Source organism: Streptomyces sp. NPDC020379 (genome assembly GCF_044387105.1).
Lineage (GTDB): Bacteria > Actinomycetota > Actinomycetes > Streptomycetales > Streptomycetaceae > Streptomyces.
In genome coordinates this window covers 1-54,664 of the sequence record NZ_JBIRVR010000019.1, presented here as the reverse complement: position 1 = coordinate 54,664, position 54,664 = coordinate 1, and the positions used below count along the sequence as shown (strand labels likewise).

At 72.1% G+C, this 54,664-nt stretch carries 57 protein-coding genes (1 of these 57 cut by a window edge); 24 read left to right on the top strand and 33 right to left on the bottom strand.

Annotated elements, in window-relative coordinates:
- Positions 1–254 carry the 5' portion of a hypothetical protein gene (locus ACH427_RS23535; protein ID WP_398872157.1) on the bottom strand. 88 nt of this gene lie to the left of the window's left edge, so only the first 254 of its 342 coding nucleotides appear in the window; the start codon lies at positions 252–254; its stop codon lies beyond the left edge, outside the window.
- Between the two features lie 68 nt (positions 255–322).
- Entirely contained in the window at positions 323–565 is a 243-nt protein-coding gene (locus ACH427_RS23530; RefSeq protein WP_398872155.1) for a DUF6372 family protein, read from the bottom strand.
- Positions 566–733: 168 nt separating this feature from the next.
- Between ACH427_RS23530 and ACH427_RS23525 the strand changes: the two genes are divergently transcribed.
- Positions 734–946: a cold-shock protein gene (locus tag ACH427_RS23525; protein WP_398872153.1), complete on the top strand. Its 213-nt coding sequence runs from the start codon at positions 734–736 to the stop codon at positions 944–946.
- 82 nt (positions 947–1,028) lie between these two features.
- Here ACH427_RS23525 and ACH427_RS23520 read toward each other — a convergent pair whose 3' ends face one another.
- Genes ACH427_RS23520 through ACH427_RS23510 form a run of 3 tightly spaced genes read right to left on the bottom strand, consistent with a single transcriptional unit; the run spans position 1,029 to position 5,375 of the window.
- A complete protein-coding gene (locus ACH427_RS23520; protein ID WP_398872151.1) occupies positions 1,029–2,204 on the bottom strand; it encodes a MalY/PatB family protein in 1,176 nt (391 codons plus the stop codon).
- Positions 2,205–2,253: 49 nt separating this feature from the next.
- A complete protein-coding gene (locus tag ACH427_RS23515) occupies positions 2,254–4,635 on the bottom strand; it encodes a glycoside hydrolase family 65 protein (protein WP_398872149.1) in 2,382 nt (793 codons plus the stop codon).
- Entirely contained in the window at positions 4,632–5,375 is a 744-nt protein-coding gene (locus ACH427_RS23510) for an HAD family hydrolase (RefSeq protein WP_398872294.1), read from the bottom strand. The genes ACH427_RS23515 and ACH427_RS23510 overlap by 4 nt, the downstream gene beginning before the upstream one ends.
- 101 nt (positions 5,376–5,476) lie before the next feature.
- On the opposite strand from ACH427_RS23510, the gene ACH427_RS23505 reads away from it, so the two are divergent.
- Positions 5,477–5,986, top strand: a complete 510-nt coding sequence (locus ACH427_RS23505) for a hypothetical protein (protein ID WP_398872147.1) — start codon at positions 5,477–5,479, stop codon at positions 5,984–5,986.
- Between the two features lie 116 nt (positions 5,987–6,102).
- Positions 6,103–6,570 (top strand): hemerythrin domain-containing protein, encoded by a 468-nt coding sequence (locus ACH427_RS23500; RefSeq protein ID WP_398872145.1) that lies wholly within the window; start codon positions 6,103–6,105, stop codon positions 6,568–6,570.
- A gap of 15 nt (positions 6,571–6,585) precedes the next feature.
- Here the strand turns inward: ACH427_RS23500 and ACH427_RS23495 are convergent, their stop codons facing one another.
- Both ACH427_RS23495 and ACH427_RS23490 read right to left on the bottom strand, forming a co-directional pair.
- Positions 6,586–8,340 carry a glycosyl hydrolase family 18 protein gene (locus tag ACH427_RS23495; protein WP_398872143.1) on the bottom strand — a complete coding sequence of 585 codons (1,755 nt, stop codon included), beginning with the start codon at positions 8,338–8,340 and terminating at the stop codon, positions 6,586–6,588.
- Positions 8,341–8,474: 134 nt separating this feature from the next.
- Entirely contained in the window at positions 8,475–8,891 is a 417-nt protein-coding gene (locus ACH427_RS23490; protein ID WP_398872141.1) for a hypothetical protein, read from the bottom strand.
- Positions 8,892–9,188: 297 nt separating this feature from the next.
- Between ACH427_RS23490 and ACH427_RS23485 the strand changes: the two genes are divergently transcribed.
- The 4 genes from ACH427_RS23485 (at position 9,189) to ACH427_RS23470 (ending at position 12,808) form a co-directional block, all read left to right on the top strand.
- Positions 9,189–9,770 carry a TerD family protein gene (locus ACH427_RS23485; RefSeq protein WP_361527550.1) on the top strand — a complete coding sequence of 194 codons (582 nt, stop codon included), beginning with the start codon at positions 9,189–9,191 and terminating at the stop codon, positions 9,768–9,770.
- 199 nt (positions 9,771–9,969) lie between these two features.
- Positions 9,970–10,491 (top strand): DUF6542 domain-containing protein, encoded by a 522-nt coding sequence (locus tag ACH427_RS23480; protein WP_398872139.1) that lies wholly within the window; start codon positions 9,970–9,972, stop codon positions 10,489–10,491.
- Positions 10,484–12,043 carry an LCP family protein gene (locus ACH427_RS23475; RefSeq protein WP_398872137.1) on the top strand — a complete coding sequence of 520 codons (1,560 nt, stop codon included), beginning with the start codon at positions 10,484–10,486 and terminating at the stop codon, positions 12,041–12,043. The genes ACH427_RS23480 and ACH427_RS23475 overlap by 8 nt, the downstream gene beginning before the upstream one ends.
- Positions 12,044–12,151: 108 nt before the next feature.
- Positions 12,152–12,808, top strand: coding sequence for a transglycosylase SLT domain-containing protein (locus ACH427_RS23470; protein WP_398872135.1), 657 nt, complete (start codon positions 12,152–12,154; stop codon positions 12,806–12,808).
- Between the two features lie 60 nt (positions 12,809–12,868).
- On the opposite strand, the gene ACH427_RS23465 is transcribed toward ACH427_RS23470, so the two are convergent.
- Positions 12,869–14,506, bottom strand: coding sequence for a M4 family metallopeptidase (locus ACH427_RS23465; RefSeq protein ID WP_398872133.1), 1,638 nt, complete (start codon positions 14,504–14,506; stop codon positions 12,869–12,871).
- 444 nt (positions 14,507–14,950) lie between these two features.
- Here ACH427_RS23465 and ACH427_RS23460 point away from each other — a divergent pair, with 444 nt between their 5' ends.
- The 3 genes from ACH427_RS23460 (at position 14,951) to ACH427_RS23450 (ending at position 18,231) form a co-directional block, all read left to right on the top strand.
- The gene (locus tag ACH427_RS23460) at positions 14,951–15,352 is read left to right on the top strand and encodes a hypothetical protein (RefSeq protein WP_398872131.1); all 402 of its coding nucleotides are present in this window, start codon (positions 14,951–14,953) and stop codon (positions 15,350–15,352) included.
- A 130-nt stretch (positions 15,353–15,482) separates the two neighbouring features.
- Positions 15,483–17,099 carry a M48 family metalloprotease gene (locus ACH427_RS23455; RefSeq protein ID WP_398872129.1) on the top strand — a complete coding sequence of 539 codons (1,617 nt, stop codon included), beginning with the start codon at positions 15,483–15,485 and terminating at the stop codon, positions 17,097–17,099.
- A gap of 49 nt (positions 17,100–17,148) precedes the next feature.
- On the top strand, positions 17,149–18,231 hold the full coding sequence (locus ACH427_RS23450) for a hypothetical protein (RefSeq protein ID WP_398872127.1): 1,083 nt from the start codon (positions 17,149–17,151) through the stop codon (positions 18,229–18,231).
- 26 nt (positions 18,232–18,257) lie between these two features.
- Here the strand turns inward: ACH427_RS23450 and ACH427_RS23445 are convergent, their stop codons facing one another.
- The 8 genes from ACH427_RS23445 to ACH427_RS23410 form a co-directional block, all read right to left on the bottom strand.
- Entirely contained in the window at positions 18,258–19,388 is a 1,131-nt protein-coding gene (locus ACH427_RS23445) for a ferritin-like protein (protein ID WP_398872125.1), read from the bottom strand.
- Entirely contained in the window at positions 19,385–21,346 is a 1,962-nt protein-coding gene (locus ACH427_RS23440) for a GMC family oxidoreductase (protein ID WP_398872123.1), read from the bottom strand. The genes ACH427_RS23445 and ACH427_RS23440 overlap by 4 nt, the downstream gene beginning before the upstream one ends.
- Positions 21,343–21,810: a hypothetical protein gene (locus ACH427_RS23435; RefSeq protein WP_398872121.1), complete on the bottom strand. Its 468-nt coding sequence runs from the start codon at positions 21,808–21,810 to the stop codon at positions 21,343–21,345. The genes ACH427_RS23440 and ACH427_RS23435 overlap by 4 nt, the downstream gene beginning before the upstream one ends.
- A 138-nt stretch (positions 21,811–21,948) precedes the next feature.
- Entirely contained in the window at positions 21,949–22,656 is a 708-nt protein-coding gene (locus tag ACH427_RS23430) for a L,D-transpeptidase family protein (protein WP_398872119.1), read from the bottom strand.
- 116 nt (positions 22,657–22,772) lie between these two features.
- Entirely contained in the window at positions 22,773–23,276 is a 504-nt protein-coding gene (locus tag ACH427_RS23425) for a hypothetical protein (RefSeq protein ID WP_398872117.1), read from the bottom strand.
- Between the two features lie 312 nt (positions 23,277–23,588).
- Positions 23,589–24,176, bottom strand: a complete 588-nt coding sequence (locus tag ACH427_RS23420) for a sugar O-acetyltransferase (protein ID WP_398872115.1) — start codon at positions 24,174–24,176, stop codon at positions 23,589–23,591.
- 220 nt (positions 24,177–24,396) lie between these two features.
- The gene (locus ACH427_RS23415) at positions 24,397–24,726 is read right to left on the bottom strand and encodes a putative quinol monooxygenase (RefSeq protein WP_398872113.1); all 330 of its coding nucleotides are present in this window, start codon (positions 24,724–24,726) and stop codon (positions 24,397–24,399) included.
- A 168-nt stretch (positions 24,727–24,894) separates the two neighbouring features.
- A complete protein-coding gene (locus ACH427_RS23410; protein WP_398872112.1) occupies positions 24,895–25,713 on the bottom strand; it encodes an ATP nucleotide 3'-pyrophosphokinase in 819 nt (272 codons plus the stop codon).
- A 277-nt stretch (positions 25,714–25,990) separates the two neighbouring features.
- Between ACH427_RS23410 and ACH427_RS23405 the strand changes: the two genes are divergently transcribed.
- Entirely contained in the window at positions 25,991–27,778 is a 1,788-nt protein-coding gene (locus ACH427_RS23405; protein WP_398872292.1) for a glycosyltransferase family 2 protein, read from the top strand.
- Between the two features lie 32 nt (positions 27,779–27,810).
- Here ACH427_RS23405 and ACH427_RS23400 read toward each other — a convergent pair whose 3' ends face one another.
- Positions 27,811–28,548: an SDR family NAD(P)-dependent oxidoreductase gene (locus tag ACH427_RS23400; RefSeq protein ID WP_398872110.1), complete on the bottom strand. Its 738-nt coding sequence runs from the start codon at positions 28,546–28,548 to the stop codon at positions 27,811–27,813.
- Between the two features lie 198 nt (positions 28,549–28,746).
- On the opposite strand from ACH427_RS23400, the gene ACH427_RS23395 reads away from it, so the two are divergent.
- The gene (locus tag ACH427_RS23395) at positions 28,747–29,406 is read left to right on the top strand and encodes an NADPH-dependent FMN reductase (RefSeq protein WP_398872108.1); all 660 of its coding nucleotides are present in this window, start codon (positions 28,747–28,749) and stop codon (positions 29,404–29,406) included.
- A gap of 4 nt (positions 29,407–29,410) precedes the next feature.
- Here ACH427_RS23395 and ACH427_RS23390 read toward each other — a convergent pair whose 3' ends face one another.
- Positions 29,411–30,481 carry an ATP-dependent DNA ligase gene (locus ACH427_RS23390; RefSeq protein ID WP_398872106.1) on the bottom strand — a complete coding sequence of 357 codons (1,071 nt, stop codon included), beginning with the start codon at positions 30,479–30,481 and terminating at the stop codon, positions 29,411–29,413.
- A gap of 97 nt (positions 30,482–30,578) precedes the next feature.
- Between ACH427_RS23390 and ligD the strand changes: the two genes are divergently transcribed.
- From ligD to ACH427_RS23365, 5 genes are all read left to right on the top strand, one after another.
- Entirely contained in the window at positions 30,579–31,610 is a 1,032-nt protein-coding gene (ligD, locus tag ACH427_RS23385; protein ID WP_398872104.1) for a non-homologous end-joining DNA ligase, read from the top strand.
- Between the two features lie 154 nt (positions 31,611–31,764).
- Positions 31,765–32,160, top strand: coding sequence for an SH3 domain-containing protein (locus tag ACH427_RS23380; RefSeq protein WP_398872102.1), 396 nt, complete (start codon positions 31,765–31,767; stop codon positions 32,158–32,160).
- Between the two features lie 311 nt (positions 32,161–32,471).
- Positions 32,472–33,677, top strand: coding sequence for a hypothetical protein (locus ACH427_RS23375; RefSeq protein WP_398872100.1), 1,206 nt, complete (start codon positions 32,472–32,474; stop codon positions 33,675–33,677).
- A gap of 89 nt (positions 33,678–33,766) precedes the next feature.
- Positions 33,767–33,967: a Fe-S cluster assembly protein IscX gene (gene iscX / locus ACH427_RS23370; protein ID WP_361529405.1), complete on the top strand. Its 201-nt coding sequence runs from the start codon at positions 33,767–33,769 to the stop codon at positions 33,965–33,967.
- 70 nt (positions 33,968–34,037) lie between these two features.
- Positions 34,038–34,715: an AIM24 family protein gene (locus tag ACH427_RS23365; RefSeq protein ID WP_398872098.1), complete on the top strand. Its 678-nt coding sequence runs from the start codon at positions 34,038–34,040 to the stop codon at positions 34,713–34,715.
- A gap of 83 nt (positions 34,716–34,798) precedes the next feature.
- Here ACH427_RS23365 and ACH427_RS23360 read toward each other — a convergent pair whose 3' ends face one another.
- From ACH427_RS23360 to ACH427_RS23335, 6 genes are all read right to left on the bottom strand, one after another.
- A complete protein-coding gene (locus tag ACH427_RS23360; protein WP_398872096.1) occupies positions 34,799–35,422 on the bottom strand; it encodes a hypothetical protein in 624 nt (207 codons plus the stop codon).
- Between the two features lie 267 nt (positions 35,423–35,689).
- Positions 35,690–36,133, bottom strand: a complete 444-nt coding sequence (locus ACH427_RS23355; protein WP_398872094.1) for a CBS domain-containing protein — start codon at positions 36,131–36,133, stop codon at positions 35,690–35,692.
- A 147-nt stretch (positions 36,134–36,280) separates the two neighbouring features.
- Positions 36,281–36,586 carry an MTH1187 family thiamine-binding protein gene (locus tag ACH427_RS23350; RefSeq protein WP_398872092.1) on the bottom strand — a complete coding sequence of 102 codons (306 nt, stop codon included), beginning with the start codon at positions 36,584–36,586 and terminating at the stop codon, positions 36,281–36,283.
- A gap of 72 nt (positions 36,587–36,658) precedes the next feature.
- On the bottom strand, positions 36,659–37,816 hold the full coding sequence (locus ACH427_RS23345; protein WP_398872090.1) for an MAB_1171c family putative transporter: 1,158 nt from the start codon (positions 37,814–37,816) through the stop codon (positions 36,659–36,661).
- Complete coding sequence (locus ACH427_RS23340; protein ID WP_398872088.1) at positions 37,801–38,334, bottom strand: ParH-like protein; 534 nt, start codon at positions 38,332–38,334, stop codon at positions 37,801–37,803. The genes ACH427_RS23345 and ACH427_RS23340 overlap by 16 nt, the downstream gene beginning before the upstream one ends.
- A 309-nt stretch (positions 38,335–38,643) precedes the next feature.
- Entirely contained in the window at positions 38,644–39,870 is a 1,227-nt protein-coding gene (locus ACH427_RS23335) for an aromatic acid exporter family protein (RefSeq protein ID WP_398872086.1), read from the bottom strand.
- A 185-nt stretch (positions 39,871–40,055) separates the two neighbouring features.
- Between ACH427_RS23335 and ACH427_RS23330 the strand changes: the two genes are divergently transcribed.
- Together ACH427_RS23330 and ACH427_RS23325 are read left to right on the top strand one after the other, a co-directional pair.
- The gene (locus ACH427_RS23330; RefSeq protein ID WP_398872084.1) at positions 40,056–40,736 is read left to right on the top strand and encodes a ScbR family autoregulator-binding transcription factor; all 681 of its coding nucleotides are present in this window, start codon (positions 40,056–40,058) and stop codon (positions 40,734–40,736) included.
- A gap of 217 nt (positions 40,737–40,953) precedes the next feature.
- Positions 40,954–41,496, top strand: a complete 543-nt coding sequence (locus ACH427_RS23325; protein WP_398872082.1) for a hypothetical protein — start codon at positions 40,954–40,956, stop codon at positions 41,494–41,496.
- Positions 41,497–41,524: 28 nt separating this feature from the next.
- Here the strand turns inward: ACH427_RS23325 and ACH427_RS23320 are convergent, their stop codons facing one another.
- A complete protein-coding gene (locus ACH427_RS23320; RefSeq protein WP_398872080.1) occupies positions 41,525–42,046 on the bottom strand; it encodes a DM13 domain-containing protein in 522 nt (173 codons plus the stop codon).
- 85 nt (positions 42,047–42,131) lie between these two features.
- Positions 42,132–42,830, bottom strand: a complete 699-nt coding sequence (locus ACH427_RS23315; protein ID WP_398872078.1) for an AAA family ATPase — start codon at positions 42,828–42,830, stop codon at positions 42,132–42,134.
- A 236-nt stretch (positions 42,831–43,066) separates the two neighbouring features.
- Between ACH427_RS23315 and ACH427_RS23310 the strand changes: the two genes are divergently transcribed.
- The 3 genes from ACH427_RS23310 (at position 43,067) to ACH427_RS23300 (ending at position 47,059) form a co-directional block, all read left to right on the top strand.
- Entirely contained in the window at positions 43,067–43,768 is a 702-nt protein-coding gene (locus tag ACH427_RS23310; RefSeq protein WP_398872290.1) for an NADPH-dependent F420 reductase, read from the top strand.
- 241 nt (positions 43,769–44,009) lie between these two features.
- Positions 44,010–45,032 (top strand): alpha/beta hydrolase, encoded by a 1,023-nt coding sequence (locus tag ACH427_RS23305; RefSeq protein WP_398872288.1) that lies wholly within the window; start codon positions 44,010–44,012, stop codon positions 45,030–45,032.
- A 125-nt stretch (positions 45,033–45,157) separates the two neighbouring features.
- Positions 45,158–47,059 (top strand): BTAD domain-containing putative transcriptional regulator, encoded by a 1,902-nt coding sequence (locus tag ACH427_RS23300; RefSeq protein ID WP_398872076.1) that lies wholly within the window; start codon positions 45,158–45,160, stop codon positions 47,057–47,059.
- On the opposite strand, the gene ACH427_RS23295 is transcribed toward ACH427_RS23300, so the two are convergent.
- From ACH427_RS23295 to ACH427_RS23280, 4 genes are read right to left on the bottom strand one after another with little or no spacing between them, the layout of a single operon-like run.
- Positions 47,044–48,213 (bottom strand): hypothetical protein, encoded by a 1,170-nt coding sequence (locus tag ACH427_RS23295; protein ID WP_398872074.1) that lies wholly within the window; start codon positions 48,211–48,213, stop codon positions 47,044–47,046. The two genes, ACH427_RS23300 and ACH427_RS23295, sit on opposite strands and share 16 nt — an antisense overlap.
- 42 nt (positions 48,214–48,255) lie before the next feature.
- On the bottom strand, positions 48,256–48,933 hold the full coding sequence (locus ACH427_RS23290; RefSeq protein WP_398872072.1) for an alpha/beta fold hydrolase: 678 nt from the start codon (positions 48,931–48,933) through the stop codon (positions 48,256–48,258).
- A 12-nt stretch (positions 48,934–48,945) separates the two neighbouring features.
- Positions 48,946–50,130: a flavin-dependent oxidoreductase gene (locus ACH427_RS23285; protein WP_398872070.1), complete on the bottom strand. Its 1,185-nt coding sequence runs from the start codon at positions 50,128–50,130 to the stop codon at positions 48,946–48,948.
- Positions 50,127–50,504 carry a YybH family protein gene (locus ACH427_RS23280; protein WP_398872068.1) on the bottom strand — a complete coding sequence of 126 codons (378 nt, stop codon included), beginning with the start codon at positions 50,502–50,504 and terminating at the stop codon, positions 50,127–50,129. The genes ACH427_RS23285 and ACH427_RS23280 overlap by 4 nt, the downstream gene beginning before the upstream one ends.
- Before the next feature lie 88 nt (positions 50,505–50,592).
- Here ACH427_RS23280 and ACH427_RS23275 point away from each other — a divergent pair, with 88 nt between their 5' ends.
- The gene (locus tag ACH427_RS23275) at positions 50,593–51,474 is read left to right on the top strand and encodes a LysR family transcriptional regulator (protein WP_398872067.1); all 882 of its coding nucleotides are present in this window, start codon (positions 50,593–50,595) and stop codon (positions 51,472–51,474) included.
- Positions 51,475–51,493: 19 nt separating this feature from the next.
- Here ACH427_RS23275 and ACH427_RS23270 read toward each other — a convergent pair whose 3' ends face one another.
- The gene (locus ACH427_RS23270) at positions 51,494–52,465 is read right to left on the bottom strand and encodes an LLM class F420-dependent oxidoreductase (protein WP_398872065.1); all 972 of its coding nucleotides are present in this window, start codon (positions 52,463–52,465) and stop codon (positions 51,494–51,496) included.
- A gap of 96 nt (positions 52,466–52,561) precedes the next feature.
- Entirely contained in the window at positions 52,562–53,101 is a 540-nt protein-coding gene (locus ACH427_RS23265) for a DUF6328 family protein (RefSeq protein ID WP_398872063.1), read from the bottom strand.
- 179 nt (positions 53,102–53,280) lie between these two features.
- On the opposite strand from ACH427_RS23265, the gene ACH427_RS23260 reads away from it, so the two are divergent.
- On the top strand, positions 53,281–53,604 hold the full coding sequence (locus ACH427_RS23260; RefSeq protein WP_398872061.1) for a plasmid stabilization protein: 324 nt from the start codon (positions 53,281–53,283) through the stop codon (positions 53,602–53,604).
- 403 nt (positions 53,605–54,007) lie between these two features.
- Here the strand turns inward: ACH427_RS23260 and ACH427_RS23255 are convergent, their stop codons facing one another.
- Complete coding sequence (locus ACH427_RS23255) at positions 54,008–54,484, bottom strand: VOC family protein (RefSeq protein WP_398872059.1); 477 nt, start codon at positions 54,482–54,484, stop codon at positions 54,008–54,010.
- Positions 54,485–54,664: the final 180 nt, after the last annotated feature.

Here is a 54,664-nt window from a genome sequence, read left to right as displayed (position 1 = left end):
AGCACCGGCAGCGGCGCCGAGGTGACCGTGCCCCGCACCAGGCCCGACCACGCCGCCCAGCAGCAGCCACGGCAGCCGTGCGGCCTGCCGCCGAGCATCACGGCCGGCATCGCCGCGGTCAGGGCGATGTGCGCGGCCACCAGGACGCGGCGCCGCGCGGCGGTGGCGCGGAGCGGCCGCCCCGCCGGATGGTTCATGACGCGGACCACACGCCTGTCGTAGCGTGTGATCCGGTCGAGCCGTCGCGCCGTCATGACGTCCTCCCGTAGACCTCGTCGGTGAGCGGCCGGGTTCCAGGCGCGGGCAGGCGACGCGGGGCCCGTCAGGCCGCCGGGCGCTCGTGCCACCGCGCCGGCGCCGCGTCGGAACACGGGCCGCAGACCGGGAAGGAGACGTCGCCCACCGCCGGGAGGTGGAAGGTGAGCCGGAGGTCCGGATAGGCGTCCTCGGAGCAGACGCGCAGGCCGTGGTGGATGACCGGACACATGCAGTGGCAGGGCTCGATCTGCTCCGTCGAGGCGGTCCGCGGGGAACGCGTTCCCTTCAGGCTCCCAAGGATGCCCATGGGGCGATTGTAGGTCTGATGTCCCTTTTTGGCCGGTTCGGATTCCCTCCGCAGGGTGAACGCCGGGTGCCGTAGAGCAACTCTTGCCGGTCGGCAGGGGAAGGTTCCGGAGTTGGGACCCGGTACGTCGAAGTCGTGCCGGTGGCAAGCAGGTAAGGAAAGTGACCCATGGCAACAGGCGTCGTGAAGTGGTTCAACCCGGAGAAGGGCTTCGGCTTCATCCAGCAGGACGACGGGGGTGCGGACGTCTTCGTCCACTTCTCGGCCATCCAGCAGACCACTGGCTACAAGGAGCTCTTCGAGGGCGACGCGGTGGAGTACGACGTCGTCAAGGGGCCCAAGGGGCCTCAGGCGGAGAACGTCGTACGCCAGCAGCAATAGCGGCGCGTAGCGAAGACGTGCTTCTCCGGCGGCGCCGTGACGGTGCCGCCGGAGAACGGCGGAAGGGCCGGCCGGGCACGCGTCATCCCGGCAGAGTCGAATCCAGCGCCTTCCGCATCCTGCCGACCGCCTCCGTGAGCACCTCCGGCGGCGTCGCGAAGTTCAGCCGCACATGTCCCGCCCCGCCCGTGCCGAAGCCGGAGCCGGCGGTGAGCGCCACCCGGCCGTGTTCCAGGAACACCGAGGCGGCTCTGTCCCCGAGGCCCAGCGGCCGGCAGTCCAGCCACGCGAGGTACGTCGCCTCCGGCGGCGCGTACCCCACCTCCGGCAGCTGCCGGGCCAGCAGGTCGGCCAGCAGCCGCCGGTTCCCGTCCAGCCCCGCCAGCAGGGCGTCCAGCCAGTCGCCACCGTGCCGCAGGGCCGCCGTGTGCGCGATGACACCGAGGTGGCTCGGACCGTGGCTCACCTCACCGGGCAGCCGCGCGAGGTCGGCGGCCGCCCCCGGGCCCGCCACGGCCAGCGCCGCCTTGAGCCCGGCCAGATGCCACGCCTTGGAGGCCGACATCATGGAGAAGGCGCTCTCCGCGCCCGGCACCGACAGATACGGCACGAACCGCGTGCCGGCCAGCACGAGCGGCGCGTGGATCTCGTCGACGACGACCCGCACGCCGTGACCGGCCGTCAGCTCCGCCACCGCCGCGAGCTCCCGCGCGGTGTGCACCGTCCCGGTCGGGTTGTGCGGGCTGCACAGCAGATACGCGGCCCGCCGCCCGCCCCTCACGGCCTCCCGGCACGCCGGTTCCAGTGTCGCCGGGTCGATGCGGCCCGCCTCGTCCAGCGGCGCCTCCACGATCCGCCGGTCCAGGTGCTCCACGAAGGCGTAGAACGGCGGATAGACGGGGGAGTTGACCACGACGGCGTCCCCGGGCGAGGTGATCAGCTTGAGGATCTCCACGACGCCCAGCATCACATCCGGCATGATCGCCGTGCGCTCCGCCACCACGCCGTCCCAGCCCCAGCGCTCGCGGGCGAAGGCGTCCAGCGCCCGCGCGTACTCCGTACCGCCCGCGTAGCCCGTGTCGCCCCGCTCCATCGCCCGTGTCACGGCGCGCACCACCGGCTCGGCGACCGGGGTGTCCATCTCGGCGACCCACAAGGGCAGGACGTCCGGCGGATAGGCGGTCCACTTCGTGCTCGTGCGCAGCCGCAGCTCGGCCAGGGAGAGCCGGCGCAGCGGATTCGTCTCATCGGCAGCCATGGGAACCATTGTCCGTACGCGCGTCAACTGCCTCCCGGGAGCCGGACGGTCAGCCCATCCGGTCGCCCTCGACACGCGTCGCCGTCCAGCCGCGGTGCGACGGGCGCCGCCCGGCGGGCTGGCCGGGATCGGGCCTGTCGGGCGCCGCGGGCACCTTTCTGACCACCGGGTGCTCGCGCGTCACCGTCAGCCGCTCCGCGTAGTGGTCGATCTCCAGCTCGTCGCCCTCCGCCAGCGAGTAGGTGACGGTCTCGGCGGTGATCTCGACCCGCAGCCGGCAGCGCAGCACGTGCACCGAGAAGGCCAGCCGCCCCAGCTGTTCCGGCAGCTTCGGCGCGAAGGAGACCGTGTCGCCGCAGTGCCGCATCCCGCCGAACCCCGCGACCAACGCGATCCAGGTGCCCGCCAGCGACGCGATGTGCACCCCGTCCCGGGTGTTGCTCTCCAGGTCGGAGAGGTCCATCATCGCGGCCTCGCCGAGGTAGTCGTACGCCAGCCGCAGATGGCCCACCTCGGCGGCCATCACCGCCTGGATGCACGAGGACAGCGAGGAGTCGCGCACGGTCAGCGGGTCGTAGTACGCGAAGTTCCGTGCCTTCTGCTCGTCCGTGAAGGCGTCGCCGCGCAGATACATGGCCAGCACCAGGTCCGCCTGCTTGATCACCTGCTTGCGGTAGATGTCGAAGTACGGGAAGTGCAGCATCAGCGGATACTGGTCCGGCCGCGTCCCCGCGAAGTCCCACTGCTGGTGGAAGGTGAAATCGGCGGACTGCTCGTGGACGCCGAGCGCATCGTTGTACGGCAGCGTCATCCGCGCCGCGGCGTCCCGCCAGGCAGCCGTTTCCTCGTCGTCCACCCCCAGGGTCGCCGAGAGGTCCGGGTGCCGCTCCGCCGCGTCCGCCGCGGCCCGGAGGTTCTGCTGTGCCATCAGGTTGGTGTAGACGTTGTCGTCGGCGATCGCGCTGTACTCGTCCGGGCCCGTCACCCCGTCGATGTGGAACTGCCCCTGGTGGTCGTGGTGGCCCAGCGAGCGCCACAGCCGGGCCGTGTGCACCAGCAGCTCCAGCCCCACCTCCCGCTCGAAGGTCTCGTCGCCCGTCGCCGCCAGATAGCGCACCACCGCGTCCGCGATGTCCGCGTTCACATGGAACGCGGCCGTGCCCGCCGGCCAATACGCCGAGCACTCGTCGCCGTTGATGCTCCGCCACGGGAAGGCCGCCCCCTGAAGGCCCAGCAACCGCGCGCGGTTGAGCGCCGCCGGCAGGGTGGCGTGCCGCCATCGCAGCGGCTGCGCCGCCGCGTGCGGCACCGTGCCGGTCAGCACCGGCAGCACGAAGGTCTCGGTGTCCCAGAAGCTGTGCCCGTCGTACCCCGGCCCCGTCAGGCCCTTCGCCGCGATCGCCCGGCTCTCCGCCCGCGCCCCCGCCTGCAGGACGTGGAACAGCGCGAACCGCACCGCCTGCTGGATCTCCGCGTCGCCGTCCACCTCGACGTCGGCCCGGTCCCAGAAGTCGTCCAGATACGCCCGCTGATCGTCGCACAGCCCTTGCCAGCCCGTGCTGGTCGCACCCGCCAGCGCCGCCTCCACCTGGTCGTGCATCGCGGGCAGCGACCGCACGCCGGACCAGCCGTACGCCACCGTCTTCTCCAGCCGCAGCCGCTCGCCGGGCCGCAGCGTCGAGGCCACCGTGAACCGGGCCAGGTTCTCGCTGCTCTGCCCGGACGTCCGGGTGTCGTCCGGACCGTCCACCGCGTGGACCGCCGCGGTCGCCACCCGCAGCCCGCTGCGCACGGTCCGGTGCACCAGCTGCAGCGCGCCGCCGTCCGCGCCGTGGTCCTCGGGGACCAGCGGTGACTCCAGCACCGCCGCGACCCGGGGATCGCCGTCGGCCTCGGGCAGCTGTTCGTTGGCGACCAGCTCCGACTGGAGCACGATCCGCGTCTCCTCGTCGACCGCCTCGACCTCGTAGCAGACCGCCGCGACGGCCCGCTGGGTGAAGGAGACCAGCCGCGTCGAGCGCACCCGCACGGTCCGCCCGGAGGGGGACGTCCACTCGGCCGTACGGCGCAGGACGCCCGCGCGGAGGTCGAGCAGCCGCTCGTGGTGGACCAGCCGGCCATAGCGCAGGTCGAAGGGCTCGTCGTCGACGAGAAGGCGGATCACCTTGCCGTTGGTGACGTCGATGACGGTCTGGCCGGACTCCGGATAGCCGTAGCCCGCCTCGGCGTAGGGCAGCGGCCGCAGCTCGTACACGCCGTTGAGATAGGAGCCGGGCAGGCCGTGCGGCTCGCCCTCGTCCAGATTGCCGCGCCAGCCGATGTGCCCGTTGGCGAGCGCGAAGACCGATTCGCTCTGCGGCAGCACCTCCAGTTTGAGCTCGGTCTCCCGCAGGCACCAGGGTTCGACCAGATACGCCGGATGGGTGATCACGGGGAGCCTCCCAGCAGCCGGTCCAGATCCGGCACGACCACGTCCGCGCCGTGCTCGCGCAGCGCCTCGGCCTGGCCGACCCGGTCGACGCCGACGACGAAGCCGAAGTTCCCCGAACGCCCCGCGTCCATGCCGGCCAGGGCGTCCTCGAAGACCGCGCACTGCCCGGGCTCCATGCCCAGCTCGCGGCCCGCGGCGAGGAAGGTGTCCGGGTGGGGCTTGCCCGGCAGATGGCGCTCGGCGGCCACCAGGCCGTCGACGCGGACCTCGAAGAGGTCGTCGATGCCCGCGGCGATCAGCACGTCGTGGCAGTTGGCGCTGGAGGACACCACGGCGCGGCGCAGCCCGGCCGCGCGGACGGCGTGCACGTAGCGGACGGAGCCCTCGTACGCCTCGACGCCCAGCTCCTTGATCTTCTGGAGCACGAGCACGTTCTTGCGCGCCCCGAGGCCCTGCACGGTGTCCCGCTCCGGCGGGTCGTCCGGGCTGCCCTCCGGCAGCTCGATGCCCCGCGAGGCGAGGAAGGTCCGCACCCCGTCGGCCCGCGGCATCCCGTCCACGTATTTGTCGTAGTCCTCGACCGCGTCGAACGGCCGGAAGCCGGCCCCGTCGCGCGCCCGCAGGAACTCGTCGAAGGTCTCTTTCCAGGCGGCCGCGTGCACGGTCGCCGTGCGGGTGAGCACGCCGTCGAGATCGAACAGGCAGGCGCGGATACCGGAAGGAAGTCCGAGGGTCGTCACCCTGCTCATGATGCCCCGTCCTCGGCGCGTACGCAGGACCACCGCTGCACGACCGTGCAGGGCCGTACGGAGTACGCGGATCCGCACCGTAAAGTGATCAAATGACCCGAGCCGTTGATGCCGTCGAGGCCGCCGCGGTCGCCCTGGGCCAGGGCGACTGGAATCCGCTTGGTGAGGAACAGGCCATGGGTGGCATGTTCCTCACGCACCGTGACGCCTTGGAGCCGCGCCGGCTCGCGGGCATGCCCGCGAGCCGTGACCCGCAGGGGTGGGTGTCGCAGCACGTGCTGTGGCTGGAGGACGTCGCCGCGCTCGCCGCCGCCGTGCGCGACCAGTGGTACGCGCACCTGCCCACGAGCCATATGACCGCGCTGATCTCCGCCTACGCGGACCAGGCCGCCGTCGCGGTGCCGCTCGCGGACCGGCTGCGCGCCGCGTGGGACGCGGAGCGGCCGGACTCCCTCTCCCAGGAGCAGGTCACCTGGTGGGAGCAGTGGCACATCCCGGCGGCGGAGCGACAGCAGCTCGACGCGGTGACGCACCGTCTGATCGTCATCGGCTCGGTCGTGGTGGCGGCCGTCACCGGCGCGTGGAGCGCGGGCCGGTCCTGACGGCGGCGCCCACCCCTGGCGCTGGCGGGCGGTCAGCGATTTCGGGAATGCCGGGTGCATGAGAATATGGCGAAAACAGGCGTTTTGCGGCACGTGTGACGCGAAGGGACGGCCCGATGGCACGCACCGACATCCTCGCCGAGCTCGAGAGCGACCACCGGGTGATCGAGGCGCTGTTCCACTCGATCCACCGGACCCGCCTCGAGGACGTCCGCCGTGAGGACCTCCTGGAAGAGGTGGCCACCGCGCTCGCACAGCACTCGGCGGCCGAGGAGGAGTACCTCTATCCGGCGGTGCGCGCACAGCTCGCCGAGGGCGACACCTTCGTGGAGAAGGAGCACGGCGACCAGGAGCGCCTGACCGCCATGCTCCGGGGCCTGGAGTCCAGCACGGTCTACGAGCCGGGCTTCGACGCGCGGGTCCGCGCGCTGGAACGCGAGGTCGGCCAGCACGTCCGGCACGAGGAGCGCGACGTCTTCCCCATGCTGCGGCACGTCTGCCCCCTCGAACTGCTCCGCCGCCTCGGCGAGGAGGTCAGGGAGGGCAGACACCGCTCGTTGCACGGGCCGGGCGGCACGGGCTGAGGCGCGTCGCCGCCGTCAGGTGAGGGTGAAGTCGTCGGCGTGGACGGCGTCTTGGCCGTACCAACCGTGGACGTACACCGTCACCTTCCCCGACGCGTCGGTCGTGAACGGCACCGACAGCTTTGTCCACGACCCGGCCGAGGCCCACTGGCTCGCCGTGGCCCCGCCGCTGACGCCGATGTACGCGTACGGACCTTGCACCCAACCGGTCAGCGTGTGTGCCGTGTTGGGGGTGAGCGTCACCGTCTGCTCGCACTGGCCGGTGCGGTCCGCGGCCGGTGTCACCTGGAGGGCGTGCCCGCCCCCGTGGACCGGCGAGCCCACCACCGCGCTCCCCGCCTGGCACGACCACGGGCTCGCGGCGCCCGTCTCGAAGTCACCGTTGACCAGCGCGCCCGTGCTGCCGGAGCCGGTGACGGTCAGGGCGTAGGTGGCGGTGTGCGCGCCCGACGGCGCGGAGCCCCGGACGGTGATCGGGTAGGTGCCGGGCGCGGCCGCGGCGGTCGTGCTCACCGTCAACCGCGCGGAGCCGCCCGCCGTCACGGAGGAAGGGCTGAGCGCCACGCTCACCCCGGAGGGCGCGCCGTCGGCCGACAGGGCCACGGTCTGCGCGGAACCGGCGACCACGTGGGTGTTCACGGTCGCGCTCGCCGAGCCGCCCGGCGGGACGGCCGCGGAGCCCGGGGAGAGGGAGAGCGAGAAGTCGGGTGAGGTGGGGGAGCCGCCCCCGGTGAAGGGGGCGAAGGCGTGGCTGAAGTACCACGTGTCCTGCGCGATGCCGGAGCAGGAGTCGGAGCCCTTCGTCCCGGGGCAGCCGCCGTTGTCGCGCTGGAGCGCCCAGAAGGAAAGGGTGTTGACGCCCTGGGAGACGGCCCAGTCGTAGACCTTGCCGGCGTCCTGGGTGCCGAAGGTCTCCGCCGGACCGTAGTCGTCGATGCCCGGCATCTCGGTGATCCCGGTCATGGCCCAGAGCTCGGCGGAGGACTTCGCGGGATACAGCCCGCCGAGTTGCCCGTGCAGCCCCTCGGCGGCGCTCATGGTGTCCGCGGCCATGTCGTGGGTCGCGCCGTCGTAGTAGTCGAACGTCATGATGTTGACGACGTCGACACGGGCACCGTTGGCCACGGCGCTGCGCAGGACGGCGAGTCCGCTGTCGGCCAGGCCGTGGGTCGTCGTCGGCAGGGTGTAGGAGAACTGCACCGTGCGGCCGGTGCTCGCCGCCCAGTCCTGCACCAGCTTGATCGCCTGGTTGCGGCGGTCGATGCCCGCGGTGTTCGTCAGGGAGTTGTCCTCGATGTCGAGGTCCAGGCGGGAGACCCCGTAGGTGGTGATGACGTTCTCGTACGCGGCGGCGATCTTCGCCACGTCCGTGCAGCTGTCGGCTGTCTCGGTGCCCGTGTTGTCGGCGGCGTAGCCGCCGAAGGACGGTATGACGTCGCCGCCGTTGTTCCGGATGGTGGTGATGTCGGAGCCGAAGACCGACTGCGACACGGGCTTGCCGGTGTCGCCGTTCCAGTAGGGCGTGCAGGAGCCCTTCGCCTCGGTCTGGAGGAAGGCCATGGTCAGGTACTTCGCGCCCGACTGGGCCGACAGCGCCGCGGGGCTCTGTGAGCTGTAGGTCTCGAAGTAGGGCGCGAAGACACGGGCGGGAAGGGCCGCGGCCGGCGCCGCGGCGGCGTGTGCCGTGCCGCCGCTCAGCGCGAGGCCGGCGGCGGCGGTCACGGTGGCGAACGCGGTCAGAAGGGCGTGAAGAGGGCCGAGTCGTCTCAACTGATGCTCCCGGTGGGCCGGTCGTGCGTGACAGGTGGGGGACCGGTTGCGCGGTGAACATCGTTGGACTGGACCAGGGCTGCGTCAAGGGTTCGGACGGGAACCGCGTCGCCCGTAGGAGCGACGGCTGCCGGTCAGCGCACGGGCACGGAGGTGACGGGTGAGCTCCGCAGTTCCTCCGGGTGGGGGTCGTCCCGCTCGCTCAGGCCGTACAGCACGCCGCGCAGCTGGAGGACGCCGCCGTGCGCCGCCCGGACCTCCGCCTCCACCCTGGCCCCGGCGCCCGAGGTCATCACCCTGCCGCACTCCACGGTGTGCCAGGCGCCGTGGTCACCGCCGCGCTCCTGGACGCACGCACGCAGGAAGCGGGCCGCGTCGTCGTCCCCCTTCCCGCTGACGTGCACCGGCCGCCCGGCGTGTACGGGGTGTGTGGGTACGGTGATGTCCATGACGCCCTTGGCGAAGGCGGGGCCCGCGGTGAGAACGAGCACGGCGGCCCCGAGGAATCCGGCCGCGGCGGCACACGGAATGCGTTTCCTGTCGAGTGTCATGGCCCACCTCTCCGGGGAATTCGCTCTTCCACGCCGGTACCCGCTTTCCGGGCGCCGCCGTGAACTCGGCCGGTATGACGGCCCGTTGCGGTAAGGCGTTGTGGCTTTTCCGTCACCGTCGGGTAACGGCCGCGGGCCGGGCGTCATGCAGACGCTACGGGTCCCGAGGGGCCGCTGCCCGGAGCGGTGGCGTGTGGCAGACTACAGTTTCGTAGTTGCGCAATAAGTGAAATGACCGACCGCGCGGCCGCTCACGCCGTGCCGCCGGCGGAACGACCGTGTGTGTGGAGGTAATTCATGGGTGTGACCTTGGCCAAGGGTGGCAACGTCTCCTTGAGCAAGGAGGCCCCGGGGCTGACGGCCGTCGCGGTCGGCCTGGGCTGGCAGGCGCGCACCACCACCGGCGCCGACTACGACCTCGACGCCAGCGCGCTGTTGTGCGGCGAGTCCGGCAAGGTCATTTCCGACCGGCATTTCGTTTTCTTCAACAACCTCGCCAGCCCCGACGGTTCCGTCCAGCACACCGGTGACGAATTGACCGGCGGTACGGGCAGCAGCGACGACGAGACCATTCATGTGGACCTCTCGCGCGTCCCCGCCGAGGTCGTCAAAATCGTCTTCCCGGTCTCCATCTACGAGGCCGACGTCCGGGGGCAGGCATTCGGCCAGGTGCGGGGCGCCTATATCCGGGTGGTCAACCGCGCGGACGACCGCGAGCTGGCGCGTTACGACCTGACCGAGGACGCCTCGACCGAGACCGCGATGATTTTCGGCGAGCTCTACCGCCACGCCTCCGAGTGGAAGTTCCGCGCCGTCGGGCAGGGTTACGCCTCCGGTCTGCGGGGCATCGCGACCGACTTCGGCGTCAACGTCGGCTGACGCGCGGACCGGCCGACGTCCGTACGGGCATGCCCCCGTGCGGCGTCGCGCCGCTGTCGTATTTCCGGTACACCCATCCTGTTGTCGGGTCCCCTGGCCACGCTCGGGTGACCTCTGACCAATACTTGCTATATTGCGCAACTGTGCAAGTAAAGCGGCTGTCGCCCCGCGCGACCGCCCGAACGGATGGGGAGCGCGCATGGCCGCCAGGCGAACCGAGACCCTGGGGGAGGCGGCGGGACGGCAGGGCGCGCGGTCCCGCACCGCACCCCGCGCGTCGGCCCGGGTGCCCGGCCCGAGATCCGGCCGCGGGGCTCCGCGCGACACCCGGGTCCGCGCCGCCCGCCCGCTGCTGCTCGGCGCGGGAGCCCTGCTGGTGGCCGGAGCCGTCGCGGACGAGGCCCGCGGCACCGGACTGGGCTGGGTCTTCACGCTCGCCGCCGCGCTCGCCGCCGCCCTCGCGACCCTCGCCTGCTCCCGCGCGCAGAGCTGGTGGGCCTTCGCCCTCCCACCGTGGGTCATCGCCGTGGCGGGCCTGACCGCCCAGCTCCTCGCGGACTCGTCCGCCAAGGGCGGCAACGCGGCCACCTCCATGACCACGGCACTGCACTGGGCCAACGACACTTTCCCCGCCATGGTGGCCGCCGAGACCTCGGCGCTCGCGGTACTCACCTTCCGTACCGTACGGTCCAGGCGATACAGGAGGGCCGTCCATGCGTGACCGACACCGTTCCGCCGACCGGGCGCAGGCCCGCCGCGACCCGCGCGGCCGCCCCGCTCGGGCCACGGCCGCCGCCCGGGTCGCGGTCTGCCTCACCTCGGCCGCCGTCATGCTGACCAGCGGCGTCGGCTGGTTCGCCTACCACTGGGTCAACAACGGCCTCATCACCTCCAGCGCGCTGGACGCCCTGCGCAAGGGCGCGCCGCCGAAGCTGGACGACTCGGTGAACCTCCTGCTCATCGGCCTGGACAGCCGCAAGGACATGGACGGCAACGACCTGCCCAGGGAATTCGTCCAGCAGGAACTGCACGCGGGCTCCAGCGACATCGGCGGCTACAACACCAACACGCTGATCCTGATGCACATCCCGCCGGACGGCGGCAAGGTCACCGCCTTCTCCATCCCGCGCGACGACTATGTCGAGATCGCGGGCGGCCGCGGGGAGCACAAGATCAAGGAGGCGTACGGCATCGCCAAGGCCGAGGCTGAGGACAAGCTCAGGGCCCAGGGGGTCAAGGGCGCCGACCTCGAACACCGCAGCCGGGAGGCCGGACGGGAGGCCACCCTGGCCACCGTGCAGCAGTTCCTCGGCGTGCCGATCGACCACTTCGCCGAGGTCAACCTGCTGGGCTTCTACGACATCGCCAAGGTGGTGGAGCCGGTCCAGGTGTGCCTGAAGAAGCCGGTGCGCGACCGGTATTCCGGCGCGGACTTCCCCGCCGGCCTGCAGGATCTCAACGCCCGGCAGGCCCTGGCCTTCGTGCGCCAGCGGCACGGCCTGACCGGTGGTGACCTCGACCGCACCCACCGGCAGCAGGCGTTCATCTCCTCCGTCACGCACAAGCTCAAGTCGCAGGGCGTGTGGAGCGACCTCGGCAAGCTCCAGGGGCTGTTCGACGTCGTCAAGAAGGACGTCGTCATCGACGACCGCTGGAACATCCTCGACTTCGCCCGGCAGGCCCCCAACCTCACCGGTGGCAACGCCGAGTTCCACACCCTGCCGATCGCCGGATTCGCCACCCGTAAGGGGGAGGACGTCAACCTGGTGGATCCGGTGAAGGTGAGATCCCTCGTTCAGGCGATGATCGGGCGCCGGCCGCCCACGCCGGACCAGCCGCCGGCGCCCGCCCCCAGCGCCGCTCCCGCCGACGCGCGCTCGACCACCGTGGACGTGCACAACGCCTCCGGCGTCGTGGGCGCCGCCGCGGCCGAGTCCAAGTCCGCGAGCGCCCTGGGCTACCGCACGGGCCAGGTCGCCAACGCGCCGTCCTCGCGGACGACATCCGTCGTCTACGGCAAGGGCGCCGAGGACGCGGCCCGGAGGATCGCCGCCTCGTACGGGGTGAACGCCGTCCCGGGGGCGGGTGTCCCGGCGGGACACGTCCTCGTGACCCTCGGCATCGGCTTCACGAAGCAGGCGGCCCCGCCCGCCGCCGCGCCCCGCCCCTCCGGCGGCGACGCCAAGCCGGGAGGGTCCGCGCCGTCACCGGTGCCGTCGGACGCGTTCCAGGGCGACGCGGTGAAGATGGGCGGTGTCCCCTGCGTGGACTGACGGCCCGGAGACCGCCGTCCGGTGGGGGAATCTCCCGCACGCGCGAGCGACGCGCGACAATCGAGGGGACCGGGAAGGACACGGTCACCCTGACGGAAGGAAGCAAGCGTGCGGCACCCCTGGAAGCGACGGATCGGGCTCGCCGCCGTGGCCGCCGTGGCGGCCGCCACGGCGGTGGCGTGCGGCGGGCACGGACCGGAGGCCGAGACCCCGGCGAAGGGCCCGTCGTCCGCCGCCCCGGGCAGTCCCGGGCCGAGCGCGCCGGCGGCGGCCGGCAACCAGGACTCCGCCCACTGGGCCCCGCAGGTCGAGACGTACGCGAAGAAGGCGGGCATCGACCCCCAGCTGCTGATGGCGATCCTCTACAACGAGTCCTACAAGCCGCACGACCCCGCCCTGGAGCGGGCCTGGCAGCGCATCAAGGGGGACTCCGCGCTGGGCATCGCGAACATGCACAAGGCGGCCTTCAACGACACGAAGGCGGGCCGGGACTTCGCCGACCGCGACTGGCAGGACCTGCCCGACGACCCGGCCCTGGCGATCGAGGCCGCCGCCTGGCACCTCCACGACCTCGCCGCGGAGCTGCCGTCGGCACGCGGCGGCACGTACACCAAGAACGAGCTGCTGGCCCTCGGCTACAACACGGGCGGGGGCAACATGCTGGCCTTCGCCCGCGGGGCCAAGCCCGGCACGGAGGCGCAGTCCTATCTGGACCGCCTGCACCAGAACTGGGCCAAGGCCGGAGAGGCCGTGGACCGGCGGTGACGGCCGGTGGGCCGCCGGAGGGATCCGGCGGCCCGGGCCCGTGCGGGCGTTCCCGGTACGTCAGTTGACGTTGACGGCGGTCCAGGCGGCACCGACCGCCTGGTACTCGCTGCTGTTGCTGCCGTACAGATCACCGGCGGCCTGGAGCGTGGCCTGGCGGGCCGCCGCGTAGTCGGTCGTCGAGGTGAAGTACGTGGTCAGCGCCTTGTACCAGATGGCCAGGGCCTTGTCGCGGCCTATGCCCGTGAGGGTGGAGCCGTCGGAGGTCGGGCTGTCGTACGAGAAGCCGTTGATCGTCTTCGCGCCGCTGCCCTCGGACAGCAGGTAGAAGAAGTGGTTGGCGATGCCGGACGAGTAGTGCACGTCCACATTGCCGGCGTCCGCGCTCCAGTAGTCGAGCGAGGCGCCGTCCTTGCTGGGCTGGTCCATGTAGCGCAGCGGCTTGCCGTCGCCGTTGATGTTGATCTGCTCGCCGATGAGGTAGTTGGCGGGGGTCTTCGGGTTGTTGGCGAAGAACTCGACCCCGGTGCCCATGATGTCGCTGGTGGCCTCGTTGAGGCCGCCGGACTCACCCGCGTACTCCAGCCCGGCGGTGGCGGAGGTGACGCCGTGCGACATCTCGTGGCCCGCCACGTCGAGCGCGGTCAGCGGGTTGCTGTTGCCCTGGCCGTCGCCGTAGGTCATGCAGAAGCAGGAGTCGTCCCAGAAGGCGTTCACGTAGTTGTCGCCGTAGTGGACGCGGGAGGACGAGGCGACGCCGTCGTTGCGGATGCCGCTGCGGCCGAACGTCTGCTTGTAGAAGTCCCAGGTCTCCTGCGCGCCGTAGTGGGCGTCGACGCCGGCCGTCTGCCGGTTGCTCTGGGTGCCGTCGCCCCAGGTGTCGGAGGAGTTGGTGAAGAGCGTCCCGCTGCCGGAGGTGCCCTGCTTGAGGTCGGTCGTGCGGTGGCCGCCGCGGGTGTTGTCGAGCAGCTGGTAGGAGCCGCCGCTCCGGGTCGTCCCGATGGTGACCCGGCCGTTGTACTCGCCGGTGCCGGTGCCGGTCTCGATGCCGTCGAAGGAGTACAGCTTCTTGCCGGTGCCGGCGTCGGTGATGACGTGCAGCTGGCTGGGCGTGCCGTCCTTCTGGACGCCGCTGATGACCGTCTCCCAGGCCAGGACCGGCTTCCCGGTCACGGCCCAGATCACCTTCCGGGCGTTGAGCGGTGTCGCCTTGGCGGTCTTGGCGTCCGAGGCCGCGCTCAGCGCGCTCTTCTGCGCGGTGGCCGCCGGGACCTTGGGGGTGGTGCTCGGCACGGCGACGCTCTTGGCCTTCGACGCCTTGGTGACGCTCTGCCGCTTGCCCTTGACGTGGACGACCAAGTCGCCGCCGAGGACGGGCAGTCCGGCGTACGTGCGGTCGTAGCGGGTGTGCACGGTGCCGTCGGCGTCCTTGACGACGTCCTTGACGACCAGTTTCTCCTGCGCGCCGAGGCCCAGGGAGCGGGCGGTGGCCGCGCTGTCGCCCCGGGCGGCGGCCAGGAGGGCGGTGCGCTGGGCCGTGGAGAGGTGGGCGGCGGTGGCCGACGTGGCAGCCGTGTGGTCCGGGGCCGGTGCGGCTCCCGCGGATCCCACCTGGACCCCGGCGGCCACCAGGGCGGCGAGGGCGACGACGGTGGCGCTGCTTCTGACACGGCGCGAAGAGTGGGGGGTAGATCTCACGCGGACTCCTTATGCCTGGCCGCTGGTGGCGGCCCGCTGCGCGGCGGCACGGGCGTGCCGCCGGTGGTGCGTGGGTGCATGGGGTGCGGACGGCGCTCACCGATGTGCGCTTGCCCGAACCGAGGCGAGCGTGCCACCGAATCCGTGAACTTGGCAGGTTCACGACGGAAAGTTGGCCGCGAGTTGACCGATGGGCGAATCTTCACGTCCGATATCCGGAACATGGCGCGCGCGGGCGGGTGTTCACCGCGCCGCGCGGCCGGCGCCCTCCCGGCGAGCTCGCTCGCCCGTGCGGGTGATATCTCGTCACCCGGTGACGCCGGACAGCGGCCGCCGCCCCCCGGCGCGCGACCATTTCCCGGGTGGGGGTTCGTGACGATCGGCCCCAGCCCAGACCGTTTCCCCTTGCGTGGAGGTGCCGTGTACACCACCGAGCCAGTCGCCATGTCACTTCATCCGTCGTCCCAGGAGGACCAGCTGGCCGAGGACTACGCCAGCCTCCTCGGCACCGTCTCCCGTATCGACCAGGCCGTGCGCGACGGCGCCTGGGACGGTGTGCGCGACGAGCTCGACCAGCTCATCAGCGCGGCCGAGGACATGTGGGCCACCCTGTCCGAGACGGACGACGACGCCGAGGACGGCGACCGCTACCAGGCGCCCGTCACCATCGCCGCCGACCCCGCGACGGTCCGCCGGCTCATCGCCCTCTACGCCGAGCCGCACAGTGTCGGCAGGCTCCTCCACCCCGCGCCGTCCGACGGCCGGGCCCCGGCCGGCGACGACCCGGGCCGCACGCTCCTCGACGGTGAATTCCTGGACGAGGAGCTGCCCTCCACCGCATCCTGACCCACCCCCTCCGCTCCGGAGTCCTTCGGAGCGGATTTATTTCTTTGCTCATTCGAACTTATATGCGTCATACTTGGGCGTCCCCCCACCATTTCGACCATCTCCGTACCTGTGTGAGGGCCCCTGCCCAATGGGCGTTTCTCTGCGCGCGCTGCGCGCTCTCGTTCTGCTCGCCGGTTTCTATCTGCTGGGCCTCTTCGTGCTCGGCGTCTTCGCCGCTCTCGGCGTGGCCGCCTATCAATGGACGCAGCCCGTCATCGCGTTGAAACTCTGTATCGTTCTCGGCCTGCTCGCCATTCCCGTCGTACGCGGCATGTGCCTGTTCCGTACGCCCGAGGACGACGGCGGGAGCGGCCTCGCGGTCACCGACGCGCAGCAGCCCCTGCTGTGGTCCACCGTGCGCGAGGTGGCCGAGGCGGCGGGCACCCGGGCGCCCGACGAACTCCTCCTCACCGGCGACGTCAACGCCTCCGTCACCGAGAACGCCCGCCTGCTCGGACTGCTGCCGGGACGGCGCCGGCTCTATATCGGCGTGCCGCTGATGACGGGACTCGACGAGAGCCAACTGCGCGCCGTGCTCGCCCATGAATTCGGCCACTACGGCAATGCCGACACCCGCATCTCGGCGATCACCCTGCGCGGCCGGCACAGTGTCGCGCGCACCGTGAACTCCTTCATGGAAAGAGCCGAGAACCGCGTCGGCAAGGAACGCGCACGGCAGGAGAAAGCCGCCGGAAAGGCCCTGCGCAAGGGCCGCGAGGCCAAGGAAATCAACACCAGGGGCGCCGGGTTCGGCTATCGCGTGATGGCCAGGCCCTTCATCGCCTACGGCTCGTTCTATCTGCGCGCGACGCAGAGCGCGGGCCGGCGGCAGGAACTCGCCGCCGACCGCATGGCCGCGCGCATCGCGGGCCGCGAGGCCGCGGCCTCCGCCCTCCGCGAGGTCGCCGTGCTCGACGCCGCCCACGACGCCTACCTCACCGGCTACGCCACCGTGGGCGCCCCGGCGGGACTGCTGCCGCCGCACGGCCAGTTCTACGGCGGTCTGCGCCACCTGCTGGCCGAGCCCGGCAGGCAGAGCGAACTGGAAGAGCTTCGGCACGACCTGCCCCAGGCCGTGGCCTCCCCCTACGACGCCCACCCGCCGGTCACCGAGCGGATCCGGCTGATCCGCGAGCTCCCGGACGACGGCCGCGCCACCGCTGCCCCCGAACGGCCCGCCCTGGCACTGCTGCACGACCCCGAGCGGGTCTGCGCCGACCTCGAAACCGCCACGTTCGTCCCGGAGGCCCTGGCCATGCGCCGCGCGCAGTGGCCCGACCTCCTCCACTTCGGCAGGCGCGCGCGATGCGAGGAGGAGGCCGGGCCGCTGCGGCACGCGATCACCGCGACCACGGGCGGCGACCCCACCCTCCGCGCGCTCCTGGACGCCGCCGACGCCGGCGCGCTGTGGCGGATCGCCGACCGGCTCCCCAAGTCGGAGGCGGCGGGCCGGGCGAGCGGCCGCGCCGCCCGCGAGTTCGTACGCCCCGATCTGCGGAGCGGCCTGGCGCGGCTCCTGGTGCTGGAGCTCGTCGACGCCCGGCTGGCCTGGTGGGAGATGTCCTGGGCCGAGCCGGCACGGCTGCGTCTGCCGGAGGGCTACGAGGAGCTGATCCCGGCCGCGCTCGACGCCGCCGTCGCGGACTCCCCGGACACCGCGCCCCTGCGCGCGCTCCTGCCACGGCAGTCCTCCCCTTCTCCGTGATTCCCGCCGGGCGATCACCCCGGCTCCAAGCGAAACGAGCTCAACCCCCGTGCCACGACTGCTCCCCCTCATCGTCATCGGCGTCTGCGTCTTCCTCTGGTTCAGGTCCAGGAAGCGGGCCGCCGCCGCCCGGACCGGCCAGGTGACGGCCCCGAAGCCGCCCTCCGACGGGCTGTCCAAGGAGGCCGCCCGGCTGGGCTTCCTCCCGGAGAGCCGGCAGAACACCGACCGGTCGATGCCCGACCCCGAACTCGAAGCCCTGCGGGCCTCCGTCGCGCGCGGCGAGTGGGAGCCCGCGGCGGCGTTCCTCGCCGCCACCGGCCGGGACTGGGAACGCCGGTCCGCCGTGATCATCGACCTCGCCGACGCCGCCTCCGAGGAGGACGGCTGGCTCACGGCCTGGGAGACCGCTCGCCCCGATGACCCGGACGCCGCGGCCGTGCGCGCGAAGTCCACGGTCTTCCTCGCCTGGCAGCTGCGGGGCAGCCACGTGGCCAAGGAGACCAGCCGCGAGCAGTTCGAGGGCTTCCACCGCGTGCTGAGCCGCTCCCGCGACGACATCGCGCGCGCCGCCGAGCTCAACCCCGAGGACCCCTCGCCCTACATCACCGAGATCTGGACCGGCCTCGGCCTCGGCTACCCGCACGAGCGGATGCACGAACTGTGGGCGCAGATCACCGCCAGGGCGCCTTTCCACTACGAGGCGCACTACAGCGCGCTCCAATACTGGTGCGCGAAGTGGCGCGGCTCCGAGGAACTGGCCCACGACTTCGCCGCGCGCGCCGCCGCCGGAGCCCCGGCCGGAACCCTGCTCCCGGCCCTGCGCCTGGTCGCCCTGTTCGAGCACCAGGAATACCCCCTGCGGGTCAGGGCCTACCGCACGCCGGAGGCCAGGGCCATGGTCGACGCCGTACTCGCCGACCTGCCGGCCGTCCCGCCGACGCATCCGCGACTCGCCGAAGTCCGCCACCTGCTGGCGTTCTTCCTGGTGCAGCAGCAGCGTCACGCGGAGGCGCTGGAGCAGTTCCGGCACGTGGACGGCCATGTGGGAGCGAATCCCTGGAGCCTCTTCGGGGACACGGCGAAGCTCTACTGCCGCTTCCGCGAGCGGGCGATCGACGGCGCGAGCTGACCCGCCGCCTTCCGGCGCGGGCGCGCTCAGCGGGACGGGACGTCCCCGCCGCGCGCCCGCGCGAAGTGCTCCTCCGTGATCTCGTACGTCGCGCTCGCGTACAGGCCCCGCTCCCGCCGCGCCGGATCGGGATGCTGATTGCGGCAGAGCCGCCCGGCGAGTTCGCGCAGCGCCGGCATCCGCGGCACGGCCCTGCCGAGGGCCTCCGGATGCCCGGTGAAGGCGTCCTCAAGAACGCACAGCAGCCCCGCGTACTCCACGTTGAACCGGTCGGCGGCCCGGCGGACCTCGCTCCCCGCGGGATAGTCCGCGACCTTGGCCCGGGGATCGATGGGATACGCCCCCGCCCAGTCCACGTCGAGGGCCGGGCCCGTGGGGCCGGAGGCGGGCGTGTCGTACGGCCCGTATGTCCGCTGCCGGCGGATCTCGTCGAACCGGAAGTAGTGCGCGGGCTCCCTGACCTCGCCGAAGACGCGGTCGTCGCTGTTGAAGACCGTCCGGTCCGCGCCCTCGCCCTGCTCGGTGATGACCCGCAGGGCCTCCAGCGCGGAGGCCAGGTCCGTGACCGGGAAGATCTCGCCGCCGGAGTTGTAGAAATGCTCGGGGCCGGCCTGCCGGGCGGGGTCGCCGCGGAAGAGCTCCGCCTCGCCCAGCTCCGCCGCGAGCCGCCGCAGGCCCACGCCGATCGTGTTGTAGAACTGCCCGATCGAGGTCCACCCCTCATCGTCCGCCACCGAGGGGTGGCCGGGCGGCCCGGCCACGTACTCCGGGCGCTCGATGCGCAGGAACGTCTCCAGCGCCTCGATGCCGAAGTGCCGCAGCGCGACGGGGACACGGTCCTTGCTGTACGGCAGCCGGGCGGGATAGCCGGTGACGAAGCGGGAGTGTGCCACCAGCGGCCTGCCGTCGACCGCGTTGAGCACATTGGCGACGAGCGCCATGTGGAGCATCTCCTCCAGCACGACCGCCCGCACCGCGTAGAAGGCGGGGCGGTTGGTGCCGGGCCGCAGGGTGTACATCGCGGTGAGGTACGGCGGGATGGTGAGGTGTTCGAGCGTCAGCGCCGCCTGGAGGAAGAGGTGCAGGTCGGCGCGGTCGCGCGGCACCCTGAACGGCGGCTCCTCGACGAGGGCGAGCTCCTCCGCGGTGGTCGTCATGACGGCCCCTCCGGGCTTCGGTGATGGGCGGTGGGGCGCTGCCGCGGGCCGGGGAGCGTATCGCCCCCGGCCGCCGGAGCTGTCCGTACGGCCACCGGCCGGTGCAGCTCGGTCAGTTCGCGGTGGATCCGCTCACCGCTGCGCAGGGCGAGGGCGGCCAGCGTCAGCGAGGGGTTGGAGGTGCCCACCGACGGCATGCTGCCGGCGCCCACGGCATAGAGATTGGGGTGGTCCCAGCAGCGCTGCCACGCGTCGACCACCGATGTGTCGCGGGAGTGGCCCATGAGGTGCGTGCCCGCCCCGTGCCCGGCGCCGTGGAAGACCCAGTCGCGTCCGGCGAAGCGGAAGAAGCCGGGAGAGAAGGGCCCCGGGGCGTACGCGGTGCGGTCGTCGGCGCCGAGCAGGGCGAAGATCCGGTCGGAGACGGCCCGCGCGGCGGCCATCCCGCGCTTCACCCGGTCCGACAGGTCGTAGGTGAGGCGCGGGCGGGGGACGCCGAGCCGGTCGCGCAGGCTCGGGTCGAGGGTGACCCTGTTGCGCTCCTCGGCCTCCTGCTCCAGCGCGAACTGGAGGGAGAACTGGCGGCCGATCTCCTCGCCCAGGGCCGCGCGCAGCGCGCTCCCGAACAGGCTCCGGCCGCGCGGCTGCCCGGAGTCGCCGGTGATGCCGAGCAGCCGGGCCACGTCGCTGGCGGGCGCGCCGGTCGGCCAGCTCCAGCCCCAGTTGCTGATCTCGATGCGGAAGGGCGCGCGGTCGCGCCGCAGGCGGCCCGAGCGGAAGCACTCCAGCCCGGAGGTCGAGGCCGGGCCGCGGAAGGGCCCCACCGGCGCGGGCAGCAGACCCCAGGTGAGCAGCACCGGGTGATCCATGAGATTGCGGCCCACCTGCCCGCTGTGCCCGGCGAGCCCGGAGAGCAGGAGCAGCTTGGCGTTCTCGACGGCGTGCGCGGCCAGGACGACGACGTCGGCCTCGGCGGTGTGCGTGGTGTGCCCGGGGGAGGCCGGGTCGTCGTACGCCAGATACTCGACGCCGGCCACCCGCCCGTCGCCCCGGCTCAGGACGCGGCTGACGACGGCCCGGGTGACGAGCGTGACCCGGCCGGACCACCGGGCCCGGGTCTTGAGCGGGGTGTATTTGGCCTGCACGGGGCAGATCGGCACGCACGAGGCGTTGCCCACGCACCGCTCGCCGTAGTTGGGCAGCCCGGCCGCGCCGACGGGGCGGTATCCGCGGCCTCCGTCGTAGCGCGGATCCGGGGTGCTGTTGCGGGCGTGCGGGGTGGTGACCACCCGCAGGACGGTGTCCGGGGCGTCGTCGGCCTCCTTGACGGCGAGTCCGTCGAGCCCGGCGGCGAGGAGGCGGTCGAGGTGACTGCGGGGGATCTCCCGCATCGGATAGACATAGCCTTCGGGGAAGGGCAGGCCGAGGGCATCGGCCTGTTCGGCGGCGTCGCCCGCGACGCCCAACTCCCGTTCAGCGGCGCGGTAGTGGGGCTCCAGATCGGCGTATCCGATCGGCCAGTCCCTGCCGTATCCATAGGCGCTGCGGACGGCGAAGTCCTCCGGGAGCATGCGTGGCGTGAGGCCGAGCCAGTGCAGCGCGGTGCCGCCCGCCGCCCGCAGATAGTCGCTGCCGTACGGCAGGGGGCCGTCCTGGAGGAGATAGCCGTGGGCGCGGTAGCCGCCGCCGGGCAGCCCCTCGGTGTCGAGGACGTCGGGGGAGGGGGCGGCGTGGTTGGCGCGGTAGGGCGAGTTGGGGACCTTGGCCGAGGCGGAGTAGAAGGTGTCGAGCGCGTCGAGCTGGCCGGGCCAGGTGCTCAGGGTGTCGGTGCCGGCCTCCAGGACGAGCACCCGCCAGCCCCGGTCGCCCAGCTCCTTGGCGACGAGCGTGCCGGCCAGTCCGGCACCGACCACGATCACGTCGTGGCGCCGTCCGGAGTGCGGTGCCGTCGTGCTCATCGGGCGCCGCCCCGACCCGCGCCGGCGCGGGCCGGGGCGCTCGCGCCCGGTGGTGGTTCGGCCCAGGTGCCGAACCCGGGCGCCTTGGCGCCCGCGGGGTGCCCGTGGAAGGTCCGCCAGACCAGGCCCTCCGTATACGCCTCGGGCGAGACCGTGAAGGCGACGTTCGCCCGCTCCCGGCCGAGCGCGGCGTGGACGGACCGGGCCAGTTGCGGCCAGACGCCGAGATACCACAGGTGGGTGATGGCGCGGGCGATGTCACGCGAGGTCTCGTCCACCAGCCGGTCCGGGTCGCCGCCCGCCGCCTCCATGTCCGTGAGGAAACGGCCGACCGCCGCGCGCCCGAGCTGGTCGAGCGTCGTGTCGTGGTACAGCCGGACCATTCCGGTCGCGTACAGATCGAAGGCGTCGAAGCCCGTCAGCCGGACGGAGAGGCCGACGAACCCTGGAAGTTCCGCTGTCATCCGTGACCACCCGTCTGAGAGGACTTGTCACCTTTCTAGCGGAGGGTCCGGTAAGCGGAGAAGATGGAGGAACTCGCTTCACCCGTAAGGGTCTTCGCGGACGAGGGGCCCGGCGGCGCGCGCCGGGCCCTGCCGGGTTCAGGTGCCGGGCTTGCGGCCGTAGACGAAGACGTTGTCGCCGTTGTGGAGCATGGACCAGTACTTCTTCGCGTCGCCTGTGCGCATGTTGACGCAGCCGTGCGAGCCCGGCGGCGACCAGACGCTGCCGGCTATTGCGTGGAACGCCTGTCCGCCGTCGAAGAACTGGGCATAGGGCATGCGGATGTTGTAGAGCGTGGACCAGTGGTCGGCCGAGCGCCAGTAGATCTTCTTCGCGCCCGTCCGCGTCGCATAGCCCTTCCGCCCCGTCCGCACCGGCACGGGGCCGAACTTGACCGCCTTGCCGTCCTGTATCCAGCTGATCTGGCGGCTGAGGTCGACACAGGCGACGCGCCCCTTGTCGACGGGGCACTTCCCGGCCGCGTCGGGATCGCGCCGGGTGGTCTCCGCCTGCATCGCGGCCCAGGTGACCGGGCCCGCGTAGCCGATGTCCGGGCTGATGCCGTTCTTGGTCTGGTAGCTCCGGATCGCCCGGCAGTCCGCCGCCGACTGGCGGCCGTCGACCGGTCTGCCCAGGAACTCCTCGACGTTCTTCTGGTACGGGCCCGTCCGCGTCGTACAGGCCGCCGCCTGCGCCGTGCCGCCGATCGCGACGGTCAGGGGAGCCGCGAGGCCGACCGCGCCGAGCACGACGCCCAGCCGGCGCGCGAGGGCCGAGGCTGCTTTCCTCTTCGCTTCTGCACTCATAACACATATGACAACGGAGGCAGTTGAGGGGTTGCGGCCCGCTGTCCCACGGGACGGAAAAGTCTCCGAGGGGCGCGAGGGCCCACCCGGGGCGCGGGTGGGCCCTCGCGCGCCGGTCAGGAGATGTTGGCGCCGGTGGGGATGGAGCCGATGGCGACCGGGGACAGAACGACGATCTTGTTCCAGGCGAAGTCGTACTTGTCCATCGCGGCCGGACTGGTGATCCAGCGCTTGACGCCGTTGCTGATCAGATAGACCTGCGGCGCGTTGGGGGACTTGCCGAGAATGGCACCGTCGGACAGCTGCCCGCCATCGTCGATGCTGTTGATGTCGACGACGGACTGGATGCCGTCCCAGCCGCGGAACAGGTTGTTGTACGTATCCGGATTGGGGATCCAGCGGCGCTTGCCGTCGAGGATGAGATAGATGGCCGGGCCGTTGATGCCCTTGACGCGCTTGCCGTTGAGCTCCGGATGCGGCCGGGAGAGCCGGCTGTCCGACTGGTGAACGGCGGCGGTGCCGGAACCGGCGCCGACGGCCTGCGCCGCGGGCACGGCCGTGAGCACGGCCAGGGGGACGACGGTGAGACTCAGTGCAGCGAACCACGAGCGTCTTTTCACGGGTTCCTCCGCGGAATCGGGAAAGGCGACGGAGATCCTTGATTCCCGCAAATATCTCCATCGCCTTTACGGCTGCTTCACATTCCACGGTGCGCAACATGGTTGTCAATGTGCGGGGGAGGGCGGGGAAAGACGGTCATCGATTCTCCGCCAGGGGCGGTGGCGGCGATTCCGCGCAGGCGGCGGCCGGCTTCCCCGGCTGTACGGGGCCGGTCGGCGCGAGCGAACCGGAAGCCCCCGCGGGCGGCCCGCCCGGACCGCCGGATGGGGGCGACATGGCCAGAATCACCGGTCCGCGAGCGGGCGCCCGGTTCACCCCGAGGCGGGCGGCACCATGGCGTCCCGCGCGTCCAGCGCCCGTACGACACGGGCCGGATTCTCGACGGCCAGCACACCGGACGGCAGATCCTTGGTCACCACCGCCCCGGCCCCGACCACGGTGTTCTCGCCGATGGTCACCCCCGGGCAGACGATGACCCCCGCCCCCAGCCAGACGTTGTCCCCGACCACGATGGGCAGACCCCGCTCCCACCCGGCCCTCCGGCGTTCCGGATCCAGCGCGTGCGTCGGCGTCACCAGCTGGACGTTCGGGCCGATCTGGACATCCGCGCCGATCGTGATGGGCGCCGCGTCCAGGAACACCGCACCGAAATTGACGAACGTATCCGCACCGATGCTGATGTACGAGCCGAAGTCGCAATGAAAGGGAGCGCGGACGCGCACCCTTTCCCCGACGGACCCGAGCAGTTGTCCAAGAATTTCCCGGTGCTCCGCCGGGGAACCCGCGGCCGCGTTGTACGCCGCGCACAGCCCGGCCCGGCGCTCGGAATCCTCGCGCAGCTCCTCGTCATCGGGGATGTACCAGTCCCCGGCCAGCATCCGCTCCTTGTTCACGCCCACGCGGGTGTCCTCTCCTCGGATCGGGACACGTTTCCGGAGCGACGGCAGGGCCGTCAAGGAAATTCCTCCGCGGTGACACAGCGAAGAGCCGGGGGGGGGGGGGGGGGCCCCCCCCGCCCCCCCCCCCCCCCCCGGGGGGGGCCCCCCCCCCCGGCGCGGGGGGGGGGGGGGCCCCCCCCCCCCCCCCCCGGCTCCCGTCGCGGTCGGCGCCGCGCGACCGCTACAGGTGGCGGGGGGTGAGCTCGGCCATCGCGGACCAGCCGCTGCCGGGGGCCTCGGTGCTGATGATCTGCGGAGTGGTGGCGATGGCGTCGGCCATCTTGTCCATGGCGGCCTTGAAGTGCGCCGAATTGACGTGCGCGTCACCGGCCTCGCGGGACGCGAAGCCCTCGACCAGGACGAACTGGTTCGGGTTGTCGACGCTGGTGGACCACTCGAAGAAGAGGTTGCCCGGCTCGCCGCGGGTCGCCTGGGTGAAATCGGCCACGATGTCGAGCCAGTTCTCGGTGTGCTCGGGGCGTACGTTCATCTTCACGACGATGAAGATCATCGATGTCTCCTGCGGTCTCGGGCGGCAGGGCCGTGCATACGGCGCCGAAGGTGATGGGCGGGCGAGAGCGCCCGTGTGCTGTCCACGGTGCGGCAGACCGCGGCGATTGCCGAAGCGGACACGGGCCCGATTCCGGCCCTGCCGGAAAATTGAGCCGAGCGGGAGACCCTACGCCGCGGCCGGCAGCGTCTGCGGACCCACGGGCCGGCGCGTGGCGGGGGCCGCGAGCCGCTCCGCCCCCTCGGGCACCGGCACCGAAGCGAAGATCGCGTCCTGCTGTTCCTGGAGCTCCTTGGCGCGCTCGGCCGGGGTGCCGGGAAGGCGCTGCTCCTCGTATAGCTTGTGGGTCACCTCCTGCGCCCACTTGCTCGACGGGGTGTGGAACTGGACCTCGAAGACGTGGCCGGACCCGGGATCGCGCCAGGCCGAGTTGACGGCCTTGTAGCCCTTCGCGGAGCCCCAGGTGTTGGACCACTTGGCGCTGTCGTTGCCCCAGCTCGACAGCAGCGAGGCGGCCGAGGCCACGCCCTTGACGTAGCGGCCGTCCGGCCACTCCAGCGTGTAGCGGATCGAGTCGTTGATCTTGGCGAGCGCGCCGTCGGCCGTCTGGCCCGGCGTGGCCTTCAGCGATGTCGCGACCTTCCGCTTGAGCGAGTCGGCGGACTTCAGCCGCTGGTCGAAGCCGATGAGGGTGGCGTGGCTGATCTGGGCGACCGCCCGCATCTCGGGGCTGATCGACTGCTCGGCCCGCTGGGCGCGGGCGAGGAAGTCGTCGACCTTCCTGTTCTCCGCGGCGTCGAGTGACAGCCCGTCACCGTGCCAACCGCCGTCGTCGAGCTGCCGCCCGGCCCCGACCACCTGACCGGAGGGCCCCGGGCGGGACTCGGCCGAGCCCTGCGCGAAGGCGCCGGAGACGGAGGCGGCACCGAGGGCGGTGGCCAGCGCGGCCGCGGCCGCGAAGCGATGGAGCGTGCGGTGGATGGTCATACGCGTGATTCGTCCTTCTCTCGACGGGCGTCGCCCGCGCCGGCTGAAGCGCGGCTCGAACGGTGTGCGGCGAGAGGTACAACGCGCGAAGCCGTCTCCGAGTAACCGGGGAGTGGGGCTGTACGGGTGGTTTATGGGCGAGTGATGGGTGTGATGGTCTGATAAATCACCTGATAGGTGGTTAGGTTCCTTGGGCTGGTTGTGGCGGTCTCTCCGGTGGGGGGAGTGGGTGGTGGTTGTGGTGGGTGGTGTGTGGGTGCCGGGTCCGGTGGGTGTGGTGTCGGGGGATGGGGGTGGGTCTGGGGGTGGGTCTGGTGGGGGTGGGGGTGGTTATGACTATGCGGGTTTCAGTGAGTTGGCGGGGGTGGTGGGGGAGGTGCCGGTGGGGGTGTATCGGGTGGGGTTTCGGCGGTTGCGGGAGGGGGGTGGTGGGGGTTTGTTGTTTTTGGTGTGTGGGGCGCCGTTGGTGGCGTTGGTGTTGTTGGTGTGGTTGTTGTGGCCGATTCATTGGGTGGTGCGGGGTGGGTGGTTGGGGTGGGTGGATGGGTTGATGTTGGTGTCGGTGGGGTTGGTTGAGGTTTTTCGTGTGGTGAATGTGGTGTCGGTGGCGCATGCGTCGTGGGTGGCGCGGGATCCGGTGCCGGTGCGGGCGCAGCCGGGGTGGCGGGTGGCTTTCTGTACGAGTTTTGTGCCGGGGAAGGAGCCGTTGTCGATGGTGGAGGCGACGTTGGCGGGGGCGGTGGGGGTGGGTTATGAGGGGGTGGTGGATGTGTGGTTGCTGGATGAGGGTGATGATCCGGGGGCGCGGGCGTTGTGTGCGCGGTTGGGGGTGCGGCATTTTTCGCGGAAGGGGGTGGCGCGGTGGAATCGTCCGTCGGGTCGTTTTCGGGCGCGGACGAAGCATGGTAATTACAATGCGTGGCTGGATGCGCATGGTGATGGTTATGATTTTTTGGCGTGTGTGGATACGGATCATGTGCCGTTGCCGAATTTTCTGGAGCGGATGCTGGGGTATTTCCGGGATCCGGATGTGGCGTTTGTGGTGGGGCCGCAGGTGTATGGGAATTATGTGTCGGGGGTGACGAAGGGGGCGGAGTCGCAGCAGTTTTTGTTTCATGCGTTGGTGCAGCGGGCGGGTAATCGTTATGGTTCGGCGATGTTTGTGGGGACGTCGAATTGTGTGCGTATCAGTGTGTTGCGGCAGATCGGGGGGTTGTTTGATTCGATTACGGAGGATATGGCGACGGGGTTGGAGATTCATCGGCGGCGGAATCCGGTGACGGGTGGGCGGTGGCGTTCTGTGTATACGCCGGATGTGTTGGCGGTGGGGGAGGGGCCGTCGTCGTGGACGGATTTTTTTTCGCAGCAGTTGCGGTGGTCGCGGGGGACGTTTGAGACGTTGTTGTGTCAGTTCGGTGGGGCGGTGTGGGGGTTGTCGTGGGGGCGGTTGTGGAATTATGGGTTGTTGGTGGCGTATTACCCGATGGCGGCGTTGACGTGGGTGTTGGGTGGGGTGTCGTGTGTGTTGTTTTTGGTGTTGGGGGCTGCGGGGTTGGGGGTGTCGTGGCCGGTGTGGTTGATGTTGTATGGGGATGCGTTGGTGTTGCAGGTGGTGTTGTATGTGGTGAATCGTCGTCATAATGTGTCGCCGCATGAGCCGGTGGGGTCGTCGGGGGTGGCGGGGATGGTGATGTCGGCGGTGTCGGCTCCGTTGTATGCGCGGGCGTTGGGGCAGGCGTTGTTGCGGCGGCGGTCGGGTTTTGTGGTGACGCCGAAGGGGGGTGCGGTGTCGGGGGATTGTGTGGGGACGTTCCGGACGCATGTGGGGTGGGCGGTGGTGTTCGGGGGGTGTTTGGTGGCGTCGGTGGTGTGGGGTCATGATTTTGTGGTGATGCGGGTGTGGGCGTTGCTGGCGTTGGTGACGGCGTTGGGTCCGTTGTGTTTTTGGTGGGTGGGGCGTCGTCGTGAGGGTGGTGGGGGTGGTGGCGGGGTGTCGGTGGTGGCGCCGGGTGGGTCGGAGCCGGCGGGTATGACGGGCCGGGTCGGAGAACGCAGCCCCGCATAACCCGCATAAGGCGCGGGCCATTTCCGTCTCTCTTACGCGTTTCCGGCCAGCATGCGCTCCGCTGCTCTGGGGTCTCTTTCCCACTCGGCCCGCAGCTGCCGGGCAAACGCGTCGGGAAAGATGTCCTCGTCGCCGGACGCGAGGGCGTCGAGCGTCGCCCGTGCCACTTCTTCCGCTGTCGCCGCCGGGATTTCGCCGAGCGCGGGGTCGTAGTCGATGACGTCGTCCAGCATGTCGGTGCCGACCGGGCCCGGGAAGACGCCGTGCACGGTGATGGACCGTGGCGCCAGGTCCTGCCGGATCGCCTGGGTCAGGGAATTCAGAGCGGCTTTCGACGGGGGGTAGCCGCCCAGCGACGGTGTCCCGCCGAAGGCCCCGACGCTGATGACGTTGACGATCGCCCCGCCCTCACGGCCTTCGAGGACCGGCAGAAAGGCCCGGATCATCCGGAGCGTGCCCAGGTAGTTGGTGCGCATCACGCGGTCGACGTCGTCGAGGTCCATGTCGAGCAGATGGCCGGCCCCGAGCCGGCCGGCATTGTTGACGAGCAAGGTGACATCGGTCGCGGCGCGCGCCGCGTCGGCGATCGTGCCGGGCTCGGTGAGGTCCACCCGGAGCGGCACCACCCGGCCGTCGCCGTGACCCGTCGCCGGATCCGAGGACAAGGCCGCCGGATTCCGCACGGCGGCGTAGACGCGCTCCGCACCACGCGCGAGGAATTCCGCCACAAGGGCCTTTCCGATACCACGGTTGGCGCCGGTGACGAGCACGGTCGCGCCCTCGGTCCGCACCATGGCCGGTCCTCTCTTCCCGATTCTTCCCGCTCCTTTGCCGGAAGCGGGCCCTGCCGCCGGGACTCCGTGCCCTTCGGCCATCCTTACCCGGATCCGTACGGGGTGCGGATCAGGAGCGGAGAGCGGACGCTGGAGGCGGGAGCACCGAGCGGGATCGCCAAGAGGAGGGCTCGTATGGCCACCGACGTTTCGCCGGCGCCGATGGGCGTGCTGGTCCTCGGAGCCTCCCTGCGGGGCGGCTCGCTCAACGCCCGGCTGGCCGCGCTGGTGGCCCGGCTGGTCGAGGAGGCCGGTGCCACCGCGGATCTCGCCCATATGGGGGAGTTCGCCATGCCGGTCTACGACGGCGACACCGAGACCGCCGAGGGGCTGCCGCCCGGCGCGCTGGCGTTGAGCGAACGGCTGTCGCGCAACGACGCCGTGGTGATCGCGTCCCCGGAGTACAACGCCTCGGTCCCCGGCGGGATCAAGAACGCCATCGACTGGGTGTCCCGGTTCCGGCCGCAGCCGTTCAAGGACAAGCACGCGCTGCTGGTCTCGGCGTCGCCGTCCCTCGTCGGCGGGAACCGCGGCCTGTGGGCCCTGCGGGTGCCGCTCGAACACCTCGGCACCCGGGTCTACCCCGACATGTTCAGCCTCGCCCGCGCGCACGAGGGCTTCACCGACAGCGGGGACCTCGCGGACACGGGCCTCCATGAGCGGCTGGTCGAGGCGGTCGCCGCGTTCCTCCAGCTGGTGGAGGCGGACACCCGCTACGTATGCCTGCGGCGCCGCTGGTACGAGTTCCTCGGCGACCGCACCGACGCCGAGGTCACCCAGCGCGCCCAGGACTGACCGCCTACGCGGCCCCGTTCCCGAGGACGTCGGCGAGGTCGAAACGGACCGTTTCCTCCAGTTGGGCGTACGTGCACTGTCCGGGTTCGCGGTCGGGGCGCCAGCGGCGGAACTGGGTGGTGTGGCGGAAGCGGTCGCCCTGGAGGTGGTCGTAGGCGACCTCGCAGACCCGCTCGGGGCGCAGGGGGAGCCAGGAGAGGTCCTTGGTCCCCGTCCACCGCGACGGGCCGCCCGGCAGTCTGCCCGTGGCCTGCGCCTGCGGGTCCGTCCACTGCTGCCAGGGGTGGCCTTCGGCGGACTCCATGCGCAGCGGCGCGAGTTCGGTCATCAGCTCCTGGCGGCGGCGCATGGGGAACGACGCGCACACGCCGACGTGCTGGAGCCGGCCCGTCGTGTCGTACAGCCCCAGCAGCAGGGAGCCGACGACGGGGCCGCTCTTGTGCAGCCGCAGGCCCGCGACCACGCAGTCGGCGGTCCGCTCGTGCTTGACCTTGATCATGACGCGTTCGCCCGGCCGGTAGGGGAGGTCCGGCGGCTTGGCGATGACACCGTCCAGGCCGGCCCCCTCGAACTGCTCGAACCACGCCTGGGCCGTGGCCCGGTCGTGGGTCACCGGAGCGAGGTGCAGCGGGGATGAGGTGTCGCGGAGCGCGTTCTCCAGTGCCTCGCGGCGGGCGTGCTGCGGGGCGTCGAGCAGCGAGTCGGCGCCGAGGGCGAGCAGGTCGAACGCGACGAAGCTCGCCGGGGTGACCTCGGCCAGACGGGTGACGCGGGAAGCCGCCGGGTGGATGCGTTCGAGCAGGGCGTCGAAGTCCAGGCGGCCGTCCCGGGCGATGACGATCTCGCCGTCCACGACGCAGCGCGGCGGCAGCCCGTCGAGCAGGGCGCGGACGAGCTCGGGGAAGTAGCGGGTCAGCGGCTTGGTGGTGCGGCTGCCCAGTTCGACGGAGTCGCCGTCGCGGAAGACGACGGCCCGGAAGCCGTCCCATTTCGCCTCGTACTGCATGCCGGGCGGAATGGCCGGTGCCGTCTTGGCCAGCATCGGCCGCAGCGGCGGCATGACGGGGAGTTCCATGAGCGCGATTGTGCGGGTGCGTGGATCTCCGCGCCTGTCGGCCTCCCCCACGCGGTGTGTTGTGGCGGGCCGCCGGGGGCGCGCTTAGCGTGAGGGCATGGGCGAGGCAATGGAACTCACCATCGGTGAACGGGTCGTGCGGATCTCCCACCCGGACAAGGTGTATTTCCCCGAGCGCGGCTTCACCAAATACGACGTGGTCCGCTATTACCTTGCCGTCGGGGACGGGATCGTCCGCGCGCTGCGGGACCGGCCGACGACGCTGGAGCGCTATCCGGACGGGGTCGGCGGTGAGTCGTTCTTCCAGAAGCGCGCGCCCCGCAACCTCCCCGACTGGATCCCCACCGGCCGGATCGCCTTCCCGAGCGGCCGCTACGCCGACGAGCTGTGCCCCCGCGAGGTCGCGGCCGTGGTGTGGGCGGCGAACCTCGGGTGCCTCACCTTCCACCCCTGGCCGGTGCGGCGCGAGGACACCGAGCACCCCGACGAGCTGCGCATCGACCTGGACCCGCAGCCCGGCACGTCGTACGCCGACGCGGTGCGGGCGGCCCTGGAGCTGCGCGGCGTGCTGGAGGAACTGGGGCTCACCGGCTGGCCGAAGACCTCCGGCGGGCGCGGCCTGCACGTCTTCGTGCCGATCCTGCCCCGGTGGACGTTCGTCCAGGTGCGGCGCGCGGCCATCGCCGTGGCCCGCGAGCTGGAGCGGCGGATGCCGGGGAGCGTCACCACGAAGTGGTGGAAGGAGGAGCGCGGGGAGAAGGTGTTCGTCGACTACAACCAGACTGCGCGCGACCGCACCATCGCCAGCGCCTACTCCGTACGCCCCCGCCCGCACGCCCCGGTGTCCGCGCCCCTGTCGTGGGACGAGGTGCCGAGCGCGGTCCCGGAGGACTTCGACCTCGGCAGCATGCCGGACCGCTACGCGCGGGTGGGCGACGTGCACGCGGGCATGGAGGAGAAGCCCTGCGGCCTGGAGGCGGCCCTGGAGCTCGCGGACCGCGACGAGCGCGAGCACGGGCTGGGCGACCTGCCCTATCCGCCCGAGCACCCCAAGATGAAGGGCGAGCCCAAGCGGGTCCAGCCCAGCCGCGCCCGCAAGAAGGCCCCGCCGGACACGTCCGGCGACTGACCGACCGTCACCCGGCCGGGGCCGGGGCGGAGGGTCCCGGTCCGGCGGTCATCAGGTCTGGATGGGTATGTCTCTGTTTATTCCGGTTTACCTCTGGTTGGGGGGTGGGAAATTGGGCAGTGCGTTATCCACTCCGGACAACAGGGAGCTGTTTATGACCCAGACACTCGTGGCCCGTGGCGTGGCATTCTCGGTGGCCGTGCTGGCCGGGGGAATGCTGGCAGCCACGCCCGTACACGCGTCGGCACCGGTACCGGTACCGGGAAAGCCCTTCGGCACGATCAGCAGCACGACCGGCCTCAACGAGCGCGCCTATCCCAGCATCGACGCCCCGGTGCGGGCCACGCTCGCCCGCGGTACCAAGGCCGCGCTGCGCTGCAAGGTCCGCGCGCAGGACGTCAGCGGCAACAACGTGTGGTACCAGCTGAAGGACCGGCCGACCTGGGTGAGCGCGGTGTACGTCACCAGCACCGGCAACGTCCCGCTCTGCCGGGAGGTCGCCCACACCGCGATGGACGACAGCCCGACCGTCCGGGCCGCGATGGGCTGACGCGCGGAACGGCCGGGGCGGCGGCGCGAGGCGCCGCCGCCCCTTCCCGACCGCGGTCACCGCGCCCGGATCGCACCGATTCCGGTAGCAGGGGCCGGATTTCGGCGCGCCCCGGGCGCGGTGGCCGTGGGGCATCCCGCCCCCGATGAGGGCCATGGCCTCTACAGTTGCTGTTGCCTCACCGTACCGCCCGGGGTGGCGGGGGTGCGGCTGGGGAGAGCGGTCAGGCCGGAGGGATGTGGGCTGTGAATCACCCGAGTCGGGGTTGTGTGCTGTTGCTGGACGGCACGCCTGACCGGCGTCGTGGTGCGGTGCCGAATCCCACGTTGCACGCGGTGGTGGGGGCGGATCCACGGGGGCTCGTGTCGGCGGACGCGGTCGACGTCGTCCAACTGCCCGGCGCCGCGGGCCAGCAGAACGTACTGGCCTACCTCCAGCACGCCGCCGCGGGCCCCGGACCGCTCCTGGTCTGGGTGACCGGACGGCTGATGGTCTCCTCCTCGCGCCGCCGCGGTGGCGGCGAGGTGCACCTGGCCCTGTCGGGCAGCACTCCGGGCAGCGTCCGCTATACGGGACTGCCCTGGGCGTGGCTGACCCGCACACTCGGCGCGCACCAGGGCCCGGTGCTGCTGGTGGCCGATGTCGAGGCCGACGCCGCCACCTGGCCGAAGGTCGCCGACGCCGCGGGGAGCGGGCAACTGTCGGAGGGCATCGCGCTGTTCGGTGTCGTCACTCCCGCACCGCCCGCGCCCGCCCAGGAGGCCGGCCCCTACACCCGCTCCTTCCTCGGCGTGCTGCGCGCGGGCAGCCCGGGCGCGGGGCCCGCCGTGGACGCGGAGGCGGTGCACCGGTGGGCGCTCACCGAGTCGGGGCTGGAAGGCCGGGCGCTGGCCCTGGCCTACGGCATGTCAGGACCGGTCCTGAACAACACGGCCCACCAGGTGCGTTCGGCCCCCACGCCCGAGCGGGCGCCGGTCCGCGACGCCGTACCGGCACCCGCCCTCACACCCCTGACGCCCGTGCCCGTCGCCGTACGGGCACCCGCCGACGCCGTGCCCGTATCCGTGCCCGTGGCGGCGGCGCCCGCGCAGGACGACCCGCTGGCCGGGATCCTCGCCGCCGCCCGCGCCGGGCGGCACAACGAGGCGGCCGCGATGGCCGCCGCGTGGGAGCAGCAGACACTGCGCCGGCACGGTCCGCACAGCCCGGAAGCGGGGCTCTGGACCGAAGTGCGGGCCGATCTGGCCAGGTTGGCGGGTGATCACGGGCGGGCGGCGGAGCTGTGGATGTCGGCCGCGCGCGCCCGGCTGGAGCGCGGCGGGACCGGCGACGCCGAGGCGGTCGCCGCGGTGAGACGGGCCCATTACTGCTGGCAGCACAGCGGGGAGCGGGCGCCCGGCCTGGCCGCCGGGCTGCTCGCCCTGTGGGAGCGGGTGCCCGGCGGCGAGGGCGCCGCCGATCACGTCCGTACGCACCTGCGCACCCTCCAGGACGTGCCGCCCGCCGCCGCCCGTTGAGGCACCGGCCCGCCGCCGGGCCGGGTGGGAGGGAAGAGCGGTGGGTGGTGGCCTGGACCCGGCGGGCCGGGTGGGACACACTTCAGCCCATGCAGTGGACTGACATCGATCGGATCGCGGCGGGCCTCGCCGAGAAGCACCCCGGTGCGGAGCCCCTGAAGGTCGACTTCCTGGATCTGCGCGACCGGGTGGCCGGGCTGAGCGGCTTCAGCGGCGACCCCACCCGGGTGAATCTGCGCATCCTCGAATCCATCCAGCTGGCCTGGCTCGACCGGATGGGCATGGGCTGACGACCGCGCCCGACCGCCCTGGCCGGGCCGCGTTTTGGCGATCGGCGGGCTGCCATGGATCATGCTCCTCATGCACAGCGACCTCTTCGCCCCCGAGAACATGGTTCAGCCCGCCGCCGCGCCGGGCATGACCCTGCAGAACGCCAAGTCCATCAAGTACGTCGTCCAGGGCGAGTGCTACGCGCGCCAGGGAGCGATGGTCGCCTTCCGCGGCAACCTCCAGTTCGAGAAGCTCGGTCAGGGCGTGGGGAATTTCCTCAAGCGCGCCGTGACCGGCGAGGGCCTCGCGCTGATGACCGTCAAGGGCCAGGGCGACGTGTGGTTCGCGCACGAGGCGGCCAACTGCTTCATCGCGGACATCGCGCCGGGGCAGAGCCTCACCATCAACGGGCGCAACGTCCTCTGCTTCGACCCCACCCTCTCCTACGAGATCAAGGTCGTGAAGGGCGCGGGCATGACCGGCGGTGGCATCTTCAACTCCGTCTTCACCGGCCACGGCAAGCTCGGTGTCATCTGCGAGGGCAACCCCATCGTCATCCCGGTCACCCCCGACGCCCCGGTCTTCGTCGACACCGACGCCGTCGTCGGCTGGACCACCGGCCTGCACACCTCCCTCCACCGCTCGCAGAGCCTCGGCTCCATGCTGCGCGGCGGATCGGGTGAGGCGGTGCAGCTGAAGCTGGAGGGACAGGGGCACGTCATCGTGCGGCCCAGCGAGGCCAAGCCGGAGCGCACCGGCGGGCACTGACGGGGGTGCCGCCCCCCCGGGAGGGCGGCCTCGTCGCTGTCCGGTCGGGTCCAGCTGAACGGGCCGCCGCTCCTCGACGGTTGTCAGGTGAGCAGGGTTCTGAGGAGGCCGTCGAGCAGGGCCGTCACGCCGTAGACCGCGGGGTGGAGGGCTTCGACGAGGCCGCCGACGAGCCTGGTCGCCACACTCAGCAGGCCACCGCCGCCGAAGTGCCCGTTCGCATTGCGGGTGTCGGGGGTGGCGGACAGGTCGTTCCTGGCGAGCTGCGCCGTCGCCCCGACCGCGCCGGTCGTCGCCCCGGCGATGGCGTTGACGTCGGGCGCCGCGGCCGTCGCCTGCTGCTGGAGAGCGGCCCGGGCGGTGGTGAGCTTGGTGAGGTTCTCCTTGACGGCGGCACAGTCGCGGACGTCCTTCTGCGGCGCCGGCTGCGCCGCGTCGCAGTTCTGCGCGGCCGTCGTGCTCGCAGCGGTGATGGCGTTGTTGTCGATGGTCTTTACCGCGTCGGCGGCGGCCCGCCGCAGTGCGTCGGGTGCCGGCGCGGCGAGTCCGGCCGGTGCCGCCGGTGCGGCAGGTCTGGTGACCGCGGTCTTGGTGATGTGCGGGGGAGCCGCGGGTGCGGGCGTCGCCAGAGAGGTCGTCATCACGAGCGCGACGGTGCCGCACGCTGCCGTGACGAGGGCGAGGCCGGTGGTGCGAGGAGCGGGCATGGACGTACTCCTTGGAGCGGAGGGATCTTCACGATCACCTTGCGGCCGCCCCCAGGACCCCGCAATCGGACAGCGGCCAAGGGGGTAACCCGCGGCCGCTCCGGTCGCCGTCTTTCCCTCCGTCAGAAACCCCGCGACACCTCCGTTTCCCCTGGAAACAGCGCCCTTTGACGAGGTGCCAGCGGTCCTCCCGGAACCTGATGGTCCGTCCGGTAGGAGGGTGACACCCTGTCGGCCGATCAGCCGAAAGCCCGTCAGGGGAGCGGGTCAGTGGGCCGTGGCGTAGACCCTCGCCGCGAACTCCGCGATCTGCTCGTCGCTGAGGTTCTTCGCGAGGTTCGCCTCCGTGATCATGCCGACCAGACGGTGGTCGTCGCGGACGTCGATGACCGGGAGCCGCTTGATCTGGTGGCGCTCCATGGTCTCCAGCGCCTCGGTGGCGTCCGCCTCGGCATCGATCCAGTGCAACTGCGAGCCCAGCTCGCGGGCCTTCATGCCCGCCGGGTCGTGTCCCTCGGCGACGCACTTCACGACGATGTCGCGATCGGTGATCAGGCCCTTGAGACGGTTGTCGGAACCGCAGATGGGCAGGCAGCCGACCGCCAGGTCACGCATCATCTCCGCCGCGTCGGCCAGCGACTGCTGCTCGTCGACACACTGCACACCCGCGGACATGATCTCGCGGGCCTTGAGCTGCTTTCTCGTAGCCATGATCGCTCCTGACTTGCGCGCACGACGATGGGGTGCGTCGGGCTCCGGCCGTCCGTCCCTCGGGCCCCGGACCGCGGACCGGCCGGGCGGCGGGCCCTTCGCTCCCTCCATCGCAACACGGATGGCCCAACGCCGCCACGCCGGTCCTCAGGGCGTGCCGTAGCCCGGCAGGTGCCGCTCCATGAGCTCGACCTTGCCGTCGAGCGGACGCTCCATCCCCGGCCACAGATCGGCCTGGAGGACGAGCTGCACCCGTGGCGCCTTGGCGGCGACGGCCTCCGTGGCGCGCTTGACGACGTCCATCACCTCGTCCCACTCGCCCTCGATCGTGGTGTGCATCGCGTCGGAGCGGGTCGGCAGCCCCGACTCGCGGATGATCCGCACGGCGTCCGCGATGTGTTCCGGGAAGGACTCCCCGACGCCCAGCGGCGTCAGCGTGAAGGCGATGAGCACGGTGCTTTTTCCTTTGACGAGAAGTGACGGGAAGTGACGGGAAGCGGTGAGAGGTGTCGGGCGCGGGCCGGGTCAGACCGGGTCGCCGAGCGAAGCGCGGTAGGCGTGGACGGCCGGCGAGCGGTACGCCGACGCGACCTTCAGCAGGCTGCCGATCTCGTCGGCGAGGTCCTGCGCCCCCGGCCCTGCCAGATTGGCGGTCTGGGCCTGCGGGTCCTGCCCGGAGCGCTTGGCGTGCAGGGCCGCGGCCAGCCAGCACGCCGTCACATGCGCGTCGACCAGGGGCTCGGGCACGCCCTGGCCAGTGACGTGCGTGCGGACGACGCCGAGGGTCGAGGGGGTCACGTAGTTCCGCAGCACGATCATCGCGTCCCTGATCTCGATCACCCTGCGGTAGAGCAGCAGCTGGAGCGGCACGGCCGCGGCGCCCAGCCGGTTGCCCGGGCGCAGCACCACGTCCGGCGTGGTCGCCGTCAGGTCCTGCCACAGCCGGTCCAGTCCGCGGTACGACCTGCGGTCCCGCAAGTGGTCCCGGACCAGGGCCAGCACGGGCAGCGCCGCCCCGAGCGCCATGAACGCCGCCTCCACGCCGGTGACCGGCGAGAACAGCGGTGCGAAGACCATGGACCGCGTCTGCAGATAGAACAGCTTCAGCACCCACAGCAGGGACGCCAGCAGGATGCCCGTGCCGAACAGCCGCAGGCCCAGGCGCAGCAGCCGTGGCGTGCCCGGTCTGCGGCCGTAGCTCCAGCAGACGATGCCGCACGTGGTGTCGGCGGTCAGGTGGAAGGCGAAGAACACCCACCAATAGGCGTCCGGCACGCTCGCGATGTCCCGGGACGGGGCGATCTGGTTGCGTGCGTGCGGGGGGCCGCCGAGGTCCAGCAGCACCAGCGCCACCATCACCGCGAGCGCGGCCCCGAACACGGGGGCCGTACGGCGCTGCCGCCCCGCCGCGCCGAAGATGAACCACAGCACCGCCGCCGCGTCGACGATGCTGAACAGGTGCGTGGACAGGTCGATCCAGTGCGCGTCCGCGATCACCCGCGCCAGCACGTCGGTGACCGGCTCCAGATGCATCGACATCGCCAGCGCGATCATCACGAGCGCGAACCACAGCGGCCGCTGCTCGCGGTGCCGGATGCCCTGCGGGGCCCGGACGACGGCCACCGTCCACAGGGCGGCGATGCCGGCGTTCTCCACCCAGGGCTGGTCTAACGAGTGGAACACGACGCCCCCGCACGGTGGCCGGTCCGCAGGCCCATGGCCGATTCCAGCCCGCCCAGCATCCCGGACAGCAGCGTCGGCGCGGGGACCCGCCCGGCGGCCTCCAGGATGAGCGTGGCGATCATCTCCGCCTCCTGTTCCTGCTCGTCTCCGTAGCGGATGCGGGCCAGCACCTGCCGCACGGACCGCGGGTCGCCGATGTCGAGGTGGCGGTAGAGCTCCTGGTCGTCCACCGCGGAGCGGTGGTTGCAGACCAGGTGCCCGATCTCGTGCACGATGATGTGCTCCTGGTGCAGGGGGCTGGTCTGCGCGTCGTAGAGCACGAAGTCCTCCGTGTCCACCGACAGCAGCATGCCCGACGGGGTGCCGGGAACCGTCGGCGTGGGCAGCGCCAGCAGCCGCAGCGGCCGGTCACGCTCGACCGCGAGCCGGGCGCACAACTCCTGGGCGGAGAACGGGTCGGGGATCGGAATACCGCCGATGACCTGCTGACATCGACGGCGCAGACGCCTCCAGTGCATCTCGGTCGGCTCTCCAGGAAGGGTCGGGACGGGGGGACAGAGAACCCGGTATCCGCGGCGCGTCACGGTGTCACCGTGAGACCGCGACGGCCGGGGAAGCGCGCGGTGCGGCTCCCTCGCTGTCCCTTCCCCCGGACAGTTCCTGGCAGCATCACGAGCCCCTTCGCACTTGCCCCCCGGCCGGTGTGATCGTAGATCGTCACTGGGTCTCCTGCCAGGTTTTGACACATAGTTGACCGTCACGGTCCGTACGGCCAGGCCAACTTCCCGTCATATCGGCCGTATTCCCGCGCCGCGCGCGAGGCCGGCTCAGCCCAGGGTGCTGCGGCGGCCGAAACGGCTGCTGCGCAGGCGGCGCTTGAGGCTGTCGAGGACGGGATGGCGCTCCCGCTGCTCCCGCGAACGGTGGTCGAGTTCCTCCACCAGGCGCTGTGTGCGCTTCTCCACGTCGAGCTCGTCCAGGATCCGGTCGATCTCGGTCAGCAGGGCCCCGTGCAGCTGCCACTGGCGCGGATGCTCCAGCACCTTGTCGAGCAGCAGGTCGGCCGCCCGGTCGCGGGCCGCGCGCCCGGCGGCCAGTGCCTCGCCCAGCCGGACCTCGGCGTCCTCCGCGTTCGTGGTCACGTGCGTGGTGATGACGACCGCGAAGCTCTGCACGGCGAGGGCGAGCCGGTCGAAGACCTCCTCCAGCGCCTCGGCCACGTCCGCCGTGAACAGCGGCTCGTCGGTGCGCTCCTTGGCCAGGTCGGTCAGCGTCCGGGCGGCGACCCGCAGGACCACCGCCGAGATCTCCAGCGCGTCGAGACCCGTGCGCAGCACCACCCGGAACAACAGGCCCTCCCGGACCCGGGGATTGAGCCGCAGACTGTCCTCCGCCTGCCGCAGCGCGGCGTCGACCTCGACGATGTCGTGGTCCAGCTTCCGCGCCTCGTGCAGTCGGGCCGCCGCCTCGGCGACGGTGGTGTGGCCGCTGATCTCCTGCCCGATGTCCTGGAGCAGCCGGCGCATCCGGCCCGCCAGGTCCTCGATGGCCTCCCCGGCGGGCTGCACCCAGACCGGCGGCACGAAGAGGACGTTGAACAGCAGGCCCACGACCGCGCCGATCAGCGTCTCCAGCACCCGGTCCCAGGAGGTCTCCGCGACCCGGGTGACCCCCAGGACGAGCATCGCGCTGATCGCCACCTCGGGGACGAACTCGCCCACCTTCACGAACCGCCCGATGACCAGCGACGCGAGGATGATCAGCCCGAGGCTCCACCACGTCAGCCCCACCAGCACGCTGAAGCCGATGGCGATGAGCACGCCCGCCACCACCGAGTTCACCCTGCGGATGCCGGTGGTCAGGGTGGCGTAGAGCGTCACCTGCACGACCAGCAGCGCGGTCAGCGGCGCGGTCAGTGGCGCCGGTTCCCGGCTGAGCGACAGGGCCACCACATAGGAGATGACCGCGGCCAGCGTGGAGCGCACCGTCTGCACGACCGCCGGCTCCCGGCCGCGCCGCACCAGTGTGGTCAGGGGGTCGGAGAGCGCAGGCACCTTGTGCCCCTTCCCGTTCACCACCCCCTCGGACACCCGATCGGCCGTGGTGCCACCCGGGCGGTCGCCCGTGGCGGGGCCGGTTCCCGTACGCGATAGCGTCCAGGGGCGGCCGGGGGTCCGGCCGCCGATGATAAGATACGAACTGGCCGGTTTTATTTTCGTGCGATACAGGAGGTGCCCTCGTGGCGAAACAGGCGCGGGCGATCCAGACCCGCCGCACGATCCTGGAAGCGGCCGGTGCGGTCTTCGACGAGTTCGGGTACGAGTCGGCGACGATCGCCGAGATCCTCTCGCGGGCGGGCGTGACCAAGGGCGCGCTGTATTTCCACTTCGCGTCCAAGGAGGAACTGGCGCGCGGGGTCCTCGAGGCGGCGATCACCACCGAAGGCGTCATACCGCAGGAGTCCAAGGTCCAGGAGTGGGTGGACGTGGGCATGGTGCTCGCCCACCGGCTGCCGAAGGAGCCGTTGCTCAGCGCCCCGATCCGGCTGTCGGCCGACCGCAGGGCGCGGGAGCTGTTCGGCACGTCGTGGGCGGGGTGGATCGACTATCTCGCGGAGATGCTGACCGCGGCGAAGGAGCAGGGCGAGCTGCTGCCGCACGTCGATCCGCGGCAGATCTCGGTGCTCTTCGTGAGCGCGTGGACCGGCGTGGAGATCGTCGCCACGGCGGCGGCCGGCGACGGCGAGGCGCTGGAGGACCGCATCGCGATGCTCTACGACTGCTTCCTGCCGAGCATCGCCGTGCCCGGCGTCCTGGGCCGGCTGGACACCGCGCCGGACCGCGGCGGCCGGATCTGGGAGGCGCACAAGGAGCGGGCGCGCGCGGCCGCGGAGGGGGACGGGCAGGCCCTCCAGGGCTGACCCCCATCTGACTTGGCCGGGCCACGCGGGGGGCGGCCCGGCCATTCGCATGTCTGCCACCCATCCGTGCCCGTCCGAAGCAGGAGAAAACCAGCCGGTTGGTTTTGTGTTCGGCTGTTGACTTCTCCGCCGCCCCGTGGGACTCATGACGCGTACACGTCACTCCGCTTTTCGTGTCCGCCCGGCCACCCCACCCCGGGCAGGAAGGAAGCACACGATGCGTACGACGAAGAGACCCCCCACCCGCCCCCGCGCCCTCGCCGGCGTGGCCATGGCCGCCGTTCTCGCGGGCGTCGGTGTCGGGCTCGCCGCACCGCCGGCCCTGGCCGACACCGTCGCCGTCCAGTACACCTGCACCGGGCCCGGCGCCCCCAGCGGCGTGCAGTCCCTGAACATCGCCGTGACGGCTCCGGCCAGTGTCGAGCAGGGCGGCACGGCGGATGTCACCGTCGATGTGATCACGACGCTCACCGCGCCCGTCGACATCCCGGCCGGGAGCGTGAGCGGTGAGCTGAACCTCGACCTCGGCGGCGCGGCGACGGGCAGTGTCACCGCCACCGGCTTCACCAACTCCGACGCCATCCCGAGCGGCACCCCGGTCACGGTGACCGGCGGCAAGGCGTCGGCCCGGCTCGACAACGCGGGCGCCGCGACCTTCTCGCCCGGCGACGCCACCGTGCACGTCTTCGGCGTCACCGTCGCCTGCTCGATATCGGGCACCGCCCCGGTCGCCGCCACCACACAGGTGGGAGGCGCCTGACCGGCGGACGGCGCGTCCGGGCCCCGCGTCAGACGCGGGTGAGCGCGGCCGCGCCGAAGGAGACGTCGAAGCGGTCGCACCAGATGCTGACGCTCGTGAACCGGCCGAGGTCCAGGCCGGCGGGCAGGGCGTAGTTCTGGTCGCCCTTGTTGCCCTTGAGGGAGCCGAGGCTCCGGTGGGCGCCGTCGTCGAAGACGTACCAGCCGGCCCGGCCCTCCTTCACGGGGGCGTCGGTGATCAGGACGCGCAGGTCCGGGCCGTTGCTGGTGTCGAGGTTCTCCAGGCGCAAGGCGCGCGTGCCGTCGGGCAGTTCGAGGATCCGCACCGTACCGCTCGTGCTGTGCTCATGGCTGATCAGCTCGCCCACGGCCAGGGTCCTGGGGCCGCGCCCCGGCGCGTCCGCCGCCGCGGGCACGGTCTCCCGCACGGTGGTGTCCACCCACAGCTTCCACGGCTGGAACCAGGCCACCCCCGCGCCGACCGCCACCAGCCCGGCCACCAGCAGCCCCACCACGACCGGCCTGCCGAGCATCCGCCGTACGCGTCCCATCTCGTCCTCCTGAAAGCCGTGCGCTGTCAGTGGTTCCAACGGGCCGCGGTGGCGCCCGCGCTCCGGGACGGCGATGACGAAAGTCTTACGCGCCCTCCCGGCACGCGGCGGGAGCGGCCCGCGGGCCGGGGACGCCCGCGCCCTCCGGGACGAACTCCACCGCCGCCACCCGCTGCCGCGAGGCCCGGTCGAGCAGGACGACCGAGGCCGCCTCCGGGACGGCGCCCGCCCCGCCCGGGCCGGAGAGCGATCGCAGGAGCACCGCGAGCCGCCGGTCGTGCCGGGCGAAGACCCGGCCCGGAGCCCACCGGCCCCGGGCGTCCTGGCCCGCCAGGGCCTCGGCCGCGCCGACGTCCAGCAGCACCAGGTGCAATTCGCGCCCCCGCCGCCCGGCGGTCCGGGCCAGCCACCGCCGCAGCCACGGGCGGCTGCCGCAGTCGTGCACCAGCACCGAGCCGCCCGAGCGCACGGCCGCGCGCAGCCACCGGACGTGCTCCAGCCGCGCCCACGGCCGGTAGACCGCGTACGGCAGCCGCGCGGGCATCACCGCCTCGCACGCCTCGTGGACGTCACGCGGATCCACCGAGGTGACCGCCTTGCCCCAGCGGCGCAGCAGGGTGCTCTTGCCGCTGCCGGGCAGGCCCGAGACGACGACCACGGCACCAGGCGGATAGGACAGCAGGGCGGGAGCGCCGTCCGCGCCCCGGAAGTCCACCAGGCCACGCGGCCGCAGCCGCCCCGTCGGTGCCCCGGTGGCTATGCCTGACCCGCTCGTATCGCTCACTACCGCCCCCTGCCCGCATCGATGCCCACGTCCGCCGGGCACGGCCCAAGCTACGGCAAGCCGCTGTCGCGCCCGAGGCCGGCGATGACCCGGCGCGGCATGTCGGCCGCGGCCGCGTACTCCTGACCCGCGCGAGCGCCCGCCCGTTCCGCTCCGCCGCGCGGAGGTGAGCGGCGGGGACGGAAACAGTTGACGCGCTTCCCGTGTTAATCCCGTGACGGCCGGAGCCCCGCGACATCCGCCGGCCGACCCGTAGCGCGACACGGAAGGTGCGTCACATGAAGATCGGCATCATCGGAGCGGGCAACATCGGCGGCAACCTCGCACGGCTGCTCACCGCCGCCGGCCACGACGTGGCGATCGCGAACTCCCGCGGTCCGGAGACCCTCACCGCACTGGCCGAGGAGACCGGCGCCACGCCCGTCACCGTCGAGCAGGCCCCGCGCGGCGCGCGCGTCGTCATCGTCACCGTGCCACTCAGGAACGTCCCCGGCCTGCCCGCCGGGCTGTTCGCCGACGCGCCGGACGACCTGGTCGTCATCGACACCGGCAACTACTACCCCCAGCAGCGAGACGGCCGCATCGCCGAGATCGAGGACGGGCTGCTGGAGAGCCGCTGGACCGAGCGTCACCTCGGCCGGCCGGTCGTCAAGGTCTTCAACGGCACGTACGCCCAGGACCTGCTCGACCGCCCCCGGCCCGCGGGCGACCCCGACCGGATCGCCCTCCCCGTGGCCGGCGACGACCCGGAGGCCAAGCGGATCGTCCGCGAACTCGTGGACGGCATCGGCTTCGACACGGTCGACGCGGGCGGCCTCGACGACTCCTGGCGCCAGCAGCCGGGGAAGCCGGTCTACGGGGTGGCGGCCGGCGCGGAGACGGTACGCGAGCTGCTGGCGGAGGCGACGCCGGAGCGCACCGCGGAGTGGCGCGCCTGACTTCACCGGGACCGCGGTCCCCGGGCCGCGGTCCGCACCCGGGATGACCAAGGTCACGATCTTCGGTGGGAACCTGTGGCGGGGGCAGACGCTCCAGTAGGACGGAACAGACCATCATGTCCTTCGGGGCAGCAGCATCATCCGGAGCGACGCGATGACGCACTCACCTTCCGGGGCGTACCAGTCCCGGGGCCACCGCCGTGCATCCCGCGCCAAACGATGGACCATCGTTGTGGCGTCCATAGCCGTACTCGGACTGCTCACGGGGGGCGTGCTCGACTATCTCAAGATCGGGCCGTTCTCCGACAAGGGCGAGAAGGTCAGCTTCGGCCAGCAGGCGCCCGCGGGCAGCGGCGGGCAGGCCGGCGGGAACAACGGCGCGCAGCCCGTGGCCGACTCCAAGGTCCTGATGCCGACCGGACCCGAGGCCGAGTTCAAGAACGTCAACACCCTGGGCGACGGCACGCACATCGCCGTGACCACCCTGGAGGGCAAGAAGTCCGGTTTCACGGGCAAGGTCTGGGTCTGGGCCCCGAAGGAGTACGGCGAGGCCAAGTTCGCGAACAGCGGCTTCCCCGTACTCATCGCCCTGCCCGGCGGCCCCGGCTTCCCGGACAACTACTGGATGGGCACCAACCTCAAGCTCCAGTCGTCCATCTCCAAGTGGTACGCCGAGGGCAAGAGCAAGCCCTTCCTGCTGGCCATGCCGGTGCTGAACCCGAAGAACAACGGGACGTACTGGGACGGCAGCGACATCCCGGGCCAGCCGAAGATGGGCACCTGGCTCACCGACGACGTCCCGGACCTGATGAAGCAGAACTTCCGGACCATCAAGTCGCGTGACGGCTGGGCCTTCATGGGCTCCTCCTCCGGCGGCTTCGCGGGCATGAAGGCCGTCCTGAAGCACCCCGACCGCTTCAAGGCGGCCATCGCCTCCGGCCCGGACATCGTCCCGGACTCCCCGCTGTGGAAGGGCCACAAGAAGGAGATGGACGAGAACAACCCCGAGCTGCTGGCCAAGGATCTGATCGCCAAGGGCGGCCCGGAGGTCTACATCGCGTTCCAGTACGGCACCCGGGAGGACCCCATCACGATCAACGGGGTCAAGAAGTTCGTCGCCACCTACGGCAAGGGCCCGGTCCACACCAACGTGAAGGTGATCGAGGGCGGCAAGCACGACGCTTACACCTACGTCCCGAGCATGGGCCAGGGGCCCATCCAGTGGATCAGCGAGCAGCTGTCGGACCCGGTCCCGGCCTCCTGACGCGCCGCCCCACCCGAAGCCGCGAGACCGCCCCCGGTCTCGCGGCTTTCTCGTCCGCCGGGGCACGGACCACGCCCGTTTACCCTGTGACCAGGGATTTCTTGAGGGGGACAGGGGCTTTGGGCATGGGTGGGGAAGAACCCGCGGATCCGTTGCGATTCACCGTCCTCGGGCCGGTACGGGCCTGGCAGGGCATCACGGAGCTGCCGTTGGGGGCGCGCCAGCAGCGCTGCTTCCTCGCCGTGCTGCTCCTGCGCGCCGGCACCACCGTCCCGGCGGAGGAACTCGTCGACGCCCTCTGGGGCGAGCGGCCGCCCCTCGCGGCCCTGGGCACCGTGCGCACCTACGCCTACCGGCTGCGCAGGATCCTGGGGTACGGCACCATCGGCCCCGACGCGGGCGGCTACCGCGTCGATGCCGCCCCCGGGTCCGTCGACGCTGCGGAATGCGAACGCCTGGCGGCCGAGGCCGCCCGCCACCGCGCCGCCGGCCGTGCGGAAGCGGCCCTGACGGCCCTGCGGCAGGCCCTCTCGCTGTGGCACGGCGAGGCGCTGCCCGGACTCCCCGGCCCGTACGCCGAACGGCAGCGCGCCCGTTGGGCCGAGCGCCGCCTCGAACTCCTCGAAGCCCGCCTGGAGACCGAGCTGGAGCTCGGCCGCCACGACCGGATCACCGGGGAGCTCGCCGAGCTGGCCGACGCGCACCCGATGCGCGAGCGCGTCTCCCACCTGCGGATGCTCGCCCTCTACCGCGCCGGGCGCCAGGCCGAGGCCCTGGACGCGTACGCCGCCGCGCGCCGCACCCTGATCACCGAGCTCGGCGTCGAACCCGGCCCGGAGCTGCGGGAACTGCACGGCCGGATCCTCGCCGCCGACCCCGCCCTCGCGCCGGCCCCCGGCCCCCTCCGCGCCACCGCGAACGCGTCCGAGGCGCCTGCGGCCGCGCCGCCCGCCGCCCCTTCGCCGGAGCCTTTCGCCCTGCCGCCCACATCCCTGCCCGCCCCCAGGCAACTCCCGGCCAAATCGGCGGACTTCTGCGGACGGCAGGCCGAGAAGGCCGCGCTGCGCCGGGCCCTGCTCGCCCCCGGGACGCCTGTCGCCGTCGTCTGCGGCCTCGGCGGCGTCGGCAAGACCGAACTCGCCGTCCACCTCGCCCACTCCCTGGCCGCGCACTTCCCCGACGGTCAGCTCTACGCCGACCTGCACGGCGAGGACGGCCGGCCCACGCCGCCCGAGGAGATCCTCGGCTCCTTCATCGGGGCGTTCGGCATCCGCCGGGACGCGCTGCCCGCCGGGCTCACCGAGCGGTCCGTCCTCCTGCGCTCCGTGCTCGCCGGACGCCGCGTCCTCCTCGTCCTCGACAACGCGCGGGACGCCCGGCAGGTGCGTCCCCTGCTGCCGGGCGGACCTGGCTGCGCCGTGCTGGTCACCAGCCGCGCCCGGCTCACCTCCCTGACCACGGCCCACCCCGCCGAACTGGGCGTCCTCGGCCCCGAGGAGGCGCTCCAACTGCTCACCGCGCTCGTCGGCGAGGACCGCGTGCGCGCCGACGAGCCCGCGGCCCGGGAACTGCTGGCCGCCTGCGGCCACCTGCCCCTGGCCGTCCGGATCACCGCCGCCCGGCTCGTCCACCGCCCGTTCTGGACCCTCGCCGGAATCCTCCCCCGGTTCGCCGACGGCCGGCGCCGCCTCGACTTCCTGCGCACCGGCGACCTCGCGGTGGAGACCGTCTTCCGCTCCGGCTACGACCGGTTGGAGCCGGCGCAGGCGCGCGCCTTCCGGCTGCTCGCCGTCCCGGACACCCCCGACCTGCCGCTCGACGCCGTCGCCGCCCTGCTCGGCCTGCCCCGCGAGAAGGCGGAGGAACTCGCCGAGTCCCTCGCCGACGCCTCGATGCTGGAGACCCCCGCCCCCGGGCGCTACCGCTACCACGGCCTCCTGCGCGACTTCGCCCGCGCCCTCGGCACGCGGGCCGGCACACGGGGAGAGCCCGCCGGTCAGGGCGCGGGCGGCTACGGCCGGGTGTGACCGAGGGTCATGCGCAGGAAGCGGGGCCGGTAGATGTCCGCGTGGTGGATGACGTCGTCCGGGACGAGGCTGTTGACGTTGTAGGAGACGACGAGCTCGTCGCGGCGCTCGAGCTCCGGGTGTTCGTGGGGGTTGTAGGCGAAGACGTTCCGGTTGCGGTAGGTGCCGCCCGGTCCGGCCTCCGGGGCGGTGAAGACCGTACGGGGCCGGGTGAACGGCCCGTCGGGCGTGCGCGACCAGGCGAGCTGCACCTCCGCGCTGAACGGCAGGTCCACGCGCTGGGTGCACAGGACGTACCAGGCGCCGTGCCGCACGACGCTCAGCTCGTCCGAGGTGCGCAGCGCGGCACCGTCGGGCCCGGACAGCCGGGCGGAGCGGTGCTCGTCGGGGGACCAGCCGCCGCGGCCGGTCCAGAACTGCCAGGGCCCGCGCAGATCGGAGCCGGCGACGCGGGCCAGGTGGAGGTGGTTGCCCAGGCCGGGGGCCCGCTCGGTGCCGTAGACATAGGTGTGCCCGCCCTCCCGGGACAGCCACGCGCCCCACGAGACACCGGCCGATGACGGCAGTGGCGTCAGCGGCCCGGGCCCGGGTCCGCCGCCGGGGCCGAACCGGCCCAGCGCGCTGCCCCGCCAGGCCATGTCCAGGGGGCCGGGCCCGGTGCGCGCGTAGTGCGCGTAGACGACCTGGACACCGCCGCGGCCGGGGATCCCGGCCCGCGCCCAGTACCAGTCGTCGGGCCCCGAGCCGGACACGAGGGACGTGGGCCTGCCGGCCGCGTCCCGCCCGGTGACGGTGTGCGGGCCGGTGCTGTTCCAGAGGACGAAGCTGTTGTGCACGAAGGGTGTGGAGCCGCGCCCGGTGACGGGGGAGCGCGAGCCGTCGGGGCGTACGGTGCCGAGGAAGGTGTCGGAGAAGACCCACAGCTCGCCCTTGGGCGCGGGCACGGAATACGTGCTGTCGCCGCCGGTCCAGTGCCCCGGCGAACGGTCCCGCTCGGCATATCCGGTGAACGCCCCGTCGAGCACCGTGTCCGCCCGCACCCGGGTGACCTGCGGCGGATGCGCCGTGGGCGGCAGAAGGGCGCAGGTGGCGACGAGGGCGCAGAGCACCATGGCGGGGGAGCGCAGCCGGGCCGCGCGGCGGGGAGTTCGCATGACACCAGCCTCAACGAGCGCGCGCCGCCGCGGTAGTCGGCCTCAGTCGGTGCCGGCCGCCTCCAGCGCCACCTTCAGCAGCTCGTCCGGCGCGTCCCGCATGACGTTGTGGGTGGACGCCACCGCACGCACCTGCCACGCCGGATCGCCGAGCAGCCGCTCGTACGTGGGCCGGAACGGCGTCTCCGGCTCCCACCGCTCCGCGTACACGTAATACCTGCGCCGGACCCGGTCGAGACCGCCCCGCAGGCGGATCGACTGGAGCAGGGACGCCAGCGGGTGCGGGGTCGCGCGGGGGTCGAGGAAGGGCAGGGGCGCGGTCGCGTAGCCCAGGGCCCCCACACCCCGCAGGTACCAGTCCCGCACGGGGGCGTTGGCCAGCGTCCAGCAGGAGTCGCCGTCGGCGGGGACGAAGGCGTCGACGTAGACGAGTCCCTCGACGCGCTCGGGCATCCGGTCGGCGGCGCCCGTCATCACCATGCCGCCGTAGCTGTGCCCGACCAGCACCGCGTCGGTGATGTCCTCGTCCACCAGCAGGTTCGCCACGTCGTCGATGTGTGTGTCGAGATTCACCGAGGACGTGAGGAGGTGCTTCCGGCCCCCGACCCCGGTCAGCGTGACCGGGTACGCCTCGTGTCCGTGCCGCCGCAGCTCGCGCGCGAGCGGTTCGAAGCACCAGGCGCCGTGCCAGGCGCCGGGAACGAGTACGAACGTGGCCATGGGTAACTCCTTCTAACGGGGCGTCAGGGAAGCGCGGGCGTTGAGCACGTCCACGTCGCTCCCGGTGGTGTGCCGGTAGGTGTCCGTGATGCGGGCCAGGTCGTGCGGGTCCCGCACGGTGGCACGGTTCATTGTGCGGTTGGCCAGGACGACGGCCGACGTCGGCTCCCGGCGGGCCTCCTCGTAGCGGGCCAGCCCCTCGGCCACGCCGTCGGCGCGCGCGAGTTCGTAGGCGAGCACCCGTGCGTCGACGACCGCCTGGGAGGCGCCGTTGGCGCCCACCGGATACATCGGGTGCGCGGCGTCACCGAGCAGCGTCACGCGGCCGCGGCCCCAGGCCGGGAGCGGGTCGCGGTCGACCATGGGACAGGTGAGGATCTCCTCGCCGCCCGCCAGCAGGGCCGGCACGTCCAGCTCGCCGAGCCGCCAGCCCGCGTAGTGCGGCAGCACGTCCGCCGCGCGGGCGGTACGGTGGCGGCCCGCCTCCTCCGCGAGGGGCGCGGGCGCGGACTCCCGCACCTGGCACACCCAGTTGATCCGGCCCCGGCCGATCGGATAGGCGATCAGCTGGGTGTCCCCGTCGCGCAGGATCGCCATGGAACGCCCGGCGCGGAACGGCTCGGCCCGCGTCGTGCCCCGCCACATGCGGATGCCCGACCACAGCAGCGGCCCGCCGCCCGGGTGCAGCCGGGCGCGTACCACCGAGCGCAGTCCGTCGGCGCCGACGAGCGCGTCGGCGGTGATGCCGCCGGTGGCGCCCGTCGCCCGGTGCAGGAGGCCGGCCCGTACGCGGCCCGCCACCTCCTCGAAACACGTCAGGCGGAGCCCCGTACGGACCGCGCCGGTGCCCAGCCGTTCGCGCACCGCGGCCAGGAGCAGCAGCTGGAGTTCGCCGCGGTGGACCGACAACTGCGGCCAGCGGTAGCCCTGTGCGAGACCGCGCGGCTCGGAGAAGATCTCCTGGCCGTGGCGGTCGCAGTGGACGATCTCGGTGGTCGCCACCCCGGTCCCGGCGAGGGCGTCGCCGAGGCCGAGTTCGGTCAGTTCGCGTACGGCGTGCGGCAGGAGGTTGATGCCGACGCCGAGCGGGCGGATCTCCCGGGCGCTCTCCACCACGACCGCGTCGATGCCCGCCGCGTGCAGGCTCAGTGCCGTGGTGAGGCCGCCGATGCCGGCACCGGCGATGAGCACGGTCATCGGCCGGCCGGGATCTCGGGGCGGTCGATGACGCGCAGCCAGGTGCCGTCGGGCTCGCGGCGCGCCACCTGCACGCGGCCGCCCGTGCCGTCCGCCGGGCGGGTGGAGGTCAGGGCGAGGTCGCCGTAGCGGACCGTCGGCATGGGCTCCTCCACCACGAAGGGCAGCGGCGCGTGGGCGAGCATCCGCTCGCACACGGCGCGGATCGCCTCTCTGCCGACCGTCGCGGTCCCGGGCGGGAAGGCGAGCACGGCGTCGGGCGCGTAGAGCGCGGCCAGGCCCTCGGCGTCGCCGGCGTTGGCGCGCTCCACGAACAAGCGGGCCAGGTCCTCGGGGGTGTGGGCGGGTGCACGGTGCTCTCGGTGCGCGGTCATGGTGACTTCCTCTCTCTCGCTTCCACCCTCCGGCAGTGATGATCAGAAGTCCAAGAGATGGTTTGTCTGACCGCTAGAATCAACAGTTATGGAACTCCGGCAGCTCGCCTACTTCGTCGCCGTCGCCGAGGAGCGCAACTTCACCCGCGCCGCGGAGAAGGCCCACGTGGCCCAGCCGGGCGTCAGCGCCCAGATCCGCAAGCTCGAACGGGAGCTCGGCCAGGCGCTGTTGGACCGCTCGGGCCGCGAGGTGCGGCTGACCGAGGCGGGCGAGGCCGTCCTGCCCTACGCCCGGGCCGCGCTGGCCGCCGTGGAAGGCGCCCGGCTCGCCGTCGACGAACTCACCGGACTTCTCCGCGGCCACGTCGCCGTGGGCACCGTGACCTCGCACGACGTCGACCTGCCCGGCCTGCTCGCGGGATTCCACGACGACCACCCGGCGGTGGACATCACCCTCACCGAGGCGAACTCCGACCGGCTCATGGAAGACCTGCGGGCGGGCCTCCTCGACGCCGCCCTCATCAGCATCGGCGGCACCACCCCCGCCGGACTCGACATCCGGGTGGTCGACGACCAGCCGATCGTCGCCGCGGTCGCCCACGACCACGAACTCGCCATCCACCGGACCATCTCGGTCGACACCCTGCGCGGCCGCGACCTCATCAGCCTCCCCAGGGGCACGGGCCTGCGCACCCGGCTCGACGACGCCTGCGCGGCCGCGGGCTTCACCCCGAGGATCGCCTTCGAGGCGAGCGACCCCGGCGTCCTCGCCCAGCTCGCCGCCCGCGGCCTCGGTGCCGCGATCCTGCCGGGCGCGTTCGCCGACGCGCGGTCGGACGAACTGCGCAGCATCACGATCGACCGCCCGGCGCTCCGCGGCCGCCTCGCCTTCGCCTGGCGCGCCGACGGCCCGGCGAGCCCGGCGGGCCGCGCGCTCGTGGCGCGGGCCCGGACGACGCTGGGCGGCTGACCGGATCCCGGCCGGACCGTTACGCCCCTTCCTCGCGGCCCGGCAGCCGGGGCAGCACCTTCGTGCGGTAGAAGTCGAAGAAACCCTGCTGGTCGGGGCCGATCTGGTTGACGTAGACCGTGTCGAAACCCGCCTCCACGTACGTCGTGACCGCCTCGACGTGCGCCTCCGGGTCGTCGCCGCAGACCACCGCTTCCGCCACCTGCTCCGGTGTCACCAGCTCACTGGCCTGCTCGAAATGACGGGGCGTGGGCAGCAGTTGGGGCAGCTCGCCCGGGAGCTGCTCATTGGCCCACAGCCGGTGCGCCGTACGGACCGCCTGCTCGCGGTCCAGCCCCCAGCACACCTTCAGCCCGGCCTGCGCGGGCTTCACCCCGCCACCGCTGCGCCGGAAGCGGTCCACCGCCTCACCGTCCGGCGCCATGGTGATGAAGCCGTCCCCGATCCGCCCGGCCAGCTCGGTCGCCGCTGGGCCGAACGCCGATATGTCGATGGGCACGGGCTCGTCGGGCACCGTGTACAGCCGGGCGTTCTCCACCGTGTAGTGCTTGCCGTGGTGGCTGACCTCCCCGCCCTCGAACAGGAGCCGCATCACATGGACAGCCTCCTGGAGCATCTCCAGCCGGACGGGCGCCTGGGGCCAGGGAGCGCCCAGGATGTGCTCGTTGAGCGCCTCCCCGCTGCCCACCCCGAGCCGGAACCGCCCGCCCAGCTGAACAGCACAGGTGGCCGCGGCCTGCGCCGTCACGGCCGGGTGCAGCCGCATCATCGGGCAGGTCACGGCCGTCTGCACCGGCAGGGACGTGGCCTGCGACAGCGCGCCGATCACCGACCAGACGAAGGGGCTCTGGCCCTGCTCCGCATTCCACGGGTGGTAGTGATCGGAGATCCACAGCTTGGTGAAACCCGCTTGCTCGGCCATCCGCGCCTGCTCGACCAGCTCGTCCGGCCCGTGTTCCTCGCTGGAGAGGAAATAGCCGTATTCCGTCATCGGGGTGACCTCCTGGAGGGCGGCTCTCGGCCACCGGGTAACCATCCGGCCGCCACGGAAACCCCCGGTCACGGTGTCCGCGTACGGGATGCCGGGCTACTCCCGGTGCCCGTAGCGGCGCAGCGCCCAGCCGGGCAGCCCGAACCAGCACAGCACCAGCCACGCCACCACCCCGGCGACCACGTACGGCACGGCCGCGCTGTGCAGCGCGATGCGCAGGATGAGCAGCAGGGCCGAGGTGACCGTGGCCAGCAGCAGGACGACGCCGGTCATCGTCAGGCGGGCCGCCCAGGCCACCGTCTGCGGCTTCAGCCGCCGGCCGCTGACGATCCGGTGGAAGGAGACGGGCCCGACCAGCGCCCCGGTGGTGGCCGCGCCGAGCACCACCGTGACGACGTAGATGACGCGGTCGGTGTGGCCCAGCGTGGCGAACCGCGGGGTGAAGACCACGGTCAGCAGGAAGCCGAAGAGGATCTGCACCCCGGTCTGGGTGACCCGCACCTCCTGGAGCAGCTCGCTCCAGCGCCGGTCCGCCCCCTCGTCCGGCGTCTCGTGGCGGCCGCGCCGCGGCGGCTCCCCGGGCTCGGCGGGCGGGCCGGACGCTCCCGGCTCGTCCCGCGCTCCACTCGCTGCCATGGCGTTCCCGTCACCCGATAGCCCTCGCCTGCGCGCCGGGTACCCCGTCCAGCCTCCGCCATGCCCCGGAATGGAGCGGTTGCGTCCGTGGCCGCCGCGTCCCAATGTGGGACGGACGAAGCCACTTCCCCGTACGAGCGCCGGGCACGGAGCCCGGGCGCCGCTGAGGAGCGAGAGAGATGCCGCGAGGATCGAGCCCCAAGCGCGAGCGCCAGTACGAGCACATCAAGGAGAGCGCCGAGCAGCGCGGCGAGAGCACGAAGCGGGCCAAGGAGATCGCGGCCCGCACCGTGAACAAGGAGCGCGCCCGGTCCGGCGAGTCCCGCACCGCGAGCAAGAGCTCCACGCAGGACATGTCCTCGTCCAAGCGCGGCGGACAGCGCTCCCACAGCGGCGCCCAGGGTCCCACCTACGACCAGCTCTACGCGGAGGCGCAGCGCCGCAACATCCACGGCCGCTCCTCGATGAACAAGTCGGAGCTCAAACGGTCCCTGGGACGCTGACGCGCGCCGCCTTCCCATGCGGAGCACGACCCACCGGAACAGCGGCGGCCGCGGCATTCCTGGCCGAGACCCGCGCCGTGGTGACGAAGGGGCGCGCACGGCGGGGGAGAGGGGCCGCCCGCCGGCCCCAGCATGACGATCGCCACCCGGAACGGGAGCGCCGACGCCGTTCCGGACAGGCCGAGCGACGTCGCCAGCGCGGTTGAAGCCGCTCCAGGCAAACGCCTTACCTATGGCGAGATGAAGGGACGGCGGCGGGCGGGACAAGCCGGCGGTTCCATCCCGGAAGGGCGACGGGACGCGGGCGGGCGCGCCGGGGAAGGTGCGGCGCGCGGCGAACCCGTGGGGAGGCCACCGGCCTTGCGGCGCAGGCCAGTTCGGTCGATCCGCGCCGCCTCTCCCGCTATCCGGCCGCGTCCGCCGCGGCCCGCACCTCCGCCAGGTCGATCTTCTTCATGCCCATCATCGCCCGCATGGCCCGCTGCGCCCGCCCCGGGTCCGGGTCGTTGATCAGCGAGAGCAGCTCGATCGGTGTGACTTGCCAGGACAGCCCGTACTTGTCCTTCAGCCACCCGCACGCCACTTCCTCACCGCCCGCCGACAGCTTGGTCCAGTAGTAGTCGACCTCCTCCTGGTCGGCGCAGTTGATCATCAGTGAGATCGCCTCGTCGAACGTGAACTCCGGCCCGCCGTTGAGGGCGACGTAATCCTGCCCGTCGAGCGAGAACTCCACGGTCAACACGCTCCCGGCGGGCCGGGGCCCGGCTTCGCCGTAGTGCAGCACGCGCTTGATCTCGGAGTTGGGGAAGATCGATACGTAGAACTCGGCGGCGTCCTTGCCGTTGGTGTCGAACCAGAGGGTGGGCGTGATGCGGGGCACGGGGCCTCCCGTTGGTGAGGGGTTCTGTACGTACGGTGACACCGGGGCGGGGTGGGCGCTACTCGTTCGGGGTTTTGGGTTCGGGGCCTGCGGCGGGCTTCCCCCTCTCCGCCCCTTCCCGGCTGTGTCTGATGTGCGGCTCCGCCGCGTGGGGGCTGCCGCCCCAGACCCCCAGCAACA

What these genes read in the sequence shown, in the direction of transcription:
- ACH427_RS23530 (WP_398872155.1), bottom strand. Translation starts at nt 565, where the DNA reads ATGGGCATCCTTGGGAGCCTGAAGGGAACGCGTTCCCCGCGGACCGCC.
- ACH427_RS23525 (WP_398872153.1), top strand. Translation starts at nt 734, where the DNA reads ATGGCAACAGGCGTCGTGAAGTGGTTCAACCCGGAGAAGGGCTTCGGC.
- ACH427_RS23520 (WP_398872151.1), bottom strand. Translation starts at nt 2,204, where the DNA reads ATGGCTGCCGATGAGACGAATCCGCTGCGCCGGCTCTCCCTGGCCGAG.
- ACH427_RS23505 (WP_398872147.1), top strand. Translation starts at nt 5,477, where the DNA reads ATGACCCGAGCCGTTGATGCCGTCGAGGCCGCCGCGGTCGCCCTGGGC.
- ACH427_RS23500 (WP_398872145.1), top strand. Translation starts at nt 6,103, where the DNA reads ATGGCACGCACCGACATCCTCGCCGAGCTCGAGAGCGACCACCGGGTG.
- ACH427_RS23490 (WP_398872141.1), bottom strand. Translation starts at nt 8,891, where the DNA reads ATGACACTCGACAGGAAACGCATTCCGTGTGCCGCCGCGGCCGGATTC.
- ACH427_RS23485 (WP_361527550.1), top strand. Translation starts at nt 9,189, where the DNA reads ATGGGTGTGACCTTGGCCAAGGGTGGCAACGTCTCCTTGAGCAAGGAG.
- ACH427_RS23480 (WP_398872139.1), top strand. Translation starts at nt 9,970, where the DNA reads ATGGCCGCCAGGCGAACCGAGACCCTGGGGGAGGCGGCGGGACGGCAG.
- ACH427_RS23475 (WP_398872137.1), top strand. Translation starts at nt 10,484, where the DNA reads ATGCGTGACCGACACCGTTCCGCCGACCGGGCGCAGGCCCGCCGCGAC.
- ACH427_RS23460 (WP_398872131.1), top strand. Translation starts at nt 14,951, where the DNA reads ATGTCACTTCATCCGTCGTCCCAGGAGGACCAGCTGGCCGAGGACTAC.
- ACH427_RS23455 (WP_398872129.1), top strand. Translation starts at nt 15,483, where the DNA reads ATGGGCGTTTCTCTGCGCGCGCTGCGCGCTCTCGTTCTGCTCGCCGGT.
- ACH427_RS23445 (WP_398872125.1), bottom strand. Translation starts at nt 19,388, where the DNA reads ATGACGACCACCGCGGAGGAGCTCGCCCTCGTCGAGGAGCCGCCGTTC.
- ACH427_RS23440 (WP_398872123.1), bottom strand. Translation starts at nt 21,346, where the DNA reads ATGAGCACGACGGCACCGCACTCCGGACGGCGCCACGACGTGATCGTG.
- ACH427_RS23435 (WP_398872121.1), bottom strand. Translation starts at nt 21,810, where the DNA reads ATGACAGCGGAACTTCCAGGGTTCGTCGGCCTCTCCGTCCGGCTGACG.
- ACH427_RS23430 (WP_398872119.1), bottom strand. Translation starts at nt 22,656, where the DNA reads ATGAGTGCAGAAGCGAAGAGGAAAGCAGCCTCGGCCCTCGCGCGCCGG.
- ACH427_RS23415 (WP_398872113.1), bottom strand. Translation starts at nt 24,726, where the DNA reads ATGATCTTCATCGTCGTGAAGATGAACGTACGCCCCGAGCACACCGAG.
- ACH427_RS23410 (WP_398872112.1), bottom strand. Translation starts at nt 25,713, where the DNA reads ATGACCATCCACCGCACGCTCCATCGCTTCGCGGCCGCGGCCGCGCTG.
- ACH427_RS23395 (WP_398872108.1), top strand. Translation starts at nt 28,747, where the DNA reads ATGGCCACCGACGTTTCGCCGGCGCCGATGGGCGTGCTGGTCCTCGGA.
- ACH427_RS23390 (WP_398872106.1), bottom strand. Translation starts at nt 30,481, where the DNA reads ATGGAACTCCCCGTCATGCCGCCGCTGCGGCCGATGCTGGCCAAGACG.
- ligD (WP_398872104.1), top strand. Translation starts at nt 30,579, where the DNA reads ATGGGCGAGGCAATGGAACTCACCATCGGTGAACGGGTCGTGCGGATC.
- ACH427_RS23380 (WP_398872102.1), top strand. Translation starts at nt 31,765, where the DNA reads ATGACCCAGACACTCGTGGCCCGTGGCGTGGCATTCTCGGTGGCCGTG.
- iscX (WP_361529405.1), top strand. Translation starts at nt 33,767, where the DNA reads ATGCAGTGGACTGACATCGATCGGATCGCGGCGGGCCTCGCCGAGAAG.
- ACH427_RS23365 (WP_398872098.1), top strand. Translation starts at nt 34,038, where the DNA reads ATGCACAGCGACCTCTTCGCCCCCGAGAACATGGTTCAGCCCGCCGCC.
- ACH427_RS23360 (WP_398872096.1), bottom strand. Translation starts at nt 35,422, where the DNA reads ATGCCCGCTCCTCGCACCACCGGCCTCGCCCTCGTCACGGCAGCGTGC.
- ACH427_RS23355 (WP_398872094.1), bottom strand. Translation starts at nt 36,133, where the DNA reads ATGGCTACGAGAAAGCAGCTCAAGGCCCGCGAGATCATGTCCGCGGGT.
- ACH427_RS23340 (WP_398872088.1), bottom strand. Translation starts at nt 38,334, where the DNA reads ATGCACTGGAGGCGTCTGCGCCGTCGATGTCAGCAGGTCATCGGCGGT.
- ACH427_RS23325 (WP_398872082.1), top strand. Translation starts at nt 40,954, where the DNA reads ATGCGTACGACGAAGAGACCCCCCACCCGCCCCCGCGCCCTCGCCGGC.
- ACH427_RS23320 (WP_398872080.1), bottom strand. Translation starts at nt 42,046, where the DNA reads ATGGGACGCGTACGGCGGATGCTCGGCAGGCCGGTCGTGGTGGGGCTG.
- ACH427_RS23300 (WP_398872076.1), top strand. Translation starts at nt 45,158, where the DNA reads ATGGGTGGGGAAGAACCCGCGGATCCGTTGCGATTCACCGTCCTCGGG.
- ACH427_RS23295 (WP_398872074.1), bottom strand. Translation starts at nt 48,213, where the DNA reads ATGCGAACTCCCCGCCGCGCGGCCCGGCTGCGCTCCCCCGCCATGGTG.
- ACH427_RS23290 (WP_398872072.1), bottom strand. Translation starts at nt 48,933, where the DNA reads ATGGCCACGTTCGTACTCGTTCCCGGCGCCTGGCACGGCGCCTGGTGC.
- ACH427_RS23285 (WP_398872070.1), bottom strand. Translation starts at nt 50,130, where the DNA reads ATGACCGTGCTCATCGCCGGTGCCGGCATCGGCGGCCTCACCACGGCA.
- ACH427_RS23280 (WP_398872068.1), bottom strand. Translation starts at nt 50,504, where the DNA reads ATGACCGCGCACCGAGAGCACCGTGCACCCGCCCACACCCCCGAGGAC.
- ACH427_RS23275 (WP_398872067.1), top strand. Translation starts at nt 50,593, where the DNA reads ATGGAACTCCGGCAGCTCGCCTACTTCGTCGCCGTCGCCGAGGAGCGC.
- ACH427_RS23270 (WP_398872065.1), bottom strand. Translation starts at nt 52,465, where the DNA reads ATGACGGAATACGGCTATTTCCTCTCCAGCGAGGAACACGGGCCGGAC.
- ACH427_RS23265 (WP_398872063.1), bottom strand. Translation starts at nt 53,101, where the DNA reads ATGGCAGCGAGTGGAGCGCGGGACGAGCCGGGAGCGTCCGGCCCGCCC.
- ACH427_RS23260 (WP_398872061.1), top strand. Translation starts at nt 53,281, where the DNA reads ATGCCGCGAGGATCGAGCCCCAAGCGCGAGCGCCAGTACGAGCACATC.